Source organism: Hymenobacter radiodurans (assembly GCF_004355185.1).
GTDB classification, from domain to species: Bacteria; Bacteroidota; Bacteroidia; order Cytophagales; family Hymenobacteraceae; genus Hymenobacter; species Hymenobacter radiodurans.
On the sequence record NZ_CP037922.1, the window covers coordinates 1,667,850 to 1,725,520 of the forward strand.

Below are 57,671 nucleotides of genomic sequence, written 5' to 3' on the forward strand. Positions count from 1 at the left end.
CGTGCACGCCTGGGCCACCTGGCGCGTGTATCAGATGGATAAAGAACAGAATAACGGCAAGGGTGATACGCACTTCCTGGAGTCGGTATTCCATAAGCTCACCCTCAACTTTACCTGGTGGGTAAACCACAAAGACAAAAGCAACCGCAATATTTTCGAGGGGGGCTTTTTGGGGCTGGATAACATCGGGGTGTTCGACCGCTCGGCCCCGCTGCCGACGGGTGGCACCATCGAGCAGTCGGATGGCACCAGCTGGATGGCCATGTACGCGCTTAATCTTATGCGCATTGCCCTGGAGCTGGCCCAAACCAACCCCGTGTACCAGGATATTGCCAGCAAGTTCTTTGAGCATTTCCTCTACATTGTGGAGGCCATGACCCGAAGCGGCGACGGTGCATTCAACCTGTGGGACGAGGAGGACGAGTTCTACTACGACGTGCTGCACACCCCCGATAATGTACGCACCAAGCTCAAAGTGCGCTCCATTGTGGGCCTGATTCCGTTGTTTGCAGTGGAAGTGCTCGACGACGAACTGCTGGCGGCCATGCCCGATTTTACCCGCCGCCTGCGCTGGATGCTGGACAATCGGCCCCAGCTGGCGGAGCTGGTGTCGCGGTGGCTGGAGCCCGGCAAAGGCGACCGACACTTACTGTCGTTGCTCCGTAGTCATCGGCTCAAATGTCTGCTGCGGCGCATGCTGGATGAGGCCGAATTCCTGTCGGAGTTTGGGGTACGAGCCATGTCGCGCTATCACCTCGCAAAGCCGTATGTGTACCCTACACCGGAAGCGGAGTTTACCGTGGGCTATGTGCCCGGCGAAGCGGAGTCGAGCATGTTTGGGGGCAACTCCAACTGGCGCGGGCCTATCTGGTTTCCGATTAACTACTTGATTATTGAGTCGTTGGAGAAGTTTTACACCTACTACGGCGACTCTCTGAAAGTAGAATACCCCACGGGCTCGGGTGAGCTGCGCAACCTCCGCGATATTGCCGCCGCCCTATCGGAGCGCCTGACGAAGCTTTTCCTGAAAGACGAAAACGGCCGCCGTCCCGCCTTTGGCAACTCTGAGCTGCTCCAAACCGACCCGCACTTCACGGATAATCTGCTCTTCCACGAATATTTCCACGGCGACGACGGTCATGGCCTGGGTGCCAATCACCAAACCGGCTGGACTGGCTTGGTGGTACGCCTGCTTCAGCCGCAGTCGTAAGGTGTATTAGGTGTGTAGGGGGTAGTAGCCGCTCATATGAAGTAAGGCTAGTCGGCTGTTGCGCATTTTATTTCCTAGTATTGAAACCGCGTTCCTCTGTTTCACCTGCCCCTAAGATGCTCCGTTTCAGTACTGCTGCTTTTTGCTTCGCTAGTGTTATTCTGCTGACTGCTCCCACGGCGCAGGCGCAGCAAAATGCCCCCCAGGATTCCATCTTTGTGCGTCAGAACTACCGCAAGCTCGACCGCCTTATTCCGATGCGCGATGGAGTGAAATTGTACACGGTCATCTACGTGCCCACCGACGCGACGAAGAAAAATCGGTACCCGTTTCTGCTGGAGCGCACGCCGTATTCGGCCGCACCGTACGGCGAAACAAACTACCCCACTACCGGCCCTGGCACAAGCCGGGCACTGTCGCAGGAGAAATACATTTTCGTGTATCAGGATGTACGCGGACGCTACAAAAGTGAGGGTCAGTTTGAGGAGGTGACGCCCAACGTGCCCGGCAACAAAACCAAGCAAACGGACGAAAGCTCTGATACTTACGACACCATTGAGTGGCTGCTCGAGAATGTGCCCAACAACAACGGTAAGGCCGGTATTACGGGCATTTCGTACCCCGGTTTCTACGCCACGGCCGCTCTCCCCGACGCTCATCCGGCCCTGAAAGCCGTGTCGCCCCAGGCCCCGGTGACAGATGAGTTTATCGGCGACGACGCCCGCCACAACGGCGCGTTTTTTCTGCTCGATAACTTCTCATTTACCAATTATTTCGACGCGCCGCGTACCGGTCCGTTAGAGGAATACAAGCCGTTATTCACTTTCCGACCGAAAGATGCATACCAGTTTTTCCTCGATTTAGGACCGATCAAAAACGCCAATGCGCCGCAGTATTTTAACAACAAAGCCAAGATCTGGAATGAGTATCAGGAGCACGATACGTACGATGCGTACTGGCAGGCACGCAACATCCGAACGGCACTGAAAAATGTAAAGCCCGCCGTTCTGGTTGTGGGGGGCTTTTTTGACGCAGAAGATTTGTTTGGCGCGCTCAATACCTACAAAGCCATTGAGCAGCAAAACCCCCGCAATAACAGCCGCCTAGTGATGGGCCCTTGGACCCACGGCGCGTGGTCGCGAGCAGATTGGAGCCAGTTTGGGCCGCTGAATTTCGGTAGCAACACAGCCAAGTATTTTCAGGAAGACATTGAGGTGAAGTTTTTCAACTCCTACCTCAAAGACAAAGGCAACTTCACCCAGGCCGAAGCCACCATATTTAACACCGGCACCAACGAGTGGAAGACGTTTGAGCAGTGGCCACCGGCCGCTACCCAAGCCCAAACGCTGTTCTTCCAACCTAATGGCGGGCTTACATTCTCGGCCGCTGCTGCCGCGGAAAGCTTCGCCGAATACGTCAGTGACCCTGGCAAGCCAGTGCCCTACACCGATGGTATTTTTGCCCGTCGCAACAACGAATACATGATCGAGGATCAGCGCTTTGCGGCCCGCCGCCCCGATGTGTTGGTCTTCCAAACCGCCCCCCTCACCGAGGATCTTACGCTGGCCGGCCCCCTTACTGCCGACCTGTTCGTGACTACCACTGGCACCGATGCCGACTTTGTAGTCAAGCTCATCGACGTGCTCCCCGACACGGCCCGCAATCCTTCCCCCAATCCCAAAAACCTTCAGATGGCTGGCTATCAGCGCCTAGTGCGCGCGGAGGTAATCAGGGGACGTTTTCGTAATAGCTTTGAAAAACCGGAGCCGTTTCAACCGGGTCAGGTGGCAGAAGTGAAATATGAGTTGCCCGGTGTGCTGCACACCTTCAAAAAAGGTCATCGCCTGATGGTACAGGTGCAAAGCTCCTGGTTTCCGCTCGTCGACCGCAACCCGCAGACCTTCGTGGACATTGACAAGGCCGAGGACAAAGACTTTGTGAAAGCGACGCTGCGCTTGTACCACGATGCCCAACACCCATCGGGCCTACGGGTGATGAAGCAGCCGTAACTAAGCGCCGGTAGCGCCGGTTGGCAAGGTCGATTCCAGTACGCTGACCACATCGCCCACCCGAATTTGCCCCCCACGGATGATGCGGGCCGTAAGACCGCCATGGCCGCGCATGGCGTTGTAGCCGCCGGGGCCCAGCTCTTCTTCCATGCGGGAGCAGGGGTGGCACTCACCGGTTATTTCTAGAATAACCTCGTCGCCCAACTGCACCTGACGGTTTTTCAGCGCCAGCAGATTCAGGCCGCTGATGGCCAAGTTGCGCCGCAAGCGGCCGGGCTCTACGGGGCCATCGAGCCCCAAAAAGCCCCCCACGGCCGCTAAGTGCTCCTGTTGGATAAGTGTAACCTGGCGTTTGCCGCCGGGCTTGGGGCGGGCGTGGTCGCCGCGCAGGTGAGCGTCCGTCAGTACTTCCACTTCGGGCAGTGATACAAGCGGCTCGCGCCGCACCGGCCGAATACCAATCCACTCGATGCGACCGGTTTGGGGCAAGGTGGACAGCAGGCGGGCAATAGTCGATTTGTCGTCGCCGAAGAAGGGAAAAGCCATGTGAGAATAGAGATGGAAAGAGAAAGGAGAGCGTGAAGTTACTGCTTGCGGGTTTCGCAAAAACGAAGGGACCACTGGTTCAGCTTCTTTTTCGAGTGAATAAGGCTGGCTAATGTATTTTACTATTGCAATACTTAATTTAATTATTCCCTTATTGTAAGAGCAGCTGATATATACGATGTACGCATGCAGGCACAGCAATTACAGCAAAACGTAGCCCGAATTCTGGCTCCGGCGGGCATACAGGTGAATGGTTCTCAGCCTTGGGATCTGCAAATTCACAACGACCGGTTTTACCAGCGGGTACTTAGTCAGGGGACGTTGGGGCTGGGCGAGTCGTACATGGATGGGTGGTGGGATTGTGAGCAGATAGATGCGTTTGTCTTTCGGGCACTGCGCGCTGATCTGTACAAAACCGCTCGCCTGGGCTGGAAAAGTATCTTGGAAGTGCTGCTCACGCAGATATTCAACAGACAGGCCAAAGGAAAAGCCGCCCGCAACGCGCAGCGCCACTACGATATCGGCAATAATCTGTACGAGCGGATGCTGGACAAGCGCCTGACGTATAGCTGCGGCTATTGGAAGAATGCCAACAACCTCGATCAGGCGCAGGAAAACAAGCTGGACCTGATTTGCCGCAAACTGTACCTCCAGCCCGGCCAGCGGGTGCTCGACATCGGCTGTGGCTGGGGCAGCTTCGCCAAGTTTGCCGCCGAACGCTACGGGGTAGAAGTGGTGGGCGTGACGGTAGCCCGCGAGCAGGTAAAGCTAGCGCAGGAGCTGTGCAAAGGCCTACCCATCGAAATACGACTCCAAGACTACCGGGACGTGCGCGAGAAGTTCGACCATGTGGTATCGGTAGGCATGGCCGAACACGTAGGCCACCGCAACTACCGAACCTACATGCGCACGGCAGCCAACTGCCTCAAGGACGATGGCCTGTTTCTGCTGCACACCATTGGTATGGCCTATTCTCGCACTTCCGCCGATCCGTTTACGAATAAGTATATTTTTCCCAACTGCCTGTTACCTTCCATTAAACAGCTAGGAGGGGCAATGGAGCACCTTTTCGTACTCGAAGACTGCCATAACTTCAGCGTGTATTATGATAACACGCTGATGGCTTGGTTTCAGAATTTTGACCGCAACTGGGAGCAGCTACGCCCTGAATACGGTGACCGGTTCTATCGGATGTGGAAGTATTATTTGCTGTCCAGCGCCGCGTCTTTCCGGGCGCGCCACAACCAGCTCTGGCAAATGGTGCTTTCCAAGCGGGGTTTGCTGGGAGGCTACGAATCGGTGCGGTAAGGCTGACAAGTATAGAAAAAGCCCCCCAGACGACTGCCGTAAGTACAAAAAAACCGCTGACAGTGTTGTCAGCGGTTTTTTAGCGAAAATGATAACGACGTTTACTAGCGCACCATCAGACGCTTCGTTACGACACCTTCGGGCGTAGAAAGCTGAAGCATGTAGATGCCTTTCGCCACGTTGGTGAGCGAGAGACGCTGGGTAGCGCCGTCGCGGGCGGAGAGAGTACGACGTATTACGGGCTGACCTAAGGCATTAACCAATGTAGCCTCTACCGACTGCTTAATTAGAGCGGCTGGCATATTGATGGAAACCTCACCAGTAGCTGGGTTTGGATACACATCTACCTGTGCGCTCACTTTTTCTGAAGCCTTATTGCTGGATAGTACCGTGCCCGAAATCAGAGCGGATACGCCCGTGATAGGCATGCCAGCGCCAATGACTTCTACCAGTGTTGCAGCACCGCTCGTCAGGTTGACGGTATAAAGACTTGCGTTGGTGGTTGTGCCAGGGCTAGCCACCAAGAAGGCTTTGTTCTGGGAGGCAGCTGCAGCAGCCGGATCGAAATAAATGTCAAAATCAACGCCGGCAGCTGGGTTTACTGTCATGCCAGAACTGCCTACCGATGCGAACGTACCAGAATTTGGCGCGTCCTGGCGCACAAGCTGATTGTTGGCCGCATTGTAGTTGTAAAGAATAGTAGCGGCAGGTGCAGTACCTGGGCCACTATTGGTATAAGCCGCCGATGATATAGCGCCACCAGCCGGATTCAGGTTGGTATCGGTGGCAGTTATAGTTCCATCAACAGGGTTAAGGCGGTAGTTGGCATTGTTGGAGCTTACTACCCGGATGCGGTCAACGGTAGGGTTGAAGTCGAATCCGACGCGAGCCGCAGCATCACCAAGCTCTAAGCGTTGGGCAGCACCAACAGCCGTTAGAGCGGCCGTACCTGGATTTACAGTATAAAGCTGGGCGTTTGCGGTAGGCGCAGCAGCCGTGGCATTATAGCCTAATGCGAATAGCTCGCCGGTAGCAGGCCGGAAATCAAGTCCTACCAGAGTTTGCCCAGCAGCTAAGTTGGTAATAGACGTTGAAGTACGGATAATTCGGGGGGCATTTGAGTCAAAAGAAATCAAGTTGCTCCCGGTCAGCGCGAACATCAATTGGCCCGCGAGGGCAATGGGTGGCGACACTGGATCGACGGCGAACGTTGCGAACGTCAGGTTATTGATTGGTAAACCCGTGCCAATAACGCCTTTTGATGTAGCTGCTCCCGAGCCAACGTTTAACTCATACAGCTGCGTGCTCGTGCCGGTACCAGGAGCACCAGACATCAGAACATAGTTTTCGCCGGTTCTGATAGAGTTAATGTCCATGCTTACCCCAATCGCAGGGTTGAATGTAAGGCCCGTAGCCGGCCCGGCAGCAGTAATTAAGCCCGTATTCGGAGAGGTCTGAATGAATAGCTGCCCGAGCGCATCATCAAATACATACAGCGTGGTGCTGCCCGTACCAATAAAGTTGTTGGTGTAAGCCGCCGCGCCAATAGATGGGGTACCAGGGTTCAGGCTGCCATCAGGCTGGGTACCAGCCGCAACAGGGTCACCGTCTACAACGGTGCCATTGATAGGGTTGAGGCGATAGTTCGCTCTGTTCGTGCTTACTACCCGAATCCGGTCCACCACTGGATTGAAGTCGAACCCGATGCGGTCAGTGGCAGCACCGAGTGCCAGCGTCATAGCGGCAGTACCAACGGGCGTCGCAACGCCCGTGGTCGGATTGATGACATACAAACGAGCGTTATCGGCTGTGAGGGTAGCATTATAGCCCAACCCGAACAATTGGCCTGTGCTCGGACGAGCGTCCATGCCCACTAATACTTGGCCAGCAGTCATGCCGGTAATGGCAACTGTAGAGCGTAGAACAGTAGGGGCTGCTTCGTCGAAGGATAATAAGTTGGTAGTGGTGCCCACTACCTGCGTGGCATACATAAGCTGCCCGGTCAGGGGAGGGAGCGTTTGGGCCGTTGCTGGCGCCATAGCGCTAAGGCATAAACCGAGCGTAGCCCCTACTAACCAAGGAGCACGACGAGCAGCTTTACCGAAGGAAGGGGAGAGTATGGGTAATTGCATTCGACTAAGGGGTTTGAAAATGGAAAGTATACTACCGTTTAAGCTATCTGAAACGCGATGAGGGTCTACAAAGCTAAACTTTTATATAGTTTTTGTTACGTGGAAAATATGGGAAATGGATTGATAAATCCACATATATTTTCATTAGACGTATTTTATCGAAAAAACCGTGATTTTAACAACCAGTGGCTGCTTATATCGTAAACGACTTGTTTTGGCGCTCAGCAAAATTCTGAGTTAGGGGGGCTTTTTTAGCATTTTGCTGCTATTGGTTGCCTTCTGCATAGGCATCGGCTATGGTTGCCAGAGTGCACTGCTACGAGCTGGTTGAGTGAGGCATGGGGAGGGAGAGGTATTCGCGCGCTTGTTTTACGTAAAGTCGACAGTAAATTAACAAGATCGCGCTAACCTGCGGGGCAAGCCTGCGTATTGACATCAGGATGGAAATGGACTGCTGAATTAGTGTTCAAGCACTTGTATCTGTTTCCTTTTTGTTTTCAAATCTCACCTCTCTATGGCAACCAAAACCACTGATAAGAAGCCAGCCGCTACAAAAAAAACCGCAGCGGCAGCACCAAAAAAATCGAACGGCACAGCTGTTAATCAGGGCAAGATTCAACCTGGTAATGTGGAGCAGCCAATTGTAAATCAGCGTGCGGCTGCCATCCAAAAGTTTGGCGTTGTATCGCCTCGTATGCCGGTAGGGCTGGACGAGAAAGTGCGTCAGCAAAGCGTTGATATGCTTAACCAACTGCTAGTAGATACGATTACCATTCGTGACCTGTATAAAAAACACCACTGGCAGGTAGTAGGGCCTACTTTCTATCAGTTGCACTTGCTTTACGATAAGCATTATGAGGAGCAAAGCGTATTGGTAGACGCCATTGCCGAGCGTATTCAGCTTCTGGGGGGCGTAAGTCTAGCCATGGCCGCTGATATTGCTGAAACGACCCATATTCCGCGGCCGCCCCGCGACCGGGAAGAAGCACCGGTGCAGGTATCACGCTTGCTCGAAGCCCACGAAATTATTCTGAAAGAGTGCCACGAGTATGCCAAGAAGGCGGACGAATCGGGTGATGACGGTACTAACGATTTGATTGTTAGTCAGCTGATTCGGACCAATGAACTGCAAACTTGGTTTGTATCCGAACACGTAGTTGATACGCCGCTGGCTCGTTCGTAGTCCGCGCTCAATGAACGTAAGTTGATGATAATGAATGCTTGTTGCTTCGAAAAAAAGCCCCCAACAATTCTAGTGCGCCTTCAATAGTGAAAAAATACCGTTGGGCATTTGCGTAGGGCGTTACGAGTACCTACTTTTGTGCCCACTTCGCCGCCTCAGCGAAGCAGGAAACCTAGGTTTTCGGAGTAAAGCGTTTTCTCAGCCTACTGCGCACGTGGTGAAACTGGTAGACACGCCATCTTGAGGGGGTGGTGCCCTCCGGGTGTGGGAGTTCGAATCTCCCCGCGCGCACAAACAAAAAAGCCCGACCGTAAGTGGTCGGGCTTTTTTGTTGCCCAAGTCAGAAGCTAGTAGCTGTGGGGCAGCGAGTTACCGAACCCGCAACTATTTGCCCCCACGCGTTCAAAAGGGTTAGCGGGCACCACCAACACTACTTTTTCCCGCTCTACCAGTACCTGGCCGGGCAAAGCGCCTTTGGGCTTGCGCACAAACTTTTTGGGCGTGACGGTAACCGGACAAAGCGAGTCGTGCTGACGGCGCGAGTACCAAGCTGCCAGTTGAGCCGCGCGCTCCACTACCGTGGCTGGCACCACATGGCCCGCCCGGTGGCGAATAACCACATGAGAGCCAGTTACGTCCTTGGCGTGCAGCCAAAGGTCTTCTTTGTGGGCATAGCGCTGAGTGAGCAGATCGTTGTTGGCTGCATTGCGTCCTACCAGAATAGTAAAGCCTTCATCCTCAAATACCTTAAACGGCAGCTCAGTAGCAGCCTTTGCTTTGGTTTCGGGTTGTAAGTCGTGCGTCTTGCGCCACGCGCGTAGCGTGCGCAAGTCCAAAATGCCCCCTAGTTCCTCCAGCCGCTCTAAGCACCAGAACGCGTCGAACTCCCGGCGTTCTACCCGCTCTTGTAACTGCCGCGTTTCAATTTGCTGGTTTTTGGCTTTGCGGTAGAGATTCTGGGCCGTACGCTGGGGCGTTTCGGTAGACTTGAGCTTAATGATTCGGGGCTGATTATCCTGATAAAAATCCACGACTTCTACCTGTGCGGCGCCGGCCGGAATTTGAGTGAGATGAGCCATAATAAGATCGGCGGTCTGGCGGTAGCTGGCACCGTGCTCCAGCGCATGCAGGCGGGCCCTGGCTTGGCTGGCGCTGCTGGTTGCCTCTTCAGCCCGGCGCTCCAATTGCTGCCTTACCTGTCGCGACTCCGTTTCGTATGCCCGCCGACCCAAAAACATGGGGACAAACGTGCGCAACGCGGTAACTGGGTCGGGCGGTAGGGTCTGCTCAATCTCACCTAAGGGTAGCAAGCTCAGGCGGGTGCGGCCCTCCAGGTGAATAATATAGAACTGCTGCGGGTTTTCCAGAAGCGCCACAATCTCCTGGACTCTCAGCTCCTTATCGGGTTCTGATGCCGAATCGTAACCATGCGCCCGTAAGTAGCGGGGGGGCAAATCGCCAAGCGCCGGATAGCTTTTCAGCGGGTCAGTTGATGGGCGGGCCGAGTCAGCAGTAGGTGATAGGGGCGCTAAGTCGGCGTCGGTGGTGTAACGCTGGTGAAACAGCTGGGCGGGCGCATCGGGAGCCGGGCGGAAGATGGCATTTGGCCGCGGGCCGTAGAGCTTGAAAAGTAGGGAAGCGCCATCAGTAAAGCGCAACGTAAGCACCCGGTCGTGGGGGAAAACGTCGGCCCCCGCCACGGTGCGGCCCAGTAAATCCGGTAGCAGATCAACAGAATTGGTACGGGTACGATGAAAGCTGGTTGGGAGCGCTAAAACCGGGAAAGAAGCGGTTAGCTGAGCTTTAAGCCAAAACTCGGTGCTACCATTCGTCAGGCCAATAACTAACTCATCTTTTTCCTGAGAAAAGCAGGCCGCCACCTGGTAGCCCGAAAGCTGCGCAGTAAGAGCAGGAGCGAGTTGGCGCAGGAAATAGTAATTGTTGTGCACAGATGACGATGATACTCCCGAAAAAGGAGGTGTAAGTAGTAAAGCACCCCGTTCTATGCGGTGGTGCCGGCGATATACAAAGGGCAGAACTGAAACTGCCTGAGGCTACATCTCTATCTTGAGGCCATCGTAAGCCAGCCGGATAAACTCCGGCAATTCGGCTTCTACGTCGCGGTGGCGACCTAACAGGTGGCTAATATGCGTGAGATAACCGCGCTGGGGGGCTAAATCCGTGAGAATGTCAACCGCTTCGGGTAGTGAGAAATGCGAAATGTGTGGCTCCCGCCGCAGGGCATTCAGTACAATTACTCGCGAACCTCGAATCCGTTCCATCGAGGCCGGCGAGATATAATTGGCATCGGTCAAGTACGTGAAATCACCGATTCGGTAGCCTAACACGGGGAGCTTGTAGTGTAAAGCCCGGATGGGATGCACCTCAATACCTTCTACCGAAAAGCTATTTTGGTCGTCCAAGATGGGAATCGTTTGCACGCGGGGTACACCGGGGTACTTGTAATCAGCAAAAATGTAGGCAAACTCCCGTTTCAGCTGGTCAAGCACTCGCTGCTCAGCATACACGGGCATATCGCGCTGTTGCTTAAAGTTGTAGGAGCGGATGTCGTCCATTCCGGCCGTGTGGTCTTTGTGCTCATGGGTGAAAACCAACGCATCCAGGTGGTCAATGCGCTCCCGCAAAACTTGCTGGCGAAAGTCGGGACCCGAGTCAATGACGATGCTTTTGCCCCCCACTGCCACATGCACCGACACGCGCAGGCGCTTATCACGATAATCCAGGGAGCGACAAACGGCGCAGTGACACCCAATGACGGGTACGCCCTGCGAGGTGCCCGAACCGAGAATGGTAATTTGCATGCCAGAGAAAAATCAGCTGCCGGAAGTGCCGACGAGCTCCAATACAACGGCCAAGATACGGCCTACCTGCTACTCACAGCCGCCACCGCTGTTTTGCTCGTTGTAATTCAGAAATGCCTGGGTTTCTTCCTTAATCTGCTCGCGCGGCAGTCCATCTTTCACACCCAGCGAAATTTTGCGCACCAGAACGCCCACAATTGCTTTGCGGAAGCCCAGCTTACAGGCCATATCAACGCAGAACTCCATCTCGTGGTCATCGACCACGCCATCGGCCAGCATCATATCTACCAAGTCGAAGATCTGATCGAAGCGCTCCGAGTCATTATCGGGCAGGAGCATGTTTACGCTGCCTGAATTGGCCACCACACTGCGCACATCAGCCGGGCGCATGCCGTTTTTTTTGCCAATGGCCACGATAAAATTCATTTCTCGCTCGTCAATATGACCATCGGCCTTCGCCAGCGCGGCCAAGTTCACGATATGGCTTTTAATCTTCTTGGCTTGCTCATTTTCAAAAAAACCGAACATACAGAGCGTTGCTTAAGTACAGGGTGGGTAGGATGGGAACGGCACTAACAGTCGTAACGCAGGCTCCGACCAAATGGTAAGGTAGGAGGTTGACCCGAAGGTTCCAATAGCGCCCTTTACGCAGATGGCCAAAAAACAGCCAGCCTTGGGGGCTTTTTAGAACTCGGCAATTGTCTGCTGCAATATTAGCTTGGATTTGCCACCTTTGCCCCGCCGCTTTAGGCAGCTTTCAATTCTGATTAATGATGAAACGTATTGCAGTTTTTACCAGTGGCGGCGATTCGCCCGGCATGAATGCCTGTATCCGTGCCGTAGTGCGCACGGCCGTGTACCACGGTATTGAAGTGTATGGTATTATGCGCGGCTTTAAGGGCATGATTAAAGGAGAAATCGTGAAGCTTGACTCCGCCTCGGTTTCGAACACCGTGCAGAAAGGCGGTACTCTGCTCAAATCAGCCCGCAGCCAGACCTTTATGACGAAAGAAGGGCGTCAGCAGGCCTTCGACCAACTTAGCAATCATAAAATTGACGGCTTGGTAGCCATCGGCGGCAACGGTACGTTTACCGGGGCCATGCTTTTTGAGCAGGAATTCGGCATCCCGACAGTAGGCGCGCCCGGCACGATTGATAACGACCTTTTCGGTACAGATTATACCATTGGCTACGATACGGCCGTGAATACAGCGCTGGAGGCCATTGATAAAATACGCGACACAGCCGATTCGCACGACCGCTGCTTTTTTATTGAGGTAATGGGCCGCGACTCGGGTTACATCGCCATTCCCTGTGCTATTGGCGGTGGGGCCGAAATCGTGATGATTCCGGAAACGCAGATGTCGACGGAAGCCGTCATTGATACCTTACGCTCTGGTTGGAAGCGCTCGAAAACCTCCTTCATTGTTATTGTAGCGGAGGGCGACGAAGAAAACAACGCCACTACCGTAGCTGCCAAGGTAAAAGAAGCCATTCCTGAACTAGATACTCGCGTGACCATCATCGGCCACGTGCAGCGCGGCGGCTCTCCAACTGCCGCTGACCGCCTCTTAGGCTCCCAGATCGGGATTGCTGCCGTGGAAGGTCTGATGAATGGAATGCATAACGTGATGGCTGGTATCGTAGACCGCAAGCTGGTTTACACACCTTTTCACGATACTATTTACAAGAAAAAGCTTATCAACCAGAGCTTTATGCGAATGGTAGAAATTCTGTCGGTATAGAATCTGAATACCTTTCTTCAACAATTAAAAACGCCCGAAAGGGCGTTTTTTGTGCTCTATACTTTACGAGTGCAGTTATGGTATATATTGCTGATTCTTATTATTTCCTTTCAACTTCATCCAGCTTCAATCCATACTCATGACTTCTTATTTCCGTGTCTTTTTAGTGTTTATGCTTAGTATAGCTGCTTCTTCAGGTAGCGCACAGTCAACCGACGCTAGACGCTTAGGTACATTACAACTGGGAGTGGGGACGGCCATGATGGGCACCGGCGATTATAAGATGCTAAAAGCGCATTTGGAATACGAAATGCTTTTGCAAGACACTTCGGCTCAGGTACACGTTTGGCTGTTGCTGGTGGTAGTAGTGAAGAGCGAATTCAAACGGTATATAATCCGCAGAAACCGGGGAGTCCTGGCGTAAATGTACCCGTATCGCAGAGCTATCAGACAGCAAATCTGGAGCAGGAGTTTTATGTATATCCTTTCGGAAATGATCAACAAGCACGTTTTTTTCTGGGTGGCGGCGGCTACGTAGGTCACTCAAACCGGTATGGCTATCCGCAAAATCACATTGACTTTGCCACCAATGAAACTAGCTTAGACCTCGAACACGAAAAGGGTTTTCATGCTGGTTATATGTTTTCCCTCAACCTTGACCTTCGGCTTGGCCAGACACAAAATTGGTTGATAGGTGGTAAAACCTCATTTCAGAACGATACGTTTGGCAATTCTCTCCTCGCCCTGCAAATCAAAGTTGGCCGACGCTTTTAAGTCGGCCTACTTATTAAGCTCGCTCATGGGGATGAGCAGCCAGTAAAGCCATAATTTCTTCTTCGGCTGCATCGGGGTGCAGCCAATGATACGCCGGGTCGCGGCGTAGCCAGGTAAGCTGGCGCTTGGCGTAGCGGCGGGTGTTGCGCTTAAGCAGGCGCACGGTTTCAGGCCAATCTTGCTTGTCATCCAGAAAATCGAATATTTCCTGATACCCCACCGTTTGCAGCGCATTGTGGTGCCTATGCGCAGTCACTGACTCAACTTCCGCGAGCAGGCCCGATGCCAGCATCTCGTCTACACGCTGATCGATGCGGGCGTATAATTCTTCCCGCTCTCGGGTAAGGGCGATTTTTAGTGAGTCAAACGGGCGCTGGGGGCATTTTTTTGCGCATGAAAGCTTGAAAATGGCTGACCCGTGCCGCGTGTTACTTCGAGGGCGCGTAGTACCCGTTGCGGATTTTGGCGATCGAGGCGGGCATAGGTAATGGGGTCAGTAGCCAGCAACTCGGCTACCAGCGGCTCTAGGCCGTGCGCAGCGAGTTCCTGCTGCAAGCCTGTCCGCACCTCTGGCTCAATGGGTGGCATCACGTCAAAGCCTTCCGTCACTGCCTGCAGGTATAAGCCTGAGCCGCCCGTCAGGATTACAATGGCGTGATCCTGAAATAGTTGTTCTAGTAGTGCCAAACAATCTACCTCAAAGCGGCCCGCATTATATTCTTCCGTAATAGAATGCGAATCAATAAAATAGTGCGGCACGTCCTGCATTTCAGCGGAGGTAGGTTTGGCCGTGCCAATACTTAGCTCCCGAAAAAACTGCCGCGAGTCGGCAGATACTACAACGGTTTCTAGGCGTTGGGCCAATCGAACGCATAACGCCGTTTTGCCAACGGCCGTAGGCCCGGCTACTACCAGCAGTAGCGGGCGCTGGGGGGCTTTTTTTAACGAAGAATCAGGCATGGTCAGGCCGGGATAGGTGCCGGTTGTAGTAAGGTAGCGTAGAGCGCCAGCAGGGTTTGTTCCTCATGCTGCCAATTCAGTTCAAGGCGGGCCCGACGGCAGTTGGAAGCTAGTTGATGATAGCGCGCCGGCTCATCGCGAAGCAGCCGATTGATGGCCGTGGCTATGGCGTCGGGCGTTAGCTCCACCACCTCTGCTACATCATACAGGTCATTGAGGCGTCGGTATTCGGGAAAGTCCACAATGAGCTGTGGTACGCCGGCGTGCAGATAATCGAAAAACTTGTTGGCCAGTGAATAATAGTAGCTCATCCCACGATTTTCGAGCAGCATAATACCCAGCGACGCCTGCCGCGTGATTTGGCGTAGCTCAGTCGGCAATACAAACCCCCGAAATTCAACCTGTCCGCTGGCCAGCAGCCCTAATTTCCGGGCCCTCTCCCGCAGCGAAACGGACAAGTCGCCTTCGCCGCAGATGATCAAGCGCGCCGTCACTTGGGGCATGGCATCAAGCAGTGCTTCCAAGCCGCGACCCTCATTCAGCACGCCCTGATAGAGAATATACCCCTCGGTGGGTGCTGCGGTAGGCGTGGGGGGCAATTCTGCCGTTTCCAGGCAACTCACGTTGCGTACTACCGCGAACGGTTGGCCGTATTGTTGCACAAACCATTGCGCCAGCGCCGGCCCTACTGTGTATGCTAAGGCAGCCCGGGGTACAATAAATTTTTCTACCAGTTGCCAAATGCGTTTTGTAACCGGACGGCCCACAACCTCAGGTACTTCCGTGAACAATTCATGCGCATCATACACAAATGGCTGGCCACTCAACCTAGCGCGCAGCCACATAGGGAGGGCTGTGTCTAAGTCGATGGCACACCACACGGCCGCTTGTTGCTGAATTAAATACAAAAACAATTTTAAGTTATATTCTAAATAGAATAACTTGCCTTTTTTAAATACACACCGTAATCGATGCTGCTTGTATGGCTTAGGGCTAAGCGGCTGGGAATCGGGCCATTCGCGCCCAATTAACAGCACTGCGTAGCCATGAACAGCCAAGCTACCGCAAATTCGCTGCATGCGCTGATCATAGTTCAAATCGGTGGTGACCGCAAAGAGCAAAGGACGCATACGAAGGCGGGCACAATACGCTATTTACCAACAAGCGAAATCAGATGGTAAAGCGCGGTTTTTGATATATTTTTGACAAATTTAGAAAGTTAAACCGCGTACTGGCCGGTGGTTTAATTTGAGTTGACCCGCCGGTGCTACCTCTTGCAATGCCTATTCGCGCCTCATCATCGCTTCCCCCTTCCGCGCTCGGAGCCCTTCCGGCTCAGCCGGACTTCTACCGCACCCTATTCGACGACGCGTATGATGGATTATTACTTTACGATGAGCAGGGCCGATTGGTAGACTGCAACCAGACAGCTCTACGCATGCTGGGCACAACGCGGCCTATGTTGTTAGCTTCGGGCCTGATGGCTTTTGCCATGCCTCCCGCCGACGAGCGTCAGGATCATTGGCTTTCGGAGTTGATGCTTCGCGAAGCCGTGTTGCTTACTGCCCGTACCGGTGAAAGGTTCTCAAAGTGGTGGCATGGACGGCGCACCGATCATGTCATGGTGGATGGTTGGGTAACGCTTCATCGCGTGCAGATGCCCGTAGGCCTGCGCGTACAGCTCACCCTACGCGATGTAACCAAAGGGCGCCGCCGCCACGAGGCGGGCGAGCAGCGTCAGCAGGCAGATCGGACCCAGCAGCAGTTGCGTGATGTACTCAGCCGAACTGACCTGTCGTATGTGCTGGTGAATCGTGAAGGCGTAATACAGGATGTAAACGACTTCTTTCTCAACTTCACCGAATACTCGCGGGCCGAACTGCTAGGAAAAAACTATTTCGATCTGTTCCCGCCTGCCTCCGATCAGGAGTTGAGTCGACAGTCATTCCTGCAAAATATTAAAGAGGAGAGCGTTGCAGATGCCTGCGAATTTCCGCTGGTAACCAAACTGGGCCAGACGCGACTGGTGCACTGGCATGTTGAGTTTGCCCGCGACTTTGATCAAAACGTTACAGGAGCATTTTTCGTGGGTCGGGACCATACCGACCGCCAAGTTGCTGCCCGCGCCCTTACCGACAACCGCAATCGTCTCCAGGATTTCCTCGACAATGCACACGATCTGATTCAGAACCTGAGCATTGACAACCGCTTCCTGTTCGTGAATAAGGCCTGGAAAGAAAAGCTAGGCTACACCGACGATGATCTTACACAGCTGACTCTCAATGAGGTAGTGCATCCCTACTACAAAGCGAAGCTGCTCTATCAGCTGCGTAATCTGTATAAGGGTGAGAAGGTGAATAAGCTCGAAACCGTTTTTCTGACCAAAACAGGTAAGCCAGTTCACCTGATTGGGAGCATCTCCTGCTCCTGGCAGGATAATGAGCCGGTTTCGACCCGCGCTATTCTGCATGATATTACGGATCGTATCAAAGCAGAGCGACTCCAGAAAGTATATTATAGTATTGCTAACCTGGCGATTAGCTCTAAAGATTTGAACTCGCTCTATGGGGCGATTCATCGGGAGCTAAGCAAGATTATCGAAACCAATAACTTTTATATTGCCCTCTGCGACGATGCCCGCACCACGCTGCAGTTTGCGTATTTCGTTGATCAGAACTCGCAGGGAAGCAGAGGGATGGGCGCGCGACCCTTCTCCACGGGCGTCTCGGAATACATTATTCAAACGGGACGGCCGCAGTTTTTGCTGAAGCATGAGCTACACGAGCTGATTGCAGACGGTACCATCACTGCCTTTGGCCTGATGCCGGAGGTAATGCTGTGCTCCCCACTGAGTATTGGGGAGCGCATCATCGGCGTAATTGCCGTGCAGGATTATCACAAAGCCGACGCTTACGCCACCACCGATATTGAGATTCTGCACTTCATTTCCAACCAGGTAGCCCTGGCCATTGAGCGCAAGCGCAATGAGGAGATGATCAATAAGCAGAACGCGCGTCTGAACGCCATTTTCGAAAGCGGCTCCCACCTGATGTGGTCCGTGGATATGCATTCGCGCCTCACGTCATTCAACCGTAACTACGCCGCTTATTTCCTGCGGCGCAACGGCGTATATCCCGCTCTGAATGTGAACCTCTGGCAGGCTGATATGGCCATGATGGATGAGGAGGCGCACGATATTTTTCAGGAAAACTACAAGAAAGCATTCCAAGGCTTGGCGCAACGATTTGAAGTGCGCCTGCGCGACGCTCGGGGTCAGGATACGTGGCGGGAAATCTACCTCAATCCCATTTACCTCGACGACGGCTCCTTCGAGGAGATTTCGGGCATGGCCCACGATATCACGGCGACGAAGAGCTCGCAGCTGGAGCTGGCGGCTCAGGAAGAGAAATTCCGGGCCATCTTCGAGTCTTTCCAAGACATTTATTATCGTACTGACGACCAAGGGATTATCACGATTGTGAGTCCTTCGGTATACGAGGTATTGGGATATAAGCCGGAGGAAGTGCTGGGTAAGCGCATCGTGGACTATTACGTCAACCCCGTTGACCGTGACCGACTTCTAACGGAAGTGGCTACGAATGGGTCCCTGCGCAACTTTCCTGCTACCCTACGCCATAAAGATGGCCATGGCGTGCCGCTGCTCATTAATGCTCGCGCTGTATCAGGAGCACTGAGTGGGACTGAAGGCATTGCCCGTGACATTACGGAGCTGAAGCAAACCCAGGACAAACTCAGTCACGCCAAGGAGGAAGCTGAAAGTGCGCTGGAGGCTAAAACTCAGTTCCTGGCCAATATGAGCCATGAGCTGCGGACGCCTATGAACGGCATCATCGGTATGATTGATTTGCTGCACCAGACGGTGTCAAGTGAGGAGCAGGAAGACTATGTAGATACACTCCGCAAATCGTCGGATGCACTATTGGCTATTCTAAACGACATCCTAGACTTGTCGAAGATTCAGGCTGGTAAGCTTCAGCTGAGCGAGTCAGGTATTGATCTGCATTACACGCTCGATAAGCTGCATTCGCTGTTCTCCAATCGAGCGGCTCAAAAAGACTTGCAATTTAGCTACCATATAACGCCCCACACGCCGCGCTTCATCCACACCGATGAAACGCGTCTGCTGCAAGTGCTTTCCAACCTGACTTCCAATGCCATTAAGTTTACCTCCCAAGGCTTGGTGAATATTCAAGTGTCATCAGTTTCGACTGATGGGGATAATCACACCTTGCGCTTTGCGGTGCAGGACTCGGGCATCGGTATTTCAGCGGAGAATGAGAAGCTGCTCTTTACCAATTTCACGCAGCTTGATACCACGCCGACTAAGTCATTTGGCGGTACGGGCTTGGGCCTAGCCATCAGCAAGCAACTTGCTGAGCTGCTGGGGGCGAAATTGGCGTTATTTCCAATGAAGGCGTCGGTAGTACTTTCTGGTTTACGATTCAGTGCAGCGTGGCGCGCAACGAGGACGAGATTCTGCAGGAGCGCATTACGGCTCGCGAGCGGACGCAGGAAGTTTCGCACTTCGAAAATGCCCCCAAGTGCTACTAGTTGATGATAATCCCATCAACCAGAAGGTAGCCGTGCGCCTGCTCGACCGGTTGGGCTGCAAGATTGACGTGGCAAGCGACGGATTCGAAGCCATCAGCAAAGCCACCAATCCGAAGGCAACCTACGATATCATCTTCATGGACATTCAGATGCCGGAGATGGATGGCGTGACGGCTATGAACGAAATTCGGCGGCGCCTAGGCAAAAAAACGCCCCCCGTAGTAGCCATGACAGCATATTCCATGAAGGAAGATGCTGAGCGCTTTGTGCAGGAAGGCATGGATGATTACGTGTCGAAGCCCGTCAAGACCCAGGACCTCTATGCGGTGTTGCGGCGCTGGACTACCATCACAATGGAGCCTGCCACCACTCCGCGCCTTATGGGAACGGACACTCCTGTGCAAGAACCCGAACCAGTGCCAGTGCCTGCACCTGAACCAGTTGCGGAACCTCTGCCCGAAGAAACCGCTAACAGCATTGATACTGCTGTGCTGGAGCAACTTCGGCAGCTGGGAGGAAGTGAATTTGCTGCACAACTATACAACGACTTTGAGCGCGAGGTGAGCCAATTATTGGAAGAGGCCACGGCATTGGTCAAGGCAAAAGAATACACTTTGATCCTGCCTCATTTACATCAACTCAAAGGCACAGGCTTTACACTAGGCATTAATCAGTTGGCCGAATGTGCTAAGAGTCTGGAACATACCATTAAAGAAGGTAAGTTTACTGGCATTGAGAAGCGTTTTTCCTCCTTGTTGCGTTACTTTAGGGAGTTCGTTGCCACTTACCCTGAAGTCACCCAAGCAGTATAAGTCAATCTATATTTCATACTTTCTGTACTTTTCTCTCCACCTCATCTGAACCTAAATCTATTCCATCATGGCCGAGTCCAAAACGATTCTGATTGCGGAGGATAGCTCCGTTATTCTGAACCTGACAAAAAAAATTCTGGAACTGCAGAAATACCACATCCTTTCGGCCAAAAATGGGAATGAGGTCATCAAGCAGATGGAAAGCCAGCCCATCGACTGCGTATTGATGGACATCAACATTCCGGTGAAAGATGGTATGGAATGCACCCGCGAAATTCGCCGCAGCTCGAACCCGCAAGTTGCTCAGGTGCCTATTATTGCCATCACTGGTAATGCAAACAACTACTCTATGGAGCAGTTTCGCGAAGCTGGCATTACCGACTATCTGCCTAAGCCTCTTGACTTTGATGCCTTGGTGCGCGTCGTAAAGCAGTACGTAGGATAAGACCTTACAAGCGTCCATCATCCATACAAAAAAGGACCTTTTTACAGTAGAACAACTGGCTTTACACGGCTCGTTCTGCTGTAAGAAGGTCTTTCTTCTATGTGGGTATTCTGCTGACTCTTAGTGACCGGTTACGTAGTTTATGGCTCGCAAAAGAGCCGCGCAGGCTTCATCAATTTCACCGTCAGTAATGGTGAGTGGTGGAGCGAGGCGAAGAGAGTTGTCACAGAATAAAAACCAGTCAGTCAGTATTCCCTCATGTTCCAGGGCACGGTCGATGATGGGCTTGAGAACATCGTAAGAGTCGAACTCGACGGCCATGAGCAAGCCCTGCCCACGTACATCCCTGATAGCTGGGTGCACAAGCAGACGGCGGAACCGAGCCGCTTTTTCAGCTACACCTGCTAACAGTTTTTCTTCCAAAATAACGCGCAACGTAGCCAAAGAAGCCGCGCAGGACACTGGGTGCCCCCCAAAAGTAGTGCAATGCCCCAGCACTGGATTGCTGCGAAGGCCTGCCATAATAGACTGGGGGGCAATGAATGCCCCGATAGGCATGCCGCCGCCCATCCCTTTGGCGCAAAGCAGAATATCGGGCCATATCCCGAACTGCTCGAACGCCCAAAATGAGCCGGTGCGTCCAAAACCGCACTGAATCTCGTCTAGAATAAGAAGTGTGCCGGTATAGAGGCAGCGCTTCCGGAGGGCTTGTAGATAATTGTTCTCTGGCACTCGTACGCCCGCCTCACCCTGCACTGTCTCGATAATAACGGCTGCCGTACGCTCCGTAATATGCTGCAGGTCAGAGAAATCGTTGAACTCTATGTGGCGAACATCGGGCAGTAGGGGGCGGTAGCTGCGCTTAAATCCTTCGGAGCCGGTGACGGACAATGCGCCGTGAGTGGAGCCATGGTAGGCACGATGGCAGGAAATAAGCTCCGTGCGGCCGGTGTGGCGCTTTGCTAGCTTGAGTGCACCTTCGACCGCTTCGGTGCCCGAATTAGTAAAGTAAACAGCATCGAGGTGAGCAGGCAGAGTTTGGGTCAGGGCGTGCGCCAACTCGGCCGGTGGGGCCTGCACCAATTCGCCGTATACCATCAGATGCAAGTATTTATCAAGCTGATATTGAATAGCTTGAATAACCTTTGGGTGACGATGGCCCACGTTGCTTACGCCAATACCCGAAATCAAATCTAGATAGCGCCGACCATCAGGCCCGTACATGTACACGCCTTCGGCCCGCTCTATTTCCAGCAGTAATGGAGAGTCGGATGTTTGGGCTTGATGCCGCAGAAAGAGTTGACGAGGGGTAAGCATGCGAGTGAACAAAAGATTCTGGGGGGCAAAAGTAAGCACCTCGGGGTCGGTAGCTAAAGTATTGTCAGCTCTGATGAGCATTTGAGCCTCGACGCTTGCAATTTGCCCCCCAGTTCATAACCTATACTCAACAAAAAAGAGGCTGAATGCTCAGTCTCTTTTTTTACTAGTTGCTTGGCGTATGCTTAATTGGAGGTGCCTGGGGTGGCTGCCGGCCTGCCCGACCGCCCGCGAGGGCCGCTGGCCTGACGCTCGGTTTTCATTTCCTTCATCATCACGCGGCCAAACTCGCGCTCGGCCTTATACAGTTGCGCTACCTGCCGGGCCGAAATCACCTTCTGAAATTTGGCGAAATAATCCTCTGTCATGTTCAGCTCGTTTTTCGACACTGCAATGATCTGCTTGAGGTTGTCGCGGGCCTGATCGTCCGTCATGGTGGGCGTAGCACTGCGGCGGAGCTGATCGTGGGTGCGGCGCAGGTCGCGGCGCTTGGTGCTGTATTCGTTATACAAGGGCCAGAAACGCTGGCCTTGTTCGGGGTAAGCGCTACTTCGCGGGTGATGTAGGCAATGCGCGCATTTTCAATGCGGGCCTCAATATCGGCGGAGCGGGTGTTTTGGGCACGCAGGGTTGGTAGGGCAATTAGCAGAAATACCAAAGCCAAACCTAAGCGAGATAAGAGGGAATTATTCATAGTGAAGAGAGAGCAAAAGGGAGAAAGGAACGGCTAGTAGTAAGCTTCATCAAGCGTAGGAGGCCCCAGCGCAGCTTCTAATTCTTGTGGCGAGGCTTGCAGAAAATAAGCCATTAGGTTGTCATCAGGTAAAGGCAAGCTGGCCAGGTCCTCGGTTTCCAACTGATTGTTGACGGCCAGATATTCAATTAGGGCGGCATCGGGCACGGCTGCCAACTCAACCGTGGGGGACAAATTTGAGGTTTGCGTAGCGGGCTGGCTTAGGTAGAAGGCCGTCGAAAAGCCCCCCAGAACCAGCGCTGAGGCTAAAGCCGTGCGTAGCGGTCGGGAGAGGGTTATCAGCCAGCCCCACATCACCGACTCAGTGGTGGCTTCGGGCTGCACGCGCGCCATTATCTGGCGCGGCAGTTGGTCGAAGTAACCGGCTGGGGGCGAGGCTAGTGGTGGTTGCGGCCGGCGTGGGTGGTCATCGAGCCGAAAAGGAGTTTTCATATGCATTGGATGCGGCTGGGGCCGCGAGGTTTAATCGGCGGAAGATTCTTCGGTTACGTATTGCTCAATCTTTTTCACAGCATGGTGATAGGAGGCTTTCAGCGCCCCCACCGACGTGCCCGTCACGTCGGCCATCTGCTCATAAGTCATCTCGTCGTAGTACTTGAGGTTGAACACCAGCCGCTGTTTGTCGGGGAGGCGAAGGATGGCTTTCTGCAGCTTGCGCTCTATCTCATCGCCGGCCAGCAGCGGGTCGGCTTCTATTTTGGCCGCTAATTCGGCCCCCACATCATTCAGGGGCAGGAAAAACTTGCGGCGTTTGCTTTGCAAAAAGCTCAGGCACTCATTGGTGGCAATCCGGTAAATCCAGGTGTAAAGCGACGCGTCCTGACGAAAATTGCCCAGGTGCTTCCACACCTTCACAAAGGTGTCTTGGGTGAGGTCATCGGCATCGTTGTGGTCCACCACCATCTTGCGCACGTGCCAGTACACCTTCTGCTGATACTTGCGCACCAACTGATTGAAAGCCAGGTTGCGGCTGGCAGGATCTTGGAATTTGAGGAGGATTTCTTGGTCTTCCAAGTAGGAGGGGAGAAATTAGGAGCGGCGGTATTTGTAAGGTTAGATAATAGTGATAGACGAAGGTTTAAAGGCGGATAAAATAATTACTTTGAAGGATAGGCTTAGTCTAATAAATAGCTAGTAAATTGCCACATAAATCTTGAAAGAGTTAGTGATAATTTCCCCCTCAATAAATTCTAAAAAATCATTTTAAGTTTATGATACCTGATAAGAGTGTCAATGTAGGCACAAGACTTGGCTCAATGCTTATAGATCATTTCTTTATGATATTTATATGCATGGCTTTTTCTTTGCCTTTGATGATAAAGCAATTTTCAGAGGCTTTTACCATCTCTCATGAGCCTCAGAAGTTTGGTGACTTTACGGGCCCTCTATTTCAACTATCTCTTTTAGGGTTTGCATTGTATTTCTGTAAAGATTGTATCAACGGAAGAAGCATAGCAAAACGCATTTTGAAACTACAAGTAGTTAATAATAAAACACTGAAAGTAGCTTCGCCTTTGCGTTGCTTTTTAAGGGATATATTTATTATTATATGGCCAATTGAGGTAGTTGTTGCACTTATAAACCCAAGTAGACGGATTGGTGACTTGATTGCAGGGACAAAAGTTATTGCTTATGATTCAGTTAGTGTACAGAAAGAATTAAATTTTACTCAAGTTGTAATTTCAGTTGCGCTCTCATTTGGGCTTATATCTTTGCTTATTTCGCCAATCTATTTATTGATGCCTGCACCTCATAAAGTAGAATATATTGAAACATCCTATAATAGTGTCGCAAGCAAAGCACTCGAAAAGCTTTATACTGATAGCCTTAGTGAAAATTTAGAAGCAGACGTTAAAGTATATGACAAAATAAAAAACAGTAATCTAAAATATATTTCTGTGATATATAAGCTCAAGGAAAACTATCTAGAAGATGAAAGCAAGGAGGAGAAAATAAAAAAATTAACTATGAGTCATCTATATTCAATGTATCCTGAAAATGAGTTTACTGGACAAGCTCAATATATTTATAAAACTGATGGTAGTATGCAGAATAATACTAATTATATAGGTGTACAGAATGCGAGTTCTAGTAATTGATGCTTAATAATATTATTGGGGAGGTTTAGTAAAATATAATAAATATTTGTGTTATCACATAATTCATATGTCGCAAACGTTGGATTCGATACCGTAAACCAATATTTGACTACTTATTCGTAGCGTAAGAAAGCCCTACTGTTAAGTTCGTATTATCATTAAAGCGGCCTTCAATCACTCTGCTTTCGTGGGTGTAGTTATAAGTAAAGTTAGCGGCTAAGCGACGCGAAAGCTTTAGAGCAATGGTTGTTAAGTTGCTAAAGCGATAATCACCAAAATCGCTGAGGGAAGGCTGATAGTAAGTGAGCGCGCTCAGGGTAACGATGCTACGTGAGTAAGCTACCTTCAGCCGAGCGGAATTGCGGGCCGTAACGCGCTCCGTACCATCCTGAAAATTGGTCGACTCGCGGATAATAAGATTACTCACCGATATTTCACGCCCCAGCGAATCGGAGTAGAAGGCCCAGCCCGGCCCAGCGCCCAGCTGCACCCGGCGGTCGATGCCACGCAGGTTGCTACTCTCGAAGCCACCGATGCCATAGAAGCGGAAACGCCCGAAGCGGTAATAAGGCGTCGCGTTCAGCAGAAACTCCCTTTCCTTGAGTAGGCGGTCCTGCTTGCCATAAATAAAGCTTCCACTTAAGGGCAGACCAATATGCTCGCCGCGGGTGAAAGTGGCGGTGTGGGCAGTAGATAGTAGGGTGCGGTTCACGCCACCTGCACTGTAAGCACCCGTCAACTGGCCGGTATATACGATAAGCGTCGTGTCGGGGGGCAAATCCTGGGCCTGCACGGAACAAGCAAGCAACACGAGAAGTAAGGCTAAAAGGTGCATGGGATGACGGAAAAATCAAGGGCCGGCATGCAGGCTGACCATTGGTTGGAGATAAATAAAACAGTCCGACGCCACGGGGGCATCGGACTGTTATTGGAATGATTCGGCTGGTTGGCGCTATTTTTTGCGGGCCATAACCCGTTCTACAGCCGCCACGATGTCGTTTTCCATCAGCCCGTATTTCTCCATGAGCTGATCGGGAGTGCCGCTCTCACCGAAAGAGTCGTTGACGGCCACCATTTCCAGGGGAAGCGGCTCTTCGCGGGCCAGCAGTTGGGCTATGCTGTCGCCGAGGCCACCGTTCATCTGGTGCTCCTCCGCCGACACCACGCACCGCGTTTTGCGCGCCGATTGCAGAATCGCGGCCGCATCCAGGGGCTTGATAGTGTGGATGTTAATGATTTCGGCATCAATACCTTTTTCGGCCAGAAGCTTACCCGCCAGGATAGCTTTCCAAACCAAGTGTCCGGTGGCAAAAATGCTAACATCAGTTCCCTCGTTGAGCATCACGGCTTTACCGATTTCAAACTGCTGGTCGGCGGGGGTAAAGTTGGGCACCACGGGCCGGCCGAAGCGTAAATACACCGGACCTTCATGATCGGCAATGGCGATGGTGGCCGCTTTGGTTTGGTTGAAGTCGCAGGGGTTGATGACGGTCATGTGGGGCAACATGCGCATCATGCCCAAGTCCTCCAGAATCTGGTGGGTCGCGCCGTCTTCACCGAGCGTAACGCCCGCGTGGGAAGCACAGATTTTCACGTTTTTGCCCGAGTAGGCAATGCTCTGCCGAATCTGGTCGTAGACGCGGCCGGTACTGAAGTTGGCGAAGGTGCCCGTAAACGGAATTTTGCCCCCTATAGTCATGCCAGCAGCCATGCTCATCATGTTGGCTTCGGCAATCCCTACCTGGAAAAAGCGCTCGGGAAAATCTTTCTTAAACGCATCCATTTTGAGCGAACCCGTGAGGTCAGCGCACAAGGCTACTACGTTTTCGTTGGTTTTGCCAAGCTCATGCAGGCCAGCGCCAAAGCCTGAGCGCGTGTCTTTGGATTCGGAGTAGGGGAATTCTTTCATTATGAGTAAGAGGTTGTAGTAACAGAACGAGCAATTCCCTTCCTTTTCAGGAAGGATACTTTTATTTCCCAAACATACTCACCGAAGTCGTCTGTCCGCTGCGGATGGTAAAATTCCGCACATCCGTAAACTGACTGCCGGTGGAGTTTTTGGTACGAAATACCAGGCGGTAGGCACCCGGCTGCATTGTCAGGTTGATTTTGCTGGTGGATTCAGGCAGGTTATAAATCCAGGTTTGCGACTCGTCGTCGTTGAGTTGATAAATACTTCCGTAGCCCGCCAGATCCGTGACAATGTTCAGCGTGCCGGGCGCCGGGTACGTCACCATTGTTTCCTGACCTTGTTTGATTGTGACGCGCCGGATAAGGCGCGGCAGCGTAAGCACTTCCACTTCATAATTGCCCCCAGCAGCTTCTGCCTGCTTCCAAAAGGCAGCGCCACCACCGTAGCCTCCTGGCCCTGCGCCCGCACCACCGCCTGAACCGTGCCGTAGGGGTTAGGCGTCATGTTTGGCCCCTGCAAGCGGAGCGTACCCTGTGGCGTTTTGTAAGTCAGTAAGTTGGCTTGGCCCGGCTTTATTTTCAGGTCGGCTTGGCGTACGGGCGGCACCGTATTGATAATGAGGTCGTAGGACTGAAGCGCATCGATGTCGAGCACATCGGGCTGGCCTTTGGCGTCGCGGTAATGCACGTAGTTGTATTCGGGCTGACCAGTGGCGCTGTTGATGAAGGTCATGTTCACGTTGCTTTCCACGGGCTTGCCATCGGCATCGGTGAGATTTACCCGGACGGTCGTTTTTTGTAGAGTCTGGGTAATAACATTGTCAAGCACTGAGCGAAAGGTCTTCACATCGGCCGCATTATAATACTGGCCGAGACATTCGAGCTGCTTGCCAAACTCTTTTTCGGCCCCGATGCCAATGACAAAAGGCTTCAAAAAGATATGCTTGCGCTGCAAGGCCAGCGACGTAGCACACGGGTCGCCCTGGCAGGATTCGAGGCCGTCGGTAATGAGAATGAGCACGTTACGGGCTGTTTTATCAGCCGGAAAGTCATTGGCCGATTGCAGCAGCGAATACGTGATGGGCGTATTGCCACGCGGTTGCAGGGTCTGCAGCTTGGCTTTAATGGCCTGCGCATTTTTAGAAGCGAAGGCTACTTCCAGGCGCGAGTCTTGGCAGTTATTTTCCTCCCGACTGTACTGATGGCCGTACACGCGCAAACCCAATTCCAGATTTGGGTAGGTGTTCAATGAGTCTACCATCTTAGCCAGCAGGCTCTTAGCAACTTCCATGCGCGGCCTACCTTCCCACACTGCTCCCATGCTCCCCGAGGCATCAAGCAAAAACAGGATGCGGGTAGTGCGAGGCTTTGCGGGGGGCAAATTCTGCGCGCACAACGGGGCTGTGAGCACCAAAATGCCCCCAGCAGTATTCCGCACAGGCACCGGAGTTGGCTCATAAGCAGGCGGCTAAGTTGAACGTCATGCAGCGCAGCGCGAAGCATCTCGCGTGCCTAGTAAGCGTGGTAGCCTCATATCAGCACGCGAGATGCTTCGTGCTGTGCTGCATGACGTTCAATTTTATAAAGCCCAGACTGCAGCTCAGATTTAATAGTCTGACGCTTCTTCTACCAAGAGCTGCTGCAAAGCTTTCTCCAATTGTTCATCGTTGGGAGCCACGCCGTGCCACTTGTGCGAGCCCATCATGAAGTCGACCCCTGCGCCCATCTGCGTGTCCATCAGCACCATAATGGGTTGGTCCTGACCGAGTAGTTGGCGTGCTTCTTCCAGCGTAGCAATAAGCTTTTCGAGGTCGTTGCCGTCGGTTTCGAGTACGCGCCAGCCAAAAGCTTCAAACTTGGCGCGCAGGCTACCCAGGTTCATAATTTCTTTGGTAGAGCCGTCGATCTGCTGACCGTTACGGTCCACAATGGCAACCAGGTTGTCTACCTTGCGGTGCGGCGCGTACAGGGCCGCTTCCCATACTTGGCCTTCATTCAGCTCGCCGTCGCCCATGAGCACATACACCGTGCGGTTGTCCTTATTGAGCTTTTTGGCTTGAGCCGCCCCAACGGCAACGCTCAGTCCTTGGCCCAATGAACCTGAGGCGATGCGCACGCCGGGCAGGCCTTCTTCCGTGGCAGGGTGGCCTTGCAGGCGCGAATTGAGCTTCCGAAACGTAGACAGCTCACTGACCGGAAAGTAACCCGAACGCGCCAGAACAGAGTAGAATACCGGCGAAATGTGCCCATTCGATAGAAAAAACAAATCCTCATCGTGGCCTTCCATCGAGAAGTCTGGATTGTGCTTCATGATGCGGAAGTACAGCGCCACCAGCAGATCGGTGCAGCCCAGCGAGCCGCCGGGATGGCCCGAATTCACGGCGTGAACCATGCGTACTATGTCGCGGCGTACCTGCGCGGCAATCTGTTTTAGCTCAGCAATGCTTTTTTCGCGCTGAGCGGGCTGGGTTTCGGTCTGTACGTTGGCGGAACTGGACTGCGACATATAGTAGGTTTTGAGAGGAGGTTTGGAGCGAAGATAAGGGGTGAAATTATGCGCCAAGCAGCTGAGCCGCGTGATTATTGGTGTCTACTTTCGCTATTATCTTTTCGATGTTGCCCTGCTCATCTATCAGAAATGTGTGGCGCATGGTGCCCATATACTTGCGGCCGTACATCGATTTCTCCTGCCATACACCGTAGGCTTCCACTATTTTCTTGTCTTCATCTACCAATAGCGGGAAGGGTAGGTCGTATTTGGTGGCGAATTTCTGGTGCGACTTTTCTCCGTCGATGCTCACACCCAATACTTTAATGCCAGCGGCGCGCAACTCAGCCTGGTTGTCGCGCAGATTGCAGGCTTGGGCCGTGCAGCCCGAGGTGTCATCCTTAGGGTAGAAGTAAAGCGCGACTTTCTGCCCGCGCAGGTCTTGCAGGCGAATAAGGTTACCGTTTTGGTCGAGGGCTTCGAAATCGGGGGCGGGTTCGCCGGGCTGAAGAGACATGGGGGCAAATATTAGGTTAAGCTGGTTGCGGGTTGGGAGGTGAAGATGAGCTTTTCTGTCGGAAAGCCGGCAGCTTGCGCCACTGCAATTAGTTGCTCACGCACGGGCTGAGCCAGTTGGGGTGTGCGGCTCAGCAGCCACAGATTCTCGCGGCCGGGCTCACCTACCAGCACGTATTGATATTCAGGGTCGAGGTCTAGAATCCAGTAGTCGCCTTCGAAGGGCCAGAAAAAGCTAACCTTGAGCTTGGCGTTCGTGGCAGAATCCACTACGCGGGCCACGCCACGCACTATCTCCAGCGAGCCGGTTGGGCTGCCTTTGCGGCAGCTGTTCACCACAGTTACTTTTCCGTCCGGCCGCAGCGTATATTCAGCCGTCACGTGCTGGCAGCCTTTTTCAAAACGAGTAGGAAGGCGGGCGATTTCATACCAGACCCCCATGTAACGCGCCAAGTCGACGTGCTCAACTACAGCCAGCGGTGCCCGACGACGGCTCCGCGAATACACCAGGCTCGCCGCCGCTACAGTAACAGTGGCGGCCGCTGCAAAAAGAATAGGACGACGAGTTTTCATAGGTTGGTGCTTGGTTAGAAATGTGCTTCAGGTGGATGCGGTTTTGCCCCCAGCGCTTAAATCTTGAACTGCAGAACTTTCTCATTGCCGGCCTGATCGGTTAGGCGTAGCTCCGCTTCGCCGGCCAGAGGTACCGTTTTGTCCTTCGGATCGGTGAATAAGGTAGCGTTTTTGTATTCGTAGCGCAGCATGCGCCACTGCCCGTTCACCAGCAAACGGTAGCTGCTCAGCCCCGAAAGATTATCTCCTACTATAAAGGTGAGGCCTGCCGGCGACTTGCGCACCAGGCGCGCCGTTGGAGCCAGCGTATCGGTCAGAATACGGAAGGAGCCGAACGTTTTCACCGGGAATGTAATCTGTTCACCATCCCATTTGCCCCCCTGATAGATGCGAGCGCCTTTGTAGTTGATCATGTACACGGCCGAACGAGTTTTGTCGGCCACGGCCACGGGCGGCTTCAGGGTAGCTTGCAGCGGCTTAAATAAAGGCGTGCGCGCATTATGGATTGTCCAGAGCCCTTCTTTGTAACCGTTTTGCAGATACAGGGTATCAAACAGCGTAAGGGGAGAGAAAACCAGATTCTGGACTCCGTTGGCAAATGACTGCTCCGACGCGGCCGGAATAAGGGCTTTCGGCTCGAAGGCCTTCGTCAGCTGCCCAAAGCGAATGGAATCGGGCAGGCCGGCCCGCAGATCGTAGAGGTATACATTCTCACTTTGCACCGTGTAGCTCGGCACGACCTCGAGGCGGCGGTTGCCGCGCATCAGCGTAATATTTGCCCCCTGGCGGCTGGTATCCGGATCGGTGGCCACTACCTTGAGAATATTGCGGTTGATATCGTAGCGCAAGGCCGGCTTGCGTACGCTGGCATTGCGGGTTTTAAAGTAAGCCGGCTTCTGGCCGCGCAGCACAAACGAGAAGGGCGTGGTATTACCATACGAGTCGCTCATTCGCACTTCAACCGTATATAGCGCCCCATCTTCTAACCGCAATTTGCCCTTATTGCCGTTGGTATTATAGATCGGCAGCGTATTGCCATCATCCACGAAGAGCTTTTCGAAAGTGCGGCCGTTCGTCTGTTGCCACTGATAATCAATGTGCTGCGAAATCTGGCGGGAATCGCTAAAAGGGACAGCGTCGATAACATGACGATAGTGAGGCTGTCCGTTTACGCGCACTTCCACCCGTTGCAGGCCATTGCGGTTAGTAGCGAAATCGAAGCGGTCGAAGCCCTGGACAAACAAGCCCACGGTGCCAAAAGCTGTGATGGTATCGGGGTGGACGTAAGGCGTGCCGGGAACTGAAGGCGTGGGGGGCTTTTTAGGCGTAAAAACTGCCTTGTCGAAGCGTCCTTGTACGCGAGCCTCAATACCGAGGGGCTCTACGGCAAAGGCCTGCAATGTAGGTGCTATGTGGTCCTGAATCTCCGCAAAACCCCCGAAGCGCAACGGATTTAGCTGTCGATCTTCCGCGTCGCGCACCTCCCAGTGCAAGTGCGGGCCACCCGAGCCGCCCGTGTTGCCCGACATGGCTACAATATCGCCGCGCTTTACCACGAACTGGTTTGGCGTTGGAAACAGCTCCAGCTCAAATGTTTGTTTGGCGTACTGCTGCTGGCGAAGGAAATCTGCCACCGGCCCTTCGAAGGTGTTGAGGTGACCGTATACCGTCGTTAGTCCGTTGGGGTGAGTGATATACAGCACATTGCCATAACCGAATGCCGATTGCTTTAGCCGCGATATGTAGCCATCGGCGGCGGCGTACACTGGCAAACCAATGCGGCCATCGGTTTTGATATCCAAGCCACCATGAAAGTGGTTGGCCCGAATCTCTCCCATGCTGCCCGTCAAAAAGTTAGGCTTGCCTGGCTTAATGGGAAACATGAAATAGTCGGCCGGCACGCTGTCCAGCGGCGTGATGGGCCGGGTGGCCTTGGTTTCGGGCGCTGCTTTCGCCGCGCCGCGCGGCGAAACCGGCCCATTGAACGGGGCCGGCCGCAGACTCATAGCCGCCAAGGCGGCCACTCCGGCTACTACAGCTAACCCACTCATCTTTACTATTTTATTACTGCCTCGAACTTGGTACTGCACAATTTTAAACGCTTTACTTAACAGCAACATCCAACAACTTTTCGTTCTCTATATACCCCTCCAGCCGGTCGCCAATATGCACAGGACCCACGCCGCTGGGCGTGCCAGTAAAAATCAAATCCCCCATTTTTAACGTAATAAAGCGGGATATGTATGCAATCTGGGCGGCAAAATCGTGTAGCATCATGCCGGAGTTGCCCTGCTGCCGAACTTCACCATTAACTTCCAGTCGGAAGTTGATATTGCCCAAATCAGCAAATTCAGTCACGGGCTTAAAGGTGGTAGAAAGCGGCGCTGAGCCATCGAAGCCCTTCGCTAACTCCCACGGCAGGCCTTTCGCTTTGGCTTTGCTTTGCAGGTCGCGGGCCGTGAAATCAATGCCTAGCCCGATAGCATCGAAGTAATTAGAGGCAAACTGAGGCTCGATGTTCTTTCCGTTCTTACAGATGCGCATCACCAACTCAATTTCGTGGTGAATATCCTGCGAGAAATCGGGGTAAAAGAAGGGCTGATTGCGCTGCAATAAAGCCGTGTCGGGCTTGGCGAAGATGACGGGCTCGTCGGGCGTTTCGTTTTTAAGCTCAGCTATATGTTCGGCATAATTACGACCGATGCAGAGTATTTTCATTTCTGTATGATGCTTAGTGACTTGAGCTTAGCCTGTCAGCCGGGAGTGTGCCCCAGGAATAAGCGGCTCCCGCAGCCACAGGCCTGTGCAGCCAAAATTAGGGCTATTTCTGTGGCGTAGGAAATAAATAAGGCTTCGCTCACCATTAGAACTGCTAAGGTCAAGCGGTTAGCACTAAACATTTACCCTAGGCGCTATCGTATAGGCTGAAGCTACTAAAGCTGGGCTGTAAGGCGGTTTGGCCTTATAAATGCTATGCTTTGGGAGTTAAGTGCCATTTTATTCCAAAGCAATCTTACTGTCATGTTTAAAAAGTTTCTTGTAGCCAGCTGTCTGTTTGTGGCAGTAGGCTGCTCTACCGTTCCAATTACGGGTCGTCGCCAGCTTAGCTTGGTGTCTGATGCCGAGATAAATACCCTGGCCGCCCAGCAATACCGCGAGGTAATCAGCCAAAGCAAGCTTTCATCTAATTCCACCCAAACGGCCATGGTACGGCGGGTAGGACAGCGCATACAGCAGGCTGTAGAAACATATTTTCGCCAGCAGAATGCGCAGGATCAGCTATCTGGCTATGCTTGGGAGTTTAATCTTATTCAGGACGATGCGCAGCAGAATGCCTGGGCAATGCCGGGGGCAAAACGGCCGTGTATACCGGTATATTGCCTATTACCCAAGACGAAAATGGTCTTGCCGTAGTAATGGCTCACGAAATAGCGCACGCCGTAGCCAAGCACGGCAGTGAGCGGATGAGTCAGGGTTTGGTACAGCAACTCGGTGGTCAGGCCTTGGGTGCTGCCCTTTCAACCAACTCCGCCACCACCCAGCAAGTAGCTTTGCAAGCCTTTGGCGTAGGCTCGCAGTTGGGCCTGCTTCGTTACGGTCGCAACCAAGAGTCGGAAGCTGATCGATTGGGCCTTATCTTTATGGCTATGGCGGGCTACAACCCCGATGGAGCCGTTGGTTTCTGGCAGCGTATGGCTGCCCGCGACAATGGAGCATCGCCACCTGAGTTCCTCTCCACGCACCCTTCCAACGAAACGCGCATCAACGATATTCAAAGCCTGCTACCAGAGGCGCGTAAGTATTACAAAGCGCGCTAATCCCGTTGCTACTGTCTGTATCCAATGAAATTTGCCCCCCAGTCTTTCGTGCGTCGTGCATTGCCCTTACTTGTTGTGCTGCTGGCCTCGCTGGCGGCCTGTGAAACCAGTAAGCGCGGTATTCCAGAAGTCAATGCTGCGGACGGCACTGATCTGGAGCGGCGGCAGTTGGAAGTGAGCAGTAAGCTGGTAGGGCGAGTAATTGAGGGCCAGATAGAGTACGTGGTGCCCCGCGCACAGCTCGCAACTGGCTTCATCCGGCAGTTCAACGACGGTACCGTTGTTGACAAAACTACCATCCGCAAGGTGCAGGGCAGCCCCAAGGACAAGGCTATTTATTACCTGGTGGGCATGGGACTGCGCAATGGTATGTACCGCGCTATGGCTATTCCGCTGGAAACCTCCACCGACAATAGCCTGTACCTGCGCTCCAATGCCGAACGCTATATCGTGACGAGTGTGGGGTGTACGTTCTGTTACTTCTCCTTTGAGAAAAGCCGCATAACCGGTACCGAATGCGAAGAAAATACTGGCGGCAGCCGCTGCGACCTGGAGGTAGAAAGCAACAATAATTTCTTTCCCCGCTAATGAGCCGCAAGTGGATAATTCGCCTCACCCTGACCGCGCTGGCTCTGCTGCTGACCACTGATAAGCGTCCGGAAAAGAAACCCACCAACGACAAATAAAAAAGGGCCGCTACGTAGCGGCCCTTTTTTAGTAACTGGTACGTACTGGCCTCGGGTTACTTGGTCACGGCCTCAGCCAGCATATTCAAATCCAATCCGTCAAATGTGCCCGACGACATCATCAACAGGTTAGCATCGGTCCAATTCTGCTCATGCAGGAAAGCGGCGAGGGCCCGGCTGTCGGTAAATACGCGCAGATCAGGGCGCTCAAAGGCGGCTGTTACCTGCTCGGGGGCAAATCGGGAAGACGCTTATGGGCTAACACCTGCGGATTGAAGTACACGATGGCCACATCGGGCGCGTCAAAAGTATGGGCGTATTGGGGCAAGAAGGCCGGATTGAGGCTACTGAAGGTATGTAGCTCCAAACAGGCCACCAACCTCCGCTTCGGAAACTGCTTTTTCAGGGCTGCCGCGGTGGCTTTAAGCTTGGAAGGGGCGTGCGCGAAGTCCTTATAAACTACCGAATCGTGGCCAGCGCGCACTAGCTCCAAGCGGCGCGCGGCGCCTTTAAAGGTGGCCAGCGCCTCAAAAAAGTCCTTGCCCTTAATGCCTAGCTGCTTGCAGACCTCTTTCGCGGCTGAGATGTTGCGCAGGTTGTGGTCGCCAAATATCTGAATTGGAATCTCGTCGTCTTTCTTGGTAAGCAGAAAAGTCTTGCCGTCGCGCACGACGTGCTCGTGCGGTCCGTAGCCGATGTACTTCACGTCTGGGTCAGTGGGCACGCTCACTAGCTGCACCTGCTCGTCGTCGCGGTCGTAGATGAGCACGCCGGCTTTGGGCGTCATTTCGGCGAAAATGCGGAACTGCTCACGGTAGTCTTCCTCGGTCGGAAAAACGTTGATATGGTCCCAGCTGATACCCGAAATAACCCCGATGTGGTGTTGGTACAAGTGAAACTTTGGCCGCCGATCAATAGGGGAAGAGAGGTATTCGTCGCCCTCAATGATGATGATTGGCGCGTCGTCCGTTAGCTGCACCATCAAATCAAATCCTTCCAGCTGAGCGCCCACGGCGTAGTCAAACTTGCGGCCGTGATGGCGCAACACGTGCAGAATCAGCGAGGTAATGCTGGTTTTTCCATGACTGCCCCCAATAACTACCCGCTGTTTATCGCGGGAAGCTTCATAGATGAACTCCGGGAATGAATAGATCCGAAGCCCAAGCTCCTGAGCGCGCAGCAATTCGGGGTTGTCGGCCCGGGCGTGCATGCCCACAATCACGGCATCGAGGTCAGTGGTTATCTTTTCCGGAAACCAACCCTCGCTGGGGGGCAAAATTCCGGCGGTAGCCAAGCGACCATGAGCAGGCTCAAAAATTTCGTCATCAGAACCGGTTACCTGAGCGCCGCGGCGATGCAGGGCCAGCGCCAGATTATGCATAATACTTCCCCCGATGGCAATCAGGTGAAGACGGTGGAGCGCGGTGGGCGTGGGGGGCATTTCTGAGATATAGAAGCAATGATAAATCGGCGAAAAGCCGGCCGGCAAAGGTACTAGCCCAACTCAGAAGTTGATGCTCAATGGGTATAGTACTTGGTTCGGGCCGGGATGAACGAGCATCTCAACTGTTACAAAGGCAAATGCCATAATTTTTATCAACATCAGATAGCGAAAAGAAACAGTTTTTCCGTCTGCTAATTATGAAAATCTGCCCCTAGATTTGCACCCCTTTGAGCGTAAAAAACAGCCAGCATCGGGAGCGCAAGCAACAATAAATCCTTCGCGTTGCGAACCAAATCCTTCCAAAGCTGACTACCTTGTACAACACCCAGTGATGAACGACCAGATGAATGAGCGCGTAAAGTTGCAGGCCTCTCGAGGCATCGCCGCCCTGAATGGCCGTCCTGCCGCTTTATCCATGACCGGTCCGGCGGGCAAATTGCCCCCCAGGCCCGTGAGCTAGAGGCGGCAGTGCTCGGCGCTCTGATGCTCGAAAAAGATGCCCTTACGACGGTTATCGATATTCTGAAGCCCGTGAGCTTCTACGACGATAAACACCAGCGCATTTTTAAGGCTATTCTGAACCTGTTTGATAAGTCGGAGCCCATCGATATTCTCACCGTAGTGCATGAGCTGCGGGAAATGGGGGAGTTGGAGCCCGCTGGCGGCCATCATTATGTGGCCAACCTCACCTTCAAGGTTAACTCGGCCGCGAACATTGAGTACCACGCCCGTATCATCACTGAGAATGCCATCAAGCGGGAGCTGATCAATATTGCATCGACCATCCACCGCGACGCTTTCGAAGATACTACCGACGTATTCAACCTACTCGATCAAACCGAGCAAGCCCTGTTTGAGGTTTCGGAATCGAACATCCGCAAGAACTTCGATGATATGCGTAGCCTCATGGGCAAGGCCATCAAAGAGCTGGAAGAGAAAAAGAATCAGAAAGACGGCCTAACCGGCGTGCCCAGTGGTTTTGCGGCCCTTGACCGTGTAACCAGCGGTTGGCAACCCTCTGACTTAGTGATTATTGCGGCCCGGCCTGGTATGGGTAAAACGGCGTTTGTGGTTTCCGCTATGCGCAACGCAGCCGTCGATTTTAAGAAGCCAGTTGCTATTTTCTCACTGGAAATGTCGTCTCTGCAGCTCGTTAATCGTCTGATTTCGGCTGAGGCGGAACTGGATTCTGAAAAAATCAAGAAAGGCAACCTGGCGGATTACGAGTGGGCTCAGCTCAACCACAAGATCTCCTCGCTGTCGAGCGCGCCCATCTTTATTGATGACACGCCCGCCCTGAGCATTCGGGAGTTGCGTACCAAGTGCCGCCGCCTGAAGGCCCACCACGATATTCAGATGATCATCATTGACTATCTACAGTTGATGAGCGGTAACACCGATGGCGGCAAAGGTGCTGGCAACCGCGAACAGGAAATTGCTTCTATCTCACGGGCACTAAAAGGAATTGCCAAAGAACTGAACGTACCTGTGCTGGCGCTGTCGCAGCTCTCCCGCTCAGTAGAAACGCGCGGCGGCGACAAAAAGCCGCAGCTCAGCGACCTTCGTGAATCGGGCTCTATCGAGCAGGATGCTGATATGGTTGTCTTCCTCTACCGGCCTGAATACTACAAAATTACGGAGGACGAAATGGGTAATCCCACCCAAGGTACTGGTGAGGTTATTATTGCTAAGCATCGTAACGGATCCCTCGAAACGGTGCAACTCAAGTTTATCGGCCGTTTTACCAAGTTTGCCGACTTGGATGGCGTAGGCTTTGGTGATGAGGCAGGTGGCTTTAATACCGGCGCTTTTCCTGCCAGTACCTTTGATGAAGATCCTAGCAGCTTTGCACCCAATACCATACGGCTAGGCAGTAAGATTAACGACGGTGCCAGCCCGAAGCCATTCCCAAAAAGCAATTTTGGGAATGACGATCCACCGTTTTAAGTAACGGAGTGCTAAATAAAGCAGCGTCCCCATACCTAGCCTATAGTAGGTTAGGTATGGGGACGCTGCTTTATGCCTTTGAGTCGAGTATAGCTACACAAAAGCGGCTGCCCCTGAACAGGAACAGCCGCTTTTTAAAAAAGTATGCAGGCTGGTGTTAGCGTGTGTACTCAAGTTCAGTGTAAGGCTTGCCGGCTTCGGCTACGCTACGCAACTTAAGCGAAGAAGCGGACAGCGAAGTAACCTGGTATTCCTTGGCTTCGCCTAAGTTAAGCGTGAGGTCTTTCTTATCAGCGCTGAGCGCCCAAGTGCCAGGTTTAGCCTCTTTTTTAGACTCCTTATCGCAGACGTTAGCACCTTCTAACTCCGTCAATTCACCTGTAGCCTCAAAGTGTAGCTTGTTATCCTTGCTGCACTCATCAAGCATCATGAAGATATTGGTGGTCCTAACATCGTTTGGGGTCGGTACGATGCCTTTGTAGGCTACTAGCTGCCAATCGCCGGCCAAGGAAGCATCCGTCGAAGACTGAGCAGTAGCGCGAGGAGTTGGAGATTCTTCTAGCTGCTTTTCGCAAGAGGCAAACAGCATGGTGCCCAACGAGAGGGCCGTAAGCAGACGTACTTTGGTCATGAAAAGATAGAAAGGTGAATAAAAAAGAACGCGTAGAAATAGACCGTATAGCTATGAATTTTAGAGGATGCGTCTAGACGCTAAAAGAGTTGAAAGCAGTTGAATTAACTTGAAGAAGTGTAATTACTGATGTGTCCTGACTACAAATATAGATACCCCTTTTGTATCCACCATCAAAAGCAGCCCAAAACGCACCTATAAAATTATGTCAATTGTATTTTGTTGATATTTATTTTGGCTTAGCAGCTTAATAAATAAGAAAGCCCAAAAGAGCTTCACATGCGTGAAGCTCTTTTGGGCTTATATCTACTATATAATAATATTATGATTTAATCTTGGCCTCAAGTAGTGTGATTACATCTTTATTGCCACTGGCCTTCGCGCTGGCCAAAGCTGTGTTTCCGTCTTCATCTTTAGCTTGTAAGTCGGCACCACTGACTAACATCAACTCAATGAGCTCTTTGCTGCCTTTTCCAGCCGCATAATGAAGAGCAGTAGCTTGAAAAGCATCGCGCCAGTTGATTTTTGCTTTGTACTGGAGCAGCGATTTTACAATAGCTACATTATTATTTGTGGCCGCCGCAATCAGATAACTAGTAGGAAAACCAGGAACAATCTCGATAACATGATTGGGATCAGCACCTGCTTTTAACAGGGTTTCAACGGCTGCGGCATTGTTCTTTAAAACCGCTGTATATAACTCCTTGCTTTTATCCTGCGCTGCTGAAACATAAGCTAAGCTCAAAAATAATAAGCAAAAGAAGGTAATCTTTTTCATGCGAAGGGGTGGTAAAGTGAGGTTGATATTGCGTAAAAGTACAATACCAACTTCTTTCTTTCACAACCCCGTAACAACAAATTGTAAGAGATAATAATTGTAAATATCACCTCTTACAACAGCCAGTTGCTAAGCAATTGCAGCTAACTGTTTCTGCTTCTTCTTTTTCTCTTTTTTCAATCTGTTGAGCCAGAGAATAACGCCGGTAATAGGGAATGTGAACCCCAGCACACACACGATCAAGGCAATTATTTTGGAGGGTAATCCGTAAATGGATCCTGTGTGAACTGGCTTAAAGGTGCGTCGTACCCGCTGTCCTAGGTTACGATCTTCAAAGGCAAGCTTTCCTAAAACCTGACCATTGTACTGATCTAGGTATAGTTCATCATTGGCTGACTCGTGGGGGGCATTTTTCGGCAGCATGGCCACGCGTACTGCCTCGGCTGAATCTTTGGGCAATTGAATGCTGAAATTTTGAGCCGTAGGCATTTGCTGTCTCGCTATGTCGTAGGCCGCGTCATAGGTCAGGCGCGCACCAGCGGTAGCCACTACAGACTTTGGTGGCTCGGGACTCTTCATCTCCGAGTTGGTGAGCGTGAAGATGCCCTTGTTGAACCACTCAAACGACCAAGCCAAGCCCGTAAAAGCAAAGACAAACAGGAATAGGGCGCTATAAAAACCAAGTACAATGTGTAGATCATGGTTGAGGCGCTTCCAGCTAGCATCCCACTTGACGGAGAGACGCTGGCGTAGCACCTTGCCCGTAGCAGGCCACCACAACACTACCCCAGTCCCGATAATAAATAGAAAAAATAAGGTGCTTACACCAACAACAAATTTGCCCACCGCGCCGGCTACCATGCCCCGGTGCAGGGCAAACATGGTGTAGAAAAAGGTGTCGCGGTAGACGTATGGGCCGATTACCTGCCCCGAATACGGATTGACAAAGTACTTGGGGCCGCCACCACCTTCCCCGCCGCCTTTAGGCTTTTCGCCTGCCTTGGGTCCTCCGGCATTACCAGCTGGGCCCGCTTGCGCCGTTGCACCTTCCTTGCCGGGCTTGTCACCCGCCAGGCTTACCTCCACCGTGCGCAGAGGGTCGGCATATACCTTCATGCCCGTTACCTTAGCGTCAGGCACCGAGGCTTGTACTGCCTGGGTTATCTGCTGAAGAGAAAGACGAGGCTGAGTAGCGGGTGCCTCCACAAAATAGCGCTCCGAGTGCCAAGCTTGCTCCAGTTCTTTTTCAAAAACCAGTACGGCCCCAGTAAGGCACAGTATGGCAATGACCAGCCCCGAAGCCAGACTGAGATAGAGGTGAATCGTGCGAAAAAATACCTTCATGGCAGTAATAAGCTGAAATCTGTTAGCGGGGGGCAAATTTGCAATAATGCCCCGAACAGTGGCTGCTCGGGGCTTAGAATGACGGCAGTGCTACCTAACTACAATTGGTAGGAAAGGGTGCCAGAGAACTGGCGCGGGTTAATTGGGTTGATGCTATTGTCGTCGTGGGCGTTGTAATTGTAGGCGTCCAGCAGGTTGGAAGCTTTCAGACGCAGACTTACGCGGTCGAGGGTGTATCCAACGGAGAGATCAAATAGAGGGTACGCTTTTAGGGGAATGAGGCGGTAGGCGTCGTTCTCGACCGTGCGACGGGTGGAGCGCCCCGCCTGCCGCTCCCCAATATAGGTAGCTACGAAGCCTGCGTTCAAGCCTTTCAGGGCCGACTCATTGTCGAAAGTGTAGAACACGCTCGCGTTGGCCGTATGATTCGGGTTGTAGCGTAGCAGGCTGCCAACCTCATAAATGGTGCTCTTGGTGTACTTCGTTTGGTTGTAGCTGTAGCCGGCGATGAAAGACCAGCCTTGGTACGGCTTGCTCAGGATATCCACTTCCACGCCTCGGCTGGTCACTTCACCGGCCAGCTCCTGCGCTGTAGGATAATCCTTGTTGAAATTTGGCGCGTCGGGCAGCACCGTCTGGGCCAGGTTGCTGTTCACAATCTGATAAGCCGTTACGTTGGCCGACAGCAGGCCCTGAAACAGGTCGTTCTTGATACCAACCTCATACTGGTCCAGGGTAGAGGGCTTAAGGGCCGTACCCGTGACATCGAGCCCACTGTTGATGGTGAAGGAGTTGGAGTAGGAGGAGAACAGCGACATCGTCTGGATGGGCTGGTACACGATGCCCAAGCGCGGCGACCACGCCTCGTCGAAGCGACGGGTCTTGGTTGTCACGTCCGTACGATAGGTTAGTACGTCGCTGGGCGTTTCCTGGTAGGTCCAACGCAAACCGGCCAACACCTTTAGCTTCTCACTGATGCTCAGCAAGTCCTGAGCATACACGCCGCCGCGCCGGGTGCCGCCGGTGGTGCGCTGGTTGCGGGTTAGGTTCGTGATATCGGCCCGTACGCGGGGCTGAGCCACTACCCGGTTCGGATCGAACACGTTGATGGAATCGTAAGCCGCCGTCACGTACGACACGTTGCGGCTGTCATACTGGTCGCCATCGACGCCCACCAGTAGCGTGTGGTTCAAGGAGCCCGTCGCAAATTTGCCCATCAGATCCACCTGACCGAGCATGTAGCCCTCAGTGGCGCTGGTGCGCTGCACGTTACGTAACAGATTGCCGTTGGGCCGAATACCCGTGGGGCGCGACGCGCTGAGCAAGTTGTTGTCGTAGTGCTGATAGCCGGCGGTGGTGCGCACCTGCCAGTTCTGGTTCAGGCGGTGCGTGAGCGTGAGTGTAGCGCTTTTCTGCGTTGTCTCGTTGTTGGCCCAATCCGTATTTAGGAAGCGGCTGCGTGGCACGTCGGCTATTTCATAGTTGATGGCGCCGATGCCGTAATCAGGTGTGCGGTTGTCATTGAGGTAATCACCCTCAATCAGGATATCCGTTTTCTCGCCCAGCTTTACCAGCACCGAAGGATTCACGTAAAAACGCTCGCCTTTCACGCCATCGCGAAAGCTCCGGGCGTTTTCGTAGCTGGAATTCAGGCGGAAGGCCACATGCTCACTGTTGTTGATGGCGCCGTACACGTCGAGCGAGGGCTTGTAGAAGTTGTAGCTGCCCACGCGCATCCCAATTTGCCCCCCAGACTGAAATTGGGGCTTCTTGGTCACCAGGTTGATCACGCCACCCGCGGCCACGTTGCCATAGAGGATGGCGGCGCTGCCTTTCAAGATCTCGAACCGCTCCAGGCCGCTTATCTCAGGCATCACGCCGTTGTTGTAGCGCACGCCGTTCTTGAAGGTGTTATTGCTGTTGAAGGCGAATCCACGACCGGCAATCTCTTCCTGCGTGCCGCCCGTAGCGCCCATCACGTACACGCCGCTCACGTTTTGCAGCACCTCGCTTACGCGGAGTACCTGCTGCTGCTCCAGCACTTCCTTGTTAATCGTGACAACGCTCTGGGGCAGATCAAGCGGGCGAACGGGCATCTTGCCTACGGTCACGGGCTGCTCATTCATGGTGCGAGTAGCCGTTACCTTTACTTCCGAAAGCTGCTGGGCGCTCTGGGAAAGCGTGATGGGGGGCAAATTCAGCGTCTGATCTGCGCCCAGGCTCACCTCAATCTCCTGCCGACCTACGCCCAAATAGCTAACAACCAAGGTATAGCTGCCCGCTGGGAGCGGGAGCCGAAACCGGCCATCGGCGTTGGTGCTGGTGCCCATGGTCGAGTTCTTCACCAAAATTCCCGCCTGCTCTACGGGTTGCCCATCCACCGTCAGCACCTTGCCAGTTACATAGCTCCGAATTTTCTCCGGCTCGTCCGTGGCAGTTGCTGATACAGGTGCGATGGAGGCGGTAAGATTTTGCTGGCTATAACCTGCTAATGGAGCCATTAGCGTGGTTATCAGGATAATTGGTAGGGTAGAGCAGCGCATTTGCTTATTTAGAATGCTTAAAAACAATGCAAAGAAATAGCTTATCTAGAATTGGTCCAAACAATTGGAGTAAAGTTTTCGATAAATTTTTAAGCGTCTGATTGTCAAAGAACTTGTTGAGGCGCTTCGTCATTAATGAAAAAAGCATCTAGCCAAATGGCCAGATGCTTTCTGATTTATTCTCCTGAACTAGTGCTACGCGTGCGCTTGAGCTATGGGGGCCAGTTCGAAAACTTCGGCCAACAATTCATAGGAGCGAAGCCGGTCAGCGAAGTCATAGGTAATGGTTACGGCTGTGATTTCCTCTACTCCATAAGAGGTTGCCAGAACAGTGAGTTGGGCATGTACTTGGTCAGGGGTGCCGCTTACCATGCGTTGCCGGTGATAGGTGAGGCGAGCACGCAACTCGGGCGTGAGCGGGTAGTTGCGCACGGTATCGTACGAACCAATGGAGGTCCGGTCGCCGGTTTCGAGCTTCAGCATTTGCAGGGCCAGTGTTTCGGCTAGTTCGGTTGCCTTCGCTTCCGTATCGGCGCACAGTACAAAAAGGGCCACCGTAGCGCGTGGCGCGGCCAGCTCCTCCGACGGCCGGAACCGCTCCTTGTACAGCCGTACCATATCAGGCCCCCCGACGGGATTTATGAAATGGGCAAACGAAAAAGAAGCCCCCAGATGAGCCGCAAACAGACCGCTTTGCCCGCTGGAACTGAGCAGCCACAACTCCGGCATAGTGGTGGCGAAGGGCGCCGCCTTCACCTTTTCGTGGACGGTATTAGGAACAACCTCATCGCGCAGGAAACCCCGCAGATCCATGAGCTGGTCGACAAAGTCCTCGTCGCGGAAAGTATTCTGAGGGTTAAGCACATGGGCTGTGAGGCGGTCGGTGCCGGGCGCGCGGCCGATGCCTAAGTCAATGCGGCCGGGGTAGAGCGTTTCGAGCAGGCGGAAGTTTTCGGCCACCTTCAGGGCGCTATAATGGGGCAACATTACGCCACCCGAGCCCAGACGGATGTGCTGCGTTTCGGCCCCTAAGCGTCCAAGAAGTACCTCAGGCGCCGAGCCGGCCAACGTACCGGTGTTATGATGCTCCGACACCCAAAAGCGCGTGTAGCCCAATTGATCGGTGAGGCGGGCCAGTTGTATCGTTTCTTCAAGCGCCTGGCGTGCCGTGCCGCCCTGCCGAACGGGAGACTGGTCGAGGACGCTGAGGCGAAGTGTATTGGTCATGATGTAGAGATGAATAGCAGTTGAATAGTTGCTATAACCCCGCGGCCGCCCCTCGTGTTCAGTTCGCTCCACTGATTGGATGGCGAGCGGCTACTCGGCGGCCACGGCCACGGGTTGGCTGATGGCGTTGCTCTTGCGCAGCGGCAGCTCCGGAATAAATAAAGTCACTACCCAGCCCGCCATTACCAGTAATAAGGTGCAGAGATAAATACGCGAAATAGCATGGGTAAATGCTACCCGAATGGCGGGAGTAGGGCTGCCCGCAACTTGCGCCAAGCCGGGGGGCAAATTAGGGCCTTCCGTGACGCTAACTTCTGTGGCAGCAACTGGCGCATTAACCGTAGCGGGCAGCGCCTGCGCCAAACTTATACTGAGTACCGCGCCAAGTCCGGCGGCGGCTACAGCCCCGCCAATCTGCCGGAAAAACTGGCTAGCTGAAGTGGCCTGACCCAACAAACGGGGCTCAATGGCATTCTGTACGGCCAGTGTGTAAAGAGGCATGCTCGGCCCGAGGCCCAGGCCACAGAGCACTACGTAAAACAATACCTCATAATAGGTTACATCGGCAGACATAGTGGCCAGCAGGCTAAGCCCGATCATCAGCACTACGCCGCCGCCCAGCATCCAGCGCTTATAGTGACCAAAGCGCGACACCATTTGGCCCGCTAGCATAGAGCCAGTTACTACCCCCAACGAAAGCGGAATAAGGCTTACGCCGGCCTGCGTAGCAGTGGTGCCCAGCACATTCACCATAAACAGGGGCTCAAAAATAATGATGCTCAAAAAAGCCCCCCGAGAAGAAACAGCGCCAGATTGGCCGTCCGAAATACCTTGTTATCGAAGAGCGAGAAGTCGAGAATGGGGTTGGTGGCGCGGCGTGACCGGACCACGAACAGCGTAAGCGCCGCCAGGGCCAAGGCAAAAAGGCCCAGCGTAGTAGGCGAAGTCCAGCCGTACACGGCTTTATTCAGCTGCAACGCTATTACCAACGGCCCCAGTCCCAGCATCAGCAGTATGGCGGCCAGATAGTCGAGGGGCTGCTGCTCGCCACGGGGGCGTAAGGCCGGCATCCGCGACAGGATAAACCACAAGGCCAGGGCACCCAGCGGGATGTTGACATAAAAAACCAGGCGCCAGCCTTCTACGCCCGGCAGCAGGCCGTCGCCGTGGTCGGTTAAAAGGCCCCCCAGAAAGGGCCCCAGCACCGACGACAAGCCAAATGTTGCTCCCACAAATCCCTGGTATTTGCCGCGCTCGGCGGGGGGAAACAGGTCGGCTATAATAATGAATGCCATGGCAAACAGTCCGGCACCGCCCAGTCCCTGAATGGCCCTAAAGATGATTAGCTGACTCATGCCGTCGCCGAGGAGGGGCAAGGTGCCAAACTCGCCCGCCAGTCCGCACAATGCCGAGCCAAACAAGAACACCAGAACCGCCGTGACCTCGATAGTGCGCCGCGAGTACATATCGGCCAGCTTGCCATAAATGGGCACCAGCGCCGTGCTAGCCACTAAATAAGCGGTGGCAACCCACGTAAAACGATCGAGGCCGTGCAGGTCGCCTACGATGCGCGGCAGGGCCGTGGCCACAATAGTTTGGTCGAGGGAGCCCAGGAAAAGAGCCAGCAGCACACCGGCCAAAGTCAGCACTTTGGTACGTTGGGTAAGCGAGTCAGTCATATTGAAATAGGTCGGACTGAGTTACGCGGTATCCGGCGCTTGGTTGGAATTACGAAGAACCCGCCAGCTGATAAGACCAGAAAGTAAGTTTTAAAGCGGCCACTGTGCCTGCCTCAGAGCGCACTTGGCCGACAAATGTTTGGGAGGAATAAGGAACACCCCCGCGAGCAAACTACCTTCGCCGGCATTACTCAAAAAAGCCCCCAGATGACCCTCACCCTGGCCTTGTTGTGTTTATTTGCCTTTCTGGCTGGTTTCGTAGATTCGATGGTGGGCGGTGGCGGCCTGATTCAGCTGCCAGCTATGTTGCTGCTGCTCAAAGGCGTACCCGTGCCCGTTATACTTGGAACGGGCAAAGTGTCGTCGTTGGCGGGCACGGCCACGGCTTTATGGCGCTACTCGGGGCGGGTGCCGATGCCGTGGCGCAGCGTGGGGGCGGCGGCAATTATGGCCGGCTTGTTTTCCTTCGCCGGCGCGCGGGTGGTAAGTCTGCTGCCCAGCGAACTGCTACGGCCACTGGTGCTGGGCCTGCTGGTCGTGATTGCCGCGTACACGTTCTGGCGCAAAGATTTTGGGGCCATTCACGCCCCCCGGCTCACGCCCAGCCGCGAAATGCTTTATGGCGTGCTGGTAGGCGCGATCTTAGGGTTTTACGACGGCTTTTTTGGGCCCGGCACAGGCAGCTTGCTGCTCTTTGCCTTCGTAGGGTTGTTTGGCTACGACTTTCTTACCGCTTCGGCCTCGGCCAAACTTGTTAATGTGGCCACCAACCTCACCAGCCTATTGTACTTCGCCTTCACTGACCAGATTCTCTATCACATTGCGCTGCCCATGGCCGCCTGCAATATGCTGGGCTCTACGCTCGGCGCCCGCATGGCGTTAAAAAAAGGTACCGGCTTTGTACGCGTGCTATTTCTGGTAGTGGTCTGCGGGATAATTCTGAAGCTGGCGTACGATACGTTTGGCTAAACAGCTTAAGCGCTAAAAAGCATTGGCCCAACTAGTGCACGAGACGCTGGTTTTAAGCCGGGAATGAAATAGGCTTAATCCTAAAAAAGCCCCCTGAAATATTCCTGGGGGCTTTTTTGCTTCTCAACAGCTACTTAATCTTGGTTGCTAGGCAGGCCAGGTACCGGGTTGCCTTGGGCGGCACTTGTATTTGGAACGCCCATTTTCTCTTCCCGCTTGCGCTGATAGCGGTTAAACTGGTCTGGTGACAACACCTCTTTCAGCGCCGCCAGTCGCGATTGGCCAATGTCTTCCACAATGCCGTTTAGTTTGCGCAAATCGGTGCGGTAGCGCAGGCGGGCAGTTTCCACGTTGCGCACGCTGGTCAGGTTTATTTGATTCACTTTTACGACCTGCGGGGGCGTAAGACCTAAGGCCTGGCGCATATTATCGGTGAGGGCTTTGGCGCGGGCTTCTACTTTATCGGCAGGAGGCGTAGGGGCCGGCGCGCTCGTTTTCGCGGGCGTGGCCGCTTTGGGTTTGGTAGCGGCTGCGGCGGCTTTGGGCTTCGCGGCGGTTTGAGCCTGCGCAAAGCCTGGCGCCAGAATCAGCAGAAGGAAGGCAGCAAAAAAGGAAATCTTCATGTCAGAATAGGTAGGGTGGAGCCAAAAAAGCATCCAGTGCAAAGATGTGTCAGAAAATGAGAGCCTGAAACAAGGTTTTCAGCACGTAAATATGGTGCCAGAAAGGAATAATGGGGTTGTAACGCAGATAGTCATTTATTCATGCCCTACTGCAATGAAAAAAAGCCCCCCAGCCAGCGCAACCTTTCTTCTGGCATTCCATACTAGAAAGTATGAAGCAGAGAAATCAACCTAAATGGCTGGCGTTGGCTGGCATGGGCGCCGTGATAGCGGCTGCGGCACTGTGGTCTAACCGCCGCGGCTCTTACGATTTGGCGGGCCGCGTGGTCCTGATTACGGGGGGCTCGCGCGGGCTGGGTTTGGTACTGGCCCGTCAGGCCGTAGCCGAAGGCGCCAAAGTGGCTATCTGCGCCCGCGACGCTGAAGAACTAGAGCGTGCGCGCCAGGAATTAGCCGCTGGCGGCACCGAAGTAGTAGCCTTGCAGCGCGACCTCACCGACCCGGAGGCCGTCCGCTCCCTCATTGCCGAGGTGCAAGAGCAGTTGGGCTTCATTGACGTGCTCATCAACAACGCCGGCATCATCACCGCTGGCCCCCTCGACCACATGGAACTGCGCGAGTACCAGGATTCGATGGATACGCACTTCTGGGCACCTCTGCACGCTATGCAGGCCGTGTTGCCAGCCATGCGCCGCCGGGGAGAGGGCCGCATTATTAACATTGCTTCCGTGGGGGGCAAAGTTCCGATTCCGCACTTAGCGCCGTACTGCGCCAGCAAATTTGCGCTGGTGGGCCTCTCCGAAAGCTTCCGGATTGAGCTAAAACAACACGGTATTCTGGTCACTACCATTTGCCCAAACCTGCTGCGCACGGGCAGCGCGCGCCATGCCATTGTGAAAGGCAAGCATAAGGAAGAATACGCCACCTTCGTCGTTGCTGACTCTCTGCCGGTGCTGACGCTAGATGCCGAAGCCGCTGCCCGCCGCATCTGGAACGCCTGCCGCCGGGGCGATGCTGAAGTGATTGTAGGAACGCCTGCGAAGCTATTGGCTGGCTTGCACGGCCTTATTCCCGGCACCACCACCGATCTGCTGAGCTTAGTCAATCGTGCTTTGCCGGGCGAAAATGGTGAACTGGGCGACGAACGGCGTCACGGCTACGAAAGCGAATCGGCAGTGAGCCGCTCCTGGGTAACAACGCTCACGCGCAAGGCTGAAAAGGAGAATAATGAGCTGGCAAGTGACAAGTAAGGAAAGATCTTACTTTAAGCGAAAACAGGCGATAGAAGCGCAGTATACTGCGCCTCTACCGCCTGTTTTCACTTTTCGTTTTAGCGCACATAGACTACTTAGTGAAAGCTTGATCTAATAGAAGATACCGGGCGCGGTTCTGCTCGGGCTCGGCTCGCGTTGTAACGTCAATGCGCAGAATTTGCGCGTTGGCGCCTGCTTTAGCGGCCGGCCAGGTAGGCAAACCGCCGCCGTTTGGATTGCCGGTTTTGATAAAATTGGCAAAGTAGCTCTGCATGGTCTCTGAAACTTTGTAGTCGTCGGGCGTCCAGGCGTACACTTTATTGGTAGCCAGGTTGCCGAGGGCGTACTCTATCTCCGCCGAATGGGAGGCGCCCCGATCAGCAGGTGCACTACCCATGGCCGGGTTCATGGCTGGGCGCGGGCGGGCATACAAGTAACGGTACACCGGCTGACCGCCGGTTTGACTATGCATATCGGCCCATTTCCAGGTACTGTAGGCAATAAACCGGTCGCCAGCAAGTTCGGTGGCCGACTGCTCTGCCTGTTCGGGAGTGCTAGCTGGGTAAAGCTTTAGAATGTCGTCGGCACGCTCTCCGTAAAGCTTTTGCACCACTTTGCGGTAGTCGTAAGGCGTAGGTGGCGCTTTACCAAGCAAAAACGGAGCAGTCATTTCCTGCGAATTCCACCCCACGAGCAGCGGTACGCGCGCTTGTTGCCCGGCGGCAAACGTGGCCGTGGGCGTCTGCATGAAAAAGTAGCCATCGATGGTAGGAGCGAAGCGTGGCACACCGGGCTTGCTGGCTGCTTCAAGGAGTTGTTGGGCCGGCAGTGCTCGCAAGGCTGCCAGCGAAGTTGCCCCAAGGCTGGTTGCAAAGGCCGCCCCGTTTTTCTCCGCTTCGGCCAAGGGCAAAGGTCCAAAGCTGGTGTTTAGCATGGAGCCGCTTTCACCGATGGCCCTGGAAAACAACGCTTTGGATAGCGGCGACGCCATCTGCGCGCTCACTGACATCGAGCCCGCTGACTCGCCGGCAATTGTTACCTTTTTGGGGTCGCCGCCGAAGGCCGCAATATTCTGCTGTACCCAGCGCAACGCAGCATTCTGGTCCAGAAAGCCATAGTTGCCCGATGCCTTATTAGGTGATTCTTGGGTTAGTTCAGGATGAGCTAAGAAGCCAAAAATGCCCAATCGATAATTCACCGTGACGGCCACAATGCCGCGCTTGGCCATACTTTCGCCATCGTAGCGCGGCTCCGAGCCATCGCCCGCAATAAAGCCGCCGCCGTAGAAATACACTAGCACAGGCAGTTTCACCTGCGCTGATTTGGCCGGCGTCCACACATTCAGATACAGACAATCTTCACTCACCCCATCGGAGCGAAAATTCATGTCGCTGTAAATGGGCAGTTGCATTGCCTGGGGGCCAAAGTTCTTGGCTTGTCGCGTCCCCGTCCAGTTTTTGACTGGCTGAGGCTCCCGCCACCGCAAGTCGCCGACGGGGGGCGCGGCAAACGGTACCCCCTTGAACTCGCGAATGCCACTCGCTGCCGTAGCTCCTTCCAGCAAGCCATTGGCGGTCTGCACACGGGTGGTAGTAGAGGCTGTGGGGGGCTTTTTTGCCTGACCAAAAGCTATAGGCAAACCGAGAATCATAAAGCACAAAAGGAGCAGTACAGTTTTCATAGATAGCTAGGAGCGTAATGCTTAATTCACAACGAAAGTCATGATGGAATGCGGCTGACTCACGGCCGCCGTAGCCTGGTTCTGTACCCACAGCTGAAAATCCTGCTTTTTGTCGCTGTCATTCATCACCACTACGGCCACCTTACCATCCGGATTCAGGAAAGCTGTTGTGCTCAAATGGTCGCGGTTAGAGGAGCTGGTGATACGTTTCGCGCCGGGGCGAATAAACTTGGAGAAGTGGCCGATGTAGTAGTAGCTATTGGTATACAGGAGCTTACCGCTGCGCGTGTCGCCGATTATGGGGGCGTAGCAGAAGTTCTGCACGTGGTTGGGGCCGCCGGTTTCGTCTAGCAGTACGTTCCAATCTGTCCAGCCAACGGTGCCGTTGTTGAAGTCGTTGATCATGGAATGGCCGTAGCGCTCGCCAAGCGCCCAGTCGCCTACTTTGTCGAAGTTGAATTTCTCAATGCAGCCCTCCGTGAATATCAGGTTCGTGTTCGGATAGGCCTCATGCACATTTTTTAGGTTGTCGAAAAGCATGCCGCTGCCGGTCCAGGTTTCATACCAATGATAGCCAATTCCCCAAACATATTGTGCGGCCTTAGGGTCGTCGAGAATGGTGCTGGCCCGCTGGAAAATCTGGTCACGGTTGTGGTCCCAAGCAATGAGCTTACGGTCGCCGAGGCCGTTTTTCTTCAACGTTGGACCGAGGTAATCACGAACAAAGTCGCGCTCCTCTTCGGCTGTGAAAATGCACGACTCCCACTTCTGCTTAGCCATTGGCTCGTTCTGCACGCTCAGGCCCCAGATCGGAATACCCAGCTGCTCATACGTTTTGATAAACTTAACATAGTAGTCAGCCCAGTTCTGCCGGTACTGAGGAAGCAATTTGCCCCCCTGTAGCATACTATTGTTGTCCTTCATCCAGGCGGGTGGGCTCCACGGGGTCACGTACATAGTCAATTTGCCCCCCGCCGCTGCTTGCGCCTGCTTGATGAAGGGAATGCGAAACTGCTCGTCGTGCTTTACGCTGAAGGACTTCAGGCTTTCGTCTTTGTCGGCCACATAATTATAAGGTCCGCTGGAAAAATCGGTGCTGTGAATGCTGGTGCGGGCCAGCGTGTAGCCGATGCCCTTTGTTGGGCTGTAATAGGCCTGCAAAAACTCTTGTTGGGCCGCTTTGGGCAACTTAGCGAACGTTTCGGCCGCGGCGTCGGTAAGCGCCCCTCCAATGCCGAGCATCGTCTGAAACGTTTTTGTAGGATCAACAAAGATGCACACCTGGGTTTCCAGGGGCTGCGCTTCCGGCTTGAATGCTAACGCCTCACCCGCTGCCATGCGCAGCGGCGTATTCGCTGCCGTGGTAAACACCTGCGCTTTTTTGCCCGCTACAGAATAAGGCTGCGGCTTACCGGTTGCTTTTTGGGCGGTGGCGTTGCTGCCGATAGCTAAGGCGGCCAGCAGCAGACCAGAGAATAGTTTGGGGAGCATAATATGAATAAATATTAGAGTAGATGGCTACGAATGCCGGCCTAAGCCAAAGCGCAGGCTGCCGCAGGTGGGGAAGTTACGGGTAACAATGAGTTTAAAGCGACAATAGGTTTGTGTCATCTTTTATAAAGCAAATAAAAGCTAGTCATACACTGAGCAAGCAGGAACACAAATTCAGCCTGTGACAGAATAATAAGGCAGTAGGTCAACTAATAACATCCATAAAAAAAGGGCCCGCCTATATAGGCGGGCCCTTTTTTATGCATCAAGACCTAAGTGCTTATCTCGCAATGAGGAAGCGGTTGGTCTTGGTTTTGCCATCGGTACTCACCCGATAAAAGTAGGTGCCGGAAGGCAGCGTAGCTCCTTTCATAGTTACCGACTGCATCTGTCCAGCTACCGCTTCGCCATCGTACAGGGTCGCAACTTTGGCTCCGATTGCGTTGTACACGTCAACCTGTGCGTGTCCGGTTTTCGCTACCGTGAAGGTGATGGTAGCGTCGGACGTGGTTGGGTTGGGATAAACGCCGGTCGTCAGCTCGTCTTTGGTAGAAGCCCCCCGCAGTGCGGTTGCTGTGGCATTGACCGCTAGAGGAGCGCAAGCGAGGTTGTTATTATAGGCATCCAGTATTTTGGCATAGCTGAGGGCAGTAGTACGATCGGCACTCGCTGCTTTCAAATAGTCTTTTGTGCCATTGAAGCAATACTTAGCCAGCAAAGCCTCGGCCTTTATTGCTGCATCGGCGGCCGACGCGCAAGGAGCCGTTCCCGACTTAATGTTTAGTTGATAAGACATTAAGTGCTTGGCCAGATTGTAAGCCGCATCACTAGCTTTCTGCTTACCGGTTGCGTCCTGCGTGCTCAGGATTTTCACGGCAGCAGCGCAGTCAGTAAGGGTGAAGCCAGTACACTTCGTGCTACCGGGATTTGACCAGAGTGTGTGGGGCAAATGGTCATCCAGAATGTAGAAGCCGGCCGCTTTACCACCGTTCTTGAGGGCGGTCTGTACCTGCTTGCCACCTGTGCAAGTGCTCCAGTTTTTCCAGTAGCCGGGCGTGCGGGCAGTGCCTTGTGGGAAGGTGTTATTCACCAGGAATTTGAGCCGTACCATCGCCGTCGCCCCATATTTGTTGGTTGGTAACTGGATGGCAGTACCAGGCCCAAACTCCATGCACAGATTTCCTACTGCTTCTCCTTGGTTGTAGTCGCCACCAGTGCCATTTGGGTCATATAATGTCACTGTTTTGAACGTCCCATCTCCGTTGTCAATTTGCCATACTACGGAGAAACCGGACGGCACATTGAGTTCGCACAAGGTGTAGTTCTTATTGGCACTCAACGTTACACCTGTAAACAACTCGCTGGAGTTAGTAAGGCTGGTTGTTTCAGACTTAACGGGTGTAGTACCAAAACCCTTAGGTCCATTATAGATTGCGAAGGTGTAGCTTTTTGAGCTATTGACCGCTCCGTTTGTTTGTTTGAGCAGCGTAAGTCCACTGCACTCAGCTACATTGACGGTGAGAGTAGCCTCCGTGTCGCAGCTCTTGCTATCAGTATCAGCATAAAGGCGCGAAACTGTAGCTGTGAAGCTATGGCCACCGACTTTCACTAATAAGTTATCGAAGACTGTAATAGCATTCCCACCTGCGTCTTTCCACGTTACGATATCTCCCTCTTGAGCTCCAATGGCAGTATTGTAGCTACTTAGGGCTACCCCAACCATTTCCTTCTCACAGAAATTTGCGCTCGCGTTTTTGAGAACAGGAGCACCCAAAATCTTAATGGTGAGAGTAGTAGAGTTGCTGCAGGAGGTGCTGCCCCGAGTAAGGGTAGCTGTGTAGACGTGAGTACCTACTGCTAAGTCGCCAGTAGTTGTGACGACATCAGCGCCTTTTTTCCAGACGACAGCATCACCAGTTACAGCCCCAATGGCACCATTGTAGTCGCTTAGTGTAGTATTGCTTTGCATATCGTTGCAGAAATCCACGCTTTTGGCGGTCAATTCAGGCAACGGTTTGACCGTCAGCGTCCCCTCAGCCTCAGCGGAGCAACCAGTAGTCTTATTGGTTACAACGGCTTTGTATTTATCGCCATTTACGGCATCAGCTTTGGCAACGAGGTAGCTGCTATTGGTTGCGCCTGTGATGATGTTGCCATTCTTATACCACTGGTAGCTGTACACGCTTGCATCGTTCGGCGTGGCTTGGAACATAGCGTCTTCAGCTACACATTTCGCTACATCAGCAACGGCCGCATTTGGTAAAGCGTTTACCTTCAGTGTCCCACTGCCAGGCGCTGAACACAAGGTCAGTATGTTCGTGACAACGCTTTTATAGACGTCGTTATGCATAGCCGCCGTTACCGCCATCACAGTATAACTGCTGCCAGTTGCTCCCCCGATGATGTTACCATTCTTATACCACTGGTAGCTATAGACAGCAGCATCGTTGGGCATAGCTTGAAACGTGGCGTTTTCACCCACGCACTTGGTCACGTCCGCGACCGAGGATTCAGGTAAGGCGTTTACCTTCAATGTCCCTTCAGCTTCTGCCGAACAGCTAGTGCTTTTGTTTGTCACTATGGCCTTGTACTTGTCCCCATCCACAGCAGTAGCTTTAGCGACGAGGTAGCTGCTGGTAGTCGCGCCCGTGATGATGCTGCCGTTCTTGTACCACTGATAACTGTAGACTCCAGCGTCGTTCGGCGTAGCCTGGAAAGTTGCGTCTTCACCCGCGCATTTGGCTACATCAGCTACTGCTGCATTTGGAAGTGGATTTACCTTCAGTGTTCCTTCAGCCTCAGCGGAGCAACCAGTGGTCTTGTTGGTGATCACAGCCTTATACTTGTCGCCATCGGCGGCATTGGCTTTAGCAACGAGATAGCTGCTATTAGTTGCATCTGAAATGATAGTGCCATTCTTATACCACTGGTAGCTGTACACGCTCGCATCGTTCGGCGTAGCCTGGAATGTGGCATCCTCGCCTATACACTTCGCTACATCGGCTACTGCCGCCGCTGGCAGAGAATTAACTTGCAGTGTGCCACTACCTTCGCCTGGGCACTGAGTAGAGATGTTCGTGACAACGCTTTTGTAGACGTCGTTATTCATAGTAGCAGTCACGGTTGAAACCGTGTAGCTGCTGTTGGTCGCTCCCCCGATAATAGTACCGTTTTTATACCACTGGTAGCTATAAGTAGCAGCATCGTTGGGCATGGCTTGAAACGTGGCGTTTTCGCCCACGCACTTCGTTACATCCGCGACTGATACTATGGGTACCGGATTTATAGAGATGGATTTGGATACCTGATCGGAAGAACATTGGCTGTTACCCGTCAAACCCTGATTGGTAACAATTACGCTATAGGTTCCACCTGTGCTAACAGTAATGCTGGGGTCGGTAGAGGTAAAGCCGCCAGGGCCCGTCCAACTGTACGTATAAGGTGCCGCACCACCGGTAACAGCGGCCGTTAGTGTGCTGGAGCCGCAGCCTGGGGTTACGTTGATAGCTACTTGAGGCTTGCTGAAGAAATTGCCTAATAAGAAGTCTCCAGGGTAGCCGTAATCTCCTGCGACACGCGGGTTTCCAACATGAAAGAGGTAAAGCAACCGTCGATGCCAGCTAGTGAACACAAGTTCACGCCTCCTTCGAAGAAAGCACCCGCCGGAAACTTATTCGTGGTACCATCTTTAGGTTGATAGGGCCAAGGTGAATCAACTTCGGTGGTGTTGACGGTGGCAAAATAATTAGCGGAAGTAAGTGTGATCGACTGCAGTGTGCCGCCCTTCTGATCTCCGCCAGTTCCTACCCACTCATAAGCTGTAATTTCAGCAGCGCCACCGCCGTTGGTGAAATTGCTAATTAATAGTAGGTCACCAACTGTATGAGTGCCGTTGAACTTTCCTCCACTACCGAGGGAGACATTACTTTTAAATAACCAAAAGCCAATCGCCGCATCTCCATTAACTGCATAGCGGTCAGCAAAAAAGTAAAGATTACAGCCATAGAGTGCTGCACCCCCATCCAAAATATCACCCTTATCTGTGGGAGTACCCGATGTATATAGCCAGGAGCTAATATCATTGTCGTCTTTGGAGCCACCGCCAGTAAAAATCTTTTCGCCCCCTACACCATCCTGTTGGACCCCAGTGCTAACTGTTGCCCCGAAGTGCCATTATGAATCAGGTTCCAGTCGTCGGGAGGGTTTGGATTTACTGCAATAGCATTCCCATCCAGCTCAAATCCGGCAGCTACTTGCGCCTGTGTAATAGAGCTAAAGCTTAAAAGCAGCAATAAGGCACCAATAAGAACGCGCCAACACTTGACGGCTGGAGCAGGTAAGGAATTGGGGTAGGATGTACAACCAATAACCCCATTGTTAATGGAGAGCTTTCCCATAATAGTAAGGTGTGTGGAAATGAGGGGTAGAACAAAGTATCAGGTTCGCTGCTGAGCAGCTCACCAAGGCACACCCTTACAGGCGTCGGCCTCGGACACAAGAGCAAATGCACCACTAGCAATCACTGGGGCTAGTGGTTGGCACAACGCTACGCCAGCTACTACACCAGATTTTGGTGGATCAAACGCGGGCTTCCTCGAATGAAATGCTACTTATAAAGCGAGGGCTAAAAGGCAGAGATGCCTCCAGCACGAAATGTCTCCTTGGACGTGAGTAAGCCTTGGAGGAGACTACTTGTAAGGCTGCTGATACTATCTACTTAAAATAGTAGCTCACCTTGTTGCGCCTTTTGCTGCTTTACAGGAGTGTAAAAGGGCCTTTCAGAGATGGCCCTAGTAAAGCTGACCTGGTTATTGTTTTGAGCCTAGTCAGTTTCGCGTAATAAAGCAAAAACAAAGGGTGCCTAAAAACCTTACCATTGCCGTCGCAAGAGTAAGAAACTACACTGATAAAATAGCCCTTAATAAAATTAGAGCTTAATAATTGATGAATGTTTTTTTCGATTATTGATCTGGTCAATACTTGAACTTTATTAATACTCAAGCAATAATCGAAGGCGAGGTGCCGCAAAAAAACACAACAGTGATCCACATAAAGAAATCACCATACCAGCAAGGGTTAGCTGTTTCGGGAAGTCTTTGTTGATAGAATAATCTAAATTAAACAAATAATAATCTTATGCAATAGTAAATTGATTAATTATTAATGATAAATTATTCTTTATATAATGTTCAAAAAATATATAACTATAGTAAGTAAAAACGCATTCGTAATCGATTGATTAAATGCGTTTGCTATAATCTCCGTTGGTAGCACCATTCAGTTGCCTTATCCTATTCCTGAGCCTAACGAAGTGACGCTTCCTGCTTCAACCATAGTAGGTCTATAATTCAATTTTATTCTGGACTAATACGGCAATTATG

53 protein-coding genes and 1 tRNA gene (1 of these 54 only partly in view) are annotated in these 57,671 nt (G+C 53.0%); 18 read left to right on the forward strand and 36 right to left on the reverse strand.

Going from position 1 to position 57,671, the window contains the following annotated elements:
* Together EPD59_RS08190 and EPD59_RS08195 are read left to right on the forward strand one after the other, a co-directional pair.
* On the forward strand, positions 1 to 1,210 hold the 3' end of the coding sequence (locus tag EPD59_RS08190) for an MGH1-like glycoside hydrolase domain-containing protein (RefSeq protein ID WP_133272359.1). 1,415 nt of this gene lie to the left of the window's left edge; the window shows 1,210 of its 2,625 coding nt (coding positions 1,416–2,625); its start codon lies off the left edge, out of view; its stop codon occupies positions 1,208 to 1,210.
* A gap of 116 nt (positions 1,211 to 1,326) precedes the next feature.
* Positions 1,327 to 3,219, forward strand: a complete 1,893-nt coding sequence (locus tag EPD59_RS08195) for a CocE/NonD family hydrolase (RefSeq protein WP_133272360.1) — start codon at positions 1,327 to 1,329, stop codon at positions 3,217 to 3,219.
* On the opposite strand, the gene EPD59_RS08200 is transcribed toward EPD59_RS08195, so the two are convergent.
* On the reverse strand, positions 3,220 to 3,765 hold the full coding sequence (locus EPD59_RS08200; protein ID WP_133272361.1) for an MOSC domain-containing protein: 546 nt from the start codon (positions 3,763 to 3,765) through the stop codon (positions 3,220 to 3,222).
* 186 nt (positions 3,766 to 3,951) lie between these two features.
* Between EPD59_RS08200 and cfa the strand changes: the two genes are divergently transcribed.
* Positions 3,952 to 5,073, forward strand: coding sequence for a cyclopropane fatty acyl phospholipid synthase (cfa, locus tag EPD59_RS08205; RefSeq protein ID WP_133272362.1), 1,122 nt, complete (start codon positions 3,952 to 3,954; stop codon positions 5,071 to 5,073).
* 104 nt (positions 5,074 to 5,177) lie between these two features.
* Here cfa and EPD59_RS08210 read toward each other — a convergent pair whose 3' ends face one another.
* Complete coding sequence (locus tag EPD59_RS08210) at positions 5,178 to 7,205, reverse strand: DUF4394 domain-containing protein (RefSeq protein ID WP_133272363.1); 2,028 nt, start codon at positions 7,203 to 7,205, stop codon at positions 5,178 to 5,180.
* A 514-nt stretch (positions 7,206 to 7,719) separates the two neighbouring features.
* Between EPD59_RS08210 and EPD59_RS08215 the strand changes: the two genes are divergently transcribed.
* Together EPD59_RS08215 and EPD59_RS08220 are read left to right on the forward strand one after the other, a co-directional pair.
* On the forward strand, positions 7,720 to 8,388 hold the full coding sequence (locus EPD59_RS08215; RefSeq protein ID WP_133272364.1) for a Dps family protein: 669 nt from the start codon (positions 7,720 to 7,722) through the stop codon (positions 8,386 to 8,388).
* 208 nt (positions 8,389 to 8,596) lie between these two features.
* Positions 8,597 to 8,679, forward strand: a tRNA-Leu gene (locus EPD59_RS08220).
* Positions 8,680 to 8,735: 56 nt separating this feature from the next.
* Here EPD59_RS08220 and EPD59_RS08225 read toward each other — a convergent pair.
* The 3 genes from EPD59_RS08225 to EPD59_RS08235 all read right to left on the reverse strand — a co-directional run bounded on the left by EPD59_RS08225 (position 8,736) and on the right by EPD59_RS08235 (position 11,738).
* Entirely contained in the window at positions 8,736 to 10,337 is a 1,602-nt protein-coding gene (locus EPD59_RS08225; protein ID WP_133272365.1) for an NFACT RNA binding domain-containing protein, read from the reverse strand.
* A gap of 105 nt (positions 10,338 to 10,442) precedes the next feature.
* Positions 10,443 to 11,210 (reverse strand): MBL fold metallo-hydrolase, encoded by a 768-nt coding sequence (locus EPD59_RS08230; protein ID WP_133272366.1) that lies wholly within the window; start codon positions 11,208 to 11,210, stop codon positions 10,443 to 10,445.
* A gap of 69 nt (positions 11,211 to 11,279) precedes the next feature.
* Positions 11,280 to 11,738, reverse strand: a complete 459-nt coding sequence (locus EPD59_RS08235; RefSeq protein ID WP_133272367.1) for a tellurite resistance TerB family protein — start codon at positions 11,736 to 11,738, stop codon at positions 11,280 to 11,282.
* Positions 11,739 to 11,983: 245 nt separating this feature from the next.
* Here EPD59_RS08235 and pfkA point away from each other — a divergent pair, with 245 nt between their 5' ends.
* Positions 11,984 to 12,955, forward strand: a complete 972-nt coding sequence (pfkA, locus tag EPD59_RS08240; RefSeq protein ID WP_133274631.1) for a 6-phosphofructokinase — start codon at positions 11,984 to 11,986, stop codon at positions 12,953 to 12,955.
* A gap of 345 nt (positions 12,956 to 13,300) precedes the next feature.
* Entirely contained in the window at positions 13,301 to 13,729 is a 429-nt protein-coding gene (locus tag EPD59_RS08245) for a hypothetical protein (protein ID WP_133272368.1), read from the forward strand.
* A 13-nt stretch (positions 13,730 to 13,742) separates the two neighbouring features.
* Here the strand turns inward: EPD59_RS08245 and EPD59_RS23590 are convergent, their stop codons facing one another.
* Genes EPD59_RS23590 through EPD59_RS08255 form a run of 3 tightly spaced genes read right to left on the reverse strand, consistent with a single transcriptional unit; the run spans position 13,743 to position 15,819 of the window.
* Positions 13,743 to 14,138: a tRNA (adenosine(37)-N6)-dimethylallyltransferase gene (locus EPD59_RS23590; RefSeq protein ID WP_317128527.1), complete on the reverse strand. Its 396-nt coding sequence runs from the start codon at positions 14,136 to 14,138 to the stop codon at positions 13,743 to 13,745.
* Complete coding sequence (gene miaA / locus EPD59_RS23595) at positions 14,084 to 14,689, reverse strand: tRNA (adenosine(37)-N6)-dimethylallyltransferase MiaA (RefSeq protein ID WP_317128485.1); 606 nt, start codon at positions 14,687 to 14,689, stop codon at positions 14,084 to 14,086. Before miaA ends, EPD59_RS23590 begins: the two co-directional genes overlap by 55 nt.
* Before the next feature lie 2 nt (positions 14,690 to 14,691).
* Positions 14,692 to 15,819, reverse strand: coding sequence for a glycosyltransferase (locus tag EPD59_RS08255; RefSeq protein WP_133272369.1), 1,128 nt, complete (start codon positions 15,817 to 15,819; stop codon positions 14,692 to 14,694).
* Positions 15,820 to 15,968: 149 nt separating this feature from the next.
* Between EPD59_RS08255 and EPD59_RS08260 the strand changes: the two genes are divergently transcribed.
* The 3 genes from EPD59_RS08260 (at position 15,969) to EPD59_RS08270 (ending at position 20,518) form a co-directional block, all read left to right on the forward strand.
* A complete protein-coding gene (locus EPD59_RS08260; protein WP_133272370.1) occupies positions 15,969 to 19,265 on the forward strand; it encodes a PAS domain S-box protein in 3,297 nt (1,098 codons plus the stop codon).
* A complete protein-coding gene (locus EPD59_RS08265) occupies positions 19,252 to 20,073 on the forward strand; it encodes a response regulator (RefSeq protein ID WP_165963520.1) in 822 nt (273 codons plus the stop codon). Before EPD59_RS08260 ends, EPD59_RS08265 begins: the two co-directional genes overlap by 14 nt.
* A gap of 67 nt (positions 20,074 to 20,140) precedes the next feature.
* A complete protein-coding gene (locus EPD59_RS08270; protein WP_133272372.1) occupies positions 20,141 to 20,518 on the forward strand; it encodes a response regulator in 378 nt (125 codons plus the stop codon).
* Positions 20,519 to 20,638: 120 nt separating this feature from the next.
* Here the strand turns inward: EPD59_RS08270 and EPD59_RS08275 are convergent, their stop codons facing one another.
* The 5 genes from EPD59_RS08275 to EPD59_RS08290 all read right to left on the reverse strand — a co-directional run bounded on the left by EPD59_RS08275 (position 20,639) and on the right by EPD59_RS08290 (position 23,603).
* Positions 20,639 to 21,835: an aspartate aminotransferase family protein gene (locus EPD59_RS08275; protein ID WP_133274632.1), complete on the reverse strand. Its 1,197-nt coding sequence runs from the start codon at positions 21,833 to 21,835 to the stop codon at positions 20,639 to 20,641.
* Positions 21,836 to 22,020: 185 nt separating this feature from the next.
* Entirely contained in the window at positions 22,021 to 22,347 is a 327-nt protein-coding gene (locus EPD59_RS08280) for a hypothetical protein (protein ID WP_133272373.1), read from the reverse strand.
* Positions 22,266 to 22,529: a hypothetical protein gene (locus EPD59_RS21555; protein WP_165963521.1), complete on the reverse strand. Its 264-nt coding sequence runs from the start codon at positions 22,527 to 22,529 to the stop codon at positions 22,266 to 22,268. Before EPD59_RS21555 ends, EPD59_RS08280 begins: the two co-directional genes overlap by 82 nt.
* A gap of 33 nt (positions 22,530 to 22,562) precedes the next feature.
* Positions 22,563 to 23,021: a hypothetical protein gene (locus tag EPD59_RS08285; RefSeq protein WP_133272374.1), complete on the reverse strand. Its 459-nt coding sequence runs from the start codon at positions 23,019 to 23,021 to the stop codon at positions 22,563 to 22,565.
* Between the two features lie 30 nt (positions 23,022 to 23,051).
* Positions 23,052 to 23,603 carry an RNA polymerase sigma factor gene (locus EPD59_RS08290; RefSeq protein WP_133272375.1) on the reverse strand — a complete coding sequence of 184 codons (552 nt, stop codon included), beginning with the start codon at positions 23,601 to 23,603 and terminating at the stop codon, positions 23,052 to 23,054.
* Positions 23,604 to 23,800: 197 nt separating this feature from the next.
* On the opposite strand from EPD59_RS08290, the gene EPD59_RS08295 reads away from it, so the two are divergent.
* Positions 23,801 to 24,688, forward strand: a complete 888-nt coding sequence (locus EPD59_RS08295) for an RDD family protein (RefSeq protein ID WP_133272376.1) — start codon at positions 23,801 to 23,803, stop codon at positions 24,686 to 24,688.
* 109 nt (positions 24,689 to 24,797) lie between these two features.
* On the opposite strand, the gene EPD59_RS08300 is transcribed toward EPD59_RS08295, so the two are convergent.
* The 9 genes from EPD59_RS08300 to EPD59_RS08335 form a co-directional block, all read right to left on the reverse strand.
* The gene (locus EPD59_RS08300) at positions 24,798 to 25,523 is read right to left on the reverse strand and encodes a DUF481 domain-containing protein (RefSeq protein WP_133272377.1); all 726 of its coding nucleotides are present in this window, start codon (positions 25,521 to 25,523) and stop codon (positions 24,798 to 24,800) included.
* Between the two features lie 117 nt (positions 25,524 to 25,640).
* Positions 25,641 to 26,597, reverse strand: a complete 957-nt coding sequence (locus EPD59_RS08305; protein WP_133272378.1) for a transketolase family protein — start codon at positions 26,595 to 26,597, stop codon at positions 25,641 to 25,643.
* Positions 26,598 to 26,658: 61 nt separating this feature from the next.
* Positions 26,659 to 26,925, reverse strand: a complete 267-nt coding sequence (locus tag EPD59_RS22375; RefSeq protein ID WP_240731674.1) for a hypothetical protein — start codon at positions 26,923 to 26,925, stop codon at positions 26,659 to 26,661.
* Positions 26,919 to 28,037 (reverse strand): vWA domain-containing protein, encoded by a 1,119-nt coding sequence (locus EPD59_RS08310; RefSeq protein WP_240731675.1) that lies wholly within the window; start codon positions 28,035 to 28,037, stop codon positions 26,919 to 26,921. The genes EPD59_RS22375 and EPD59_RS08310 overlap by 7 nt, the downstream gene beginning before the upstream one ends.
* 168 nt (positions 28,038 to 28,205) lie before the next feature.
* Complete coding sequence (locus EPD59_RS08315; RefSeq protein ID WP_133272379.1) at positions 28,206 to 29,105, reverse strand: transketolase; 900 nt, start codon at positions 29,103 to 29,105, stop codon at positions 28,206 to 28,208.
* 46 nt (positions 29,106 to 29,151) lie between these two features.
* On the reverse strand, positions 29,152 to 29,604 hold the full coding sequence (bcp, locus tag EPD59_RS08320) for a thioredoxin-dependent thiol peroxidase (protein ID WP_133272380.1): 453 nt from the start codon (positions 29,602 to 29,604) through the stop codon (positions 29,152 to 29,154).
* Positions 29,605 to 29,615: 11 nt separating this feature from the next.
* Entirely contained in the window at positions 29,616 to 30,176 is a 561-nt protein-coding gene (locus EPD59_RS08325) for a lipocalin family protein (protein WP_133272381.1), read from the reverse strand.
* Positions 30,177 to 30,232: 56 nt separating this feature from the next.
* Positions 30,233 to 32,227, reverse strand: a complete 1,995-nt coding sequence (locus tag EPD59_RS08330; protein ID WP_165963522.1) for a M23 family metallopeptidase — start codon at positions 32,225 to 32,227, stop codon at positions 30,233 to 30,235.
* 52 nt (positions 32,228 to 32,279) lie between these two features.
* On the reverse strand, positions 32,280 to 32,894 hold the full coding sequence (locus EPD59_RS08335; protein ID WP_133272383.1) for a fumarylacetoacetate hydrolase family protein: 615 nt from the start codon (positions 32,892 to 32,894) through the stop codon (positions 32,280 to 32,282).
* Positions 32,895 to 33,197: 303 nt separating this feature from the next.
* Here EPD59_RS08335 and EPD59_RS23600 point away from each other — a divergent pair, with 303 nt between their 5' ends.
* From EPD59_RS23600 to EPD59_RS08345, 3 genes are read left to right on the forward strand one after another with little or no spacing between them, the layout of a single operon-like run.
* A complete protein-coding gene (locus tag EPD59_RS23600) occupies positions 33,198 to 33,590 on the forward strand; it encodes a M48 family metalloprotease (RefSeq protein WP_317128486.1) in 393 nt (130 codons plus the stop codon).
* On the forward strand, positions 33,539 to 33,994 hold the full coding sequence (locus tag EPD59_RS23605; protein WP_317128487.1) for a M48 family metallopeptidase: 456 nt from the start codon (positions 33,539 to 33,541) through the stop codon (positions 33,992 to 33,994). Before EPD59_RS23600 ends, EPD59_RS23605 begins: the two co-directional genes overlap by 52 nt.
* A 24-nt stretch (positions 33,995 to 34,018) precedes the next feature.
* Complete coding sequence (locus EPD59_RS08345) at positions 34,019 to 34,582, forward strand: hypothetical protein (protein WP_133272384.1); 564 nt, start codon at positions 34,019 to 34,021, stop codon at positions 34,580 to 34,582.
* 318 nt (positions 34,583 to 34,900) lie between these two features.
* On the opposite strand, the gene EPD59_RS08350 is transcribed toward EPD59_RS08345, so the two are convergent.
* Positions 34,901 to 36,121: a UDP-N-acetylmuramate--L-alanine ligase gene (locus tag EPD59_RS08350; protein WP_317128488.1), complete on the reverse strand. Its 1,221-nt coding sequence runs from the start codon at positions 36,119 to 36,121 to the stop codon at positions 34,901 to 34,903.
* Positions 36,122 to 36,452: 331 nt separating this feature from the next.
* Here EPD59_RS08350 and EPD59_RS23165 point away from each other — a divergent pair, with 331 nt between their 5' ends.
* Complete coding sequence (locus tag EPD59_RS23165; RefSeq protein WP_262712934.1) at positions 36,453 to 36,584, forward strand: hypothetical protein; 132 nt, start codon at positions 36,453 to 36,455, stop codon at positions 36,582 to 36,584.
* On the forward strand, positions 36,536 to 38,071 hold the full coding sequence (gene dnaB, locus EPD59_RS08355) for a replicative DNA helicase (protein WP_133272385.1): 1,536 nt from the start codon (positions 36,536 to 36,538) through the stop codon (positions 38,069 to 38,071). Before EPD59_RS23165 ends, dnaB begins: the two co-directional genes overlap by 49 nt.
* 157 nt (positions 38,072 to 38,228) lie before the next feature.
* Here dnaB and EPD59_RS08360 read toward each other — a convergent pair whose 3' ends face one another.
* The 7 genes from EPD59_RS08360 to EPD59_RS21790 form a co-directional block, all read right to left on the reverse strand.
* Positions 38,229 to 38,702, reverse strand: a complete 474-nt coding sequence (locus tag EPD59_RS08360) for a lipocalin-like domain-containing protein (protein WP_133272386.1) — start codon at positions 38,700 to 38,702, stop codon at positions 38,229 to 38,231.
* A 322-nt stretch (positions 38,703 to 39,024) separates the two neighbouring features.
* Positions 39,025 to 39,480: an ankyrin repeat domain-containing protein gene (locus EPD59_RS08365; protein WP_133272387.1), complete on the reverse strand. Its 456-nt coding sequence runs from the start codon at positions 39,478 to 39,480 to the stop codon at positions 39,025 to 39,027.
* Positions 39,481 to 39,609: 129 nt separating this feature from the next.
* A complete protein-coding gene (locus EPD59_RS08370; RefSeq protein WP_133272388.1) occupies positions 39,610 to 40,824 on the reverse strand; it encodes a PepSY-associated TM helix domain-containing protein in 1,215 nt (404 codons plus the stop codon).
* A 98-nt stretch (positions 40,825 to 40,922) separates the two neighbouring features.
* Positions 40,923 to 43,367: a TonB-dependent receptor gene (locus tag EPD59_RS08375; protein WP_240731676.1), complete on the reverse strand. Its 2,445-nt coding sequence runs from the start codon at positions 43,365 to 43,367 to the stop codon at positions 40,923 to 40,925.
* 195 nt (positions 43,368 to 43,562) lie between these two features.
* Complete coding sequence (locus tag EPD59_RS08380) at positions 43,563 to 44,594, reverse strand: LLM class flavin-dependent oxidoreductase (protein ID WP_133272389.1); 1,032 nt, start codon at positions 44,592 to 44,594, stop codon at positions 43,563 to 43,565.
* 90 nt (positions 44,595 to 44,684) lie between these two features.
* Positions 44,685 to 45,377: an MFS transporter gene (locus EPD59_RS21785; RefSeq protein WP_205703500.1), complete on the reverse strand. Its 693-nt coding sequence runs from the start codon at positions 45,375 to 45,377 to the stop codon at positions 44,685 to 44,687.
* Positions 45,374 to 46,273, reverse strand: a complete 900-nt coding sequence (locus tag EPD59_RS21790) for an MFS transporter (protein ID WP_205703501.1) — start codon at positions 46,271 to 46,273, stop codon at positions 45,374 to 45,376. The genes EPD59_RS21785 and EPD59_RS21790 overlap by 4 nt, the downstream gene beginning before the upstream one ends.
* Before the next feature lie 207 nt (positions 46,274 to 46,480).
* Between EPD59_RS21790 and EPD59_RS08390 the strand changes: the two genes are divergently transcribed.
* Positions 46,481 to 47,242: a sulfite exporter TauE/SafE family protein gene (locus tag EPD59_RS08390; protein ID WP_133272390.1), complete on the forward strand. Its 762-nt coding sequence runs from the start codon at positions 46,481 to 46,483 to the stop codon at positions 47,240 to 47,242.
* A gap of 134 nt (positions 47,243 to 47,376) precedes the next feature.
* Here EPD59_RS08390 and EPD59_RS08395 read toward each other — a convergent pair whose 3' ends face one another.
* On the reverse strand, positions 47,377 to 47,865 hold the full coding sequence (locus EPD59_RS08395; protein ID WP_133272391.1) for a hypothetical protein: 489 nt from the start codon (positions 47,863 to 47,865) through the stop codon (positions 47,377 to 47,379).
* Positions 47,866 to 48,077: 212 nt separating this feature from the next.
* Between EPD59_RS08395 and EPD59_RS08400 the strand changes: the two genes are divergently transcribed.
* Positions 48,078 to 49,115 carry an SDR family NAD(P)-dependent oxidoreductase gene (locus EPD59_RS08400; RefSeq protein WP_133272392.1) on the forward strand — a complete coding sequence of 346 codons (1,038 nt, stop codon included), beginning with the start codon at positions 48,078 to 48,080 and terminating at the stop codon, positions 49,113 to 49,115.
* 94 nt (positions 49,116 to 49,209) lie between these two features.
* Here the strand turns inward: EPD59_RS08400 and EPD59_RS08405 are convergent, their stop codons facing one another.
* The 5 genes from EPD59_RS08405 to EPD59_RS08425 all read right to left on the reverse strand — a co-directional run bounded on the left by EPD59_RS08405 (position 49,210) and on the right by EPD59_RS08425 (position 56,687).
* On the reverse strand, positions 49,210 to 50,799 hold the full coding sequence (locus EPD59_RS08405) for a carboxylesterase/lipase family protein (protein ID WP_133272393.1): 1,590 nt from the start codon (positions 50,797 to 50,799) through the stop codon (positions 49,210 to 49,212).
* A gap of 21 nt (positions 50,800 to 50,820) precedes the next feature.
* On the reverse strand, positions 50,821 to 52,290 hold the full coding sequence (locus tag EPD59_RS08410; RefSeq protein WP_133272394.1) for a glycoside hydrolase family 30 protein: 1,470 nt from the start codon (positions 52,288 to 52,290) through the stop codon (positions 50,821 to 50,823).
* Between the two features lie 280 nt (positions 52,291 to 52,570).
* Complete coding sequence (locus tag EPD59_RS08415) at positions 52,571 to 55,897, reverse strand: T9SS type A sorting domain-containing protein (RefSeq protein WP_165963523.1); 3,327 nt, start codon at positions 55,895 to 55,897, stop codon at positions 52,571 to 52,573.
* Positions 55,825 to 56,316, reverse strand: a complete 492-nt coding sequence (locus EPD59_RS08420; protein ID WP_133272396.1) for a hypothetical protein — start codon at positions 56,314 to 56,316, stop codon at positions 55,825 to 55,827. The genes EPD59_RS08415 and EPD59_RS08420 overlap by 73 nt, the downstream gene beginning before the upstream one ends.
* A gap of 98 nt (positions 56,317 to 56,414) precedes the next feature.
* Complete coding sequence (locus EPD59_RS08425) at positions 56,415 to 56,687, reverse strand: hypothetical protein (RefSeq protein ID WP_133272397.1); 273 nt, start codon at positions 56,685 to 56,687, stop codon at positions 56,415 to 56,417.
* Positions 56,688 to 57,671 lie beyond the last annotated feature (984 nt).

Coding starts and splice junctions, on each gene's coding strand:
- EPD59_RS08390 (WP_133272390.1), top strand. CDS start 46,481: ATGACCCTCACCCTGGCCTTGTTGTGTTTATTTGCCTTTCTGGCTGGT.
- EPD59_RS08350 (WP_317128488.1), bottom strand. CDS start 36,121: ATGCCCCCCACGCCCACCGCGCTCCACCGTCTTCACCTGATTGCCATC.
- EPD59_RS22375 (WP_240731674.1), bottom strand. CDS start 26,925: ATGGTGACGTACCCGGCGCCCGGCACGCTGAACATTGTCACGGATCTG.
- EPD59_RS08400 (WP_133272392.1), top strand. CDS start 48,078: ATGAAGCAGAGAAATCAACCTAAATGGCTGGCGTTGGCTGGCATGGGC.
- EPD59_RS08285 (WP_133272374.1), bottom strand. CDS start 23,021: ATGAAAACTCCTTTTCGGCTCGATGACCACCCACGCCGGCCGCAACCA.
- EPD59_RS08215 (WP_133272364.1), top strand. CDS start 7,720: ATGGCAACCAAAACCACTGATAAGAAGCCAGCCGCTACAAAAAAAACC.
- EPD59_RS08335 (WP_133272383.1), bottom strand. CDS start 32,894: ATGAAAATACTCTGCATCGGTCGTAATTATGCCGAACATATAGCTGAG.
- EPD59_RS08195 (WP_133272360.1), top strand. CDS start 1,327: ATGCTCCGTTTCAGTACTGCTGCTTTTTGCTTCGCTAGTGTTATTCTG.
- bcp (WP_133272380.1), bottom strand. CDS start 29,604: ATGTCTCTTCAGCCCGGCGAACCCGCCCCCGATTTCGAAGCCCTCGAC.
- EPD59_RS08380 (WP_133272389.1), bottom strand. CDS start 44,594: ATGACCAATACACTTCGCCTCAGCGTCCTCGACCAGTCTCCCGTTCGG.
- EPD59_RS08210 (WP_133272363.1), bottom strand. CDS start 7,205: ATGCAATTACCCATACTCTCCCCTTCCTTCGGTAAAGCTGCTCGTCGT.
- EPD59_RS08370 (WP_133272388.1), bottom strand. CDS start 40,824: ATGAAGGTATTTTTTCGCACGATTCACCTCTATCTCAGTCTGGCTTCG.
- EPD59_RS08295 (WP_133272376.1), top strand. CDS start 23,801: ATGATACCTGATAAGAGTGTCAATGTAGGCACAAGACTTGGCTCAATG.
- EPD59_RS08345 (WP_133272384.1), top strand. CDS start 34,019: ATGAAATTTGCCCCCCAGTCTTTCGTGCGTCGTGCATTGCCCTTACTT.
- EPD59_RS08305 (WP_133272378.1), bottom strand. CDS start 26,597: ATGAAAGAATTCCCCTACTCCGAATCCAAAGACACGCGCTCAGGCTTT.
- EPD59_RS08395 (WP_133272391.1), bottom strand. CDS start 47,865: ATGAAGATTTCCTTTTTTGCTGCCTTCCTTCTGCTGATTCTGGCGCCA.
- EPD59_RS08330 (WP_165963522.1), bottom strand. CDS start 32,227: ATGAGTGGGTTAGCTGTAGTAGCCGGAGTGGCCGCCTTGGCGGCTATG.
- EPD59_RS21790 (WP_205703501.1), bottom strand. CDS start 46,273: ATGACTGACTCGCTTACCCAACGTACCAAAGTGCTGACTTTGGCCGGT.
- EPD59_RS08300 (WP_133272377.1), bottom strand. CDS start 25,523: ATGCACCTTTTAGCCTTACTTCTCGTGTTGCTTGCTTGTTCCGTGCAG.
- EPD59_RS08325 (WP_133272381.1), bottom strand. CDS start 30,176: ATGAAAACTCGTCGTCCTATTCTTTTTGCAGCGGCCGCCACTGTTACT.
- EPD59_RS08425 (WP_133272397.1), bottom strand. CDS start 56,687: ATGGGAAAGCTCTCCATTAACAATGGGGTTATTGGTTGTACATCCTAC.
- EPD59_RS08315 (WP_133272379.1), bottom strand. CDS start 29,105: ATGTCGCAGTCCAGTTCCGCCAACGTACAGACCGAAACCCAGCCCGCT.
- EPD59_RS08405 (WP_133272393.1), bottom strand. CDS start 50,799: ATGAAAACTGTACTGCTCCTTTTGTGCTTTATGATTCTCGGTTTGCCT.
- pfkA (WP_133274631.1), top strand. CDS start 11,984: ATGAAACGTATTGCAGTTTTTACCAGTGGCGGCGATTCGCCCGGCATG.
- EPD59_RS08275 (WP_133274632.1), bottom strand. CDS start 21,835: ATGCTTACCCCTCGTCAACTCTTTCTGCGGCATCAAGCCCAAACATCC.
- EPD59_RS08235 (WP_133272367.1), bottom strand. CDS start 11,738: ATGTTCGGTTTTTTTGAAAATGAGCAAGCCAAGAAGATTAAAAGCCAT.
- EPD59_RS23600 (WP_317128486.1), top strand. CDS start 33,198: ATGTTTAAAAAGTTTCTTGTAGCCAGCTGTCTGTTTGTGGCAGTAGGC.
- EPD59_RS08200 (WP_133272361.1), bottom strand. CDS start 3,765: ATGGCTTTTCCCTTCTTCGGCGACGACAAATCGACTATTGCCCGCCTG.
- EPD59_RS08255 (WP_133272369.1), bottom strand. CDS start 15,819: ATGCGTCCTTTGCTCTTTGCGGTCACCACCGATTTGAACTATGATCAG.
- EPD59_RS08270 (WP_133272372.1), top strand. CDS start 20,141: ATGGCCGAGTCCAAAACGATTCTGATTGCGGAGGATAGCTCCGTTATT.
- cfa (WP_133272362.1), top strand. CDS start 3,952: ATGCAGGCACAGCAATTACAGCAAAACGTAGCCCGAATTCTGGCTCCG.
- EPD59_RS08230 (WP_133272366.1), bottom strand. CDS start 11,210: ATGCAAATTACCATTCTCGGTTCGGGCACCTCGCAGGGCGTACCCGTC.
- miaA (WP_317128485.1), bottom strand. CDS start 14,689: ATGCCTGATTCTTCGTTAAAAAAAGCCCCCCAGCGCCCGCTACTGCTG.
- EPD59_RS08365 (WP_133272387.1), bottom strand. CDS start 39,480: ATGAAAAAGATTACCTTCTTTTGCTTATTATTTTTGAGCTTAGCTTAT.
- EPD59_RS08410 (WP_133272394.1), bottom strand. CDS start 52,290: ATGCTCCCCAAACTATTCTCTGGTCTGCTGCTGGCCGCCTTAGCTATC.
- EPD59_RS08360 (WP_133272386.1), bottom strand. CDS start 38,702: ATGACCAAAGTACGTCTGCTTACGGCCCTCTCGTTGGGCACCATGCTG.
- EPD59_RS21555 (WP_165963521.1), bottom strand. CDS start 22,529: ATGAATAATTCCCTCTTATCTCGCTTAGGTTTGGCTTTGGTATTTCTG.
- EPD59_RS08260 (WP_133272370.1), top strand. CDS start 15,969: ATGCCTATTCGCGCCTCATCATCGCTTCCCCCTTCCGCGCTCGGAGCC.
- EPD59_RS08375 (WP_240731676.1), bottom strand. CDS start 43,367: ATGCGCTGCTCTACCCTACCAATTATCCTGATAACCACGCTAATGGCT.